We start from the raw sequence: 57,671 nt of genomic DNA, 5'->3' as shown, positions 1-57,671 counted from the left end.
CCACAGCCGCGAGACCCCATAGCCGAAGGACACCGACCATGCGCCGCGCCTTGATCGTCGTAGACGTGCAGAACGATTTCTGCGAGGGGGGCAGCCTCCCGGTGGCCGGGGGTGCCGATGTGGCCGCCGCGATCACCGAGCTGATCGGGCAGGCCCCCGCCGGGTACCGCCATGTGGTGGCGACCCGTGACCACCACATCGCGCCCGGGGGTCACTTCGCGGACAACCCCGACTTCGTGCACTCCTGGCCCGCGCACTGCGTCGCGGGCACGGAAGGGGTCGGCTTCCACCCGAACTTCGCCCCGGCCGTCGCCTCCGGCTCGATCGACGCGGTCTTCGACAAGGGCGCGTACGCGGCGGCGTACAGCGGTTTCGAGGGGGTCGACGAGAACGGGGTGCCGCTGGCCGACTGGCTGCGGGAGCGGCAGATCGACGAGGTGGACGTGGTCGGCATCGCGACCGACCACTGCGTACGGGCGACCGCCCTGGACGCCGTCCGCGAGGGCTTCCGCACCCACGTCCTGCTGGACCTCACGGCCGGCGTCGCCGAGGAGACCACGGAGCGGGCGCTGGAGGAGCTGCGGGAGGCGGGCGTGGAGCTGTCCGGGAAGCCCGTCGTCTGAGCCCGCCCCGGGGCACCTCCGGGCGGGCCCGGGCTCACGGGCTCACATCTGGGCGGTCGGGCGGCGCAGCAGAGCGCGGATGGGGTGCCACAGCTCCTGAACCAGCTCGGGGCCGCCGAGCGTCGTGTCGGGGGCCGTGCGCCATATCAGGCCGTCCGGGTGGTGCAGGACCGCGGTGATCTCGTCCGGGGTCGGCGGGGCGGCGTTGCCGCGGAGGTAGACCGCGCGCAGGCCGAGGTTGCGCAGCCGGGTGAGGGCGCGGGCACGGTTCTGGGCGTGCACCAGGACACGCACTCCGGCCGGGCCGTCGGCTGCGGGGCTGGGCAGGTTCAGCGCCACCACCACCGTGCCGTTCGGCAGCTTGCAGAAACCTCCTGCGGCCATGCGGTCATACCCCCGTGTCGTCCGGTGTCAATAAGAGAACCACAGGACGCACCTAAGCACGGATCGGCGGTGACCCGCCAGGGGGCCACCGCCGAACACGCTCTGACCTGCGCAGATGCTATTTACCTACGCGCGGGGCCGACCTCCAGCTCGATCGTCGAGCCGTTGCTGGCCTCCTTGAGGATCTTGATCTTCGTGTTGGTGTCAGTGATCTTGACGCCGCCGGTGGGGTTCGACTCGTCGTAGTAGTCACTGGTGCGGTCGTTGAAGACCGAGACGCCCTTCGACCCCGGGATGTACTTCGCCACGTCCGACTTGTGCAGCGTCATGCCGTCGGTGCGGTAGCGGCTGAACGGCGCGTCGTAGGACTGGATGCGGTTGCGCATCAGCGTGCCGTCGGCCCACTTCAGGGCGGTCGGGTGGGAGTCGATCGGCAGGATCAGACCGGTGCCCGGGTGCTGGCTGGTGTTGTTGTCCGCCTGGGAGGTGTCCCACTTCCAGATCAACAGGCCGGTCTGGTACGCGTAGTGCTCCACCCAGTCCGGGCGCTCCGTGAAGCCGAAGTTGTACGGGCCCACCTTCAGCGTCTTGTCGTACGACACGTACTGCCGGTTCTCGGCGATGTAGTACTGCGCGTAGTCCTTGGTGAAGGACGCGCCGACGCGGGAGAAGCCGGTGGCCGTCCAGGCGGCGTCCGCGCTCTCGGCGTTGTCGGAGAAGACGGGCGCGCCGTCCGCCGTCACCGTGATCCCGTCGGCCGTGAAGCCCTTCTGGGCCACGCCGCCGTCGGTCTGGTAGCGGAAGCGGAGGTCGATCTTCTGGCCGGCGTAGGCGTCGAGCGAGTACGCGAGCTTCTGGTAGCCGTCGAGCGTGCCGTGCAGGGCGGGCTTGTCGCTGCCGTCGCGCGGGATCGGCCGGCCGTCCACCGTGCCGTCGATGGCGGTCCAGTTGGCGCCGCCGTCGGTCGAGACCTCGGTGTAGAGGTAGTCGTAGTCGGCCTCGATGTCGTACCAGCCGTCGAAGGTCAGCTCGGCGGAGGACTTGCCGGTGAGGTCGACCGAACGCGTCAGCGTGTTCTTGAGGTTGTCACCGCTGCCGCTCCACCACTGGGTGCTGCCCTCGGCGGGCGGGACGATCTCGGTGGTGACCGCCTTCTTCGGGAGCTGGACGACCAGCGCCTGCTTGTGCTTGGTGTTGTACTCGGCAACGCCCAGCTTGTGCCAGGAGTTGACGCCCGCCTTGGCGGTGTCGTAGTTCAGCCAGCCCAGCTGGAGCTTGTCCCAGGCGGTCATGTCGCCCGGCAGGTCGCCGATCTGGTTGCGGCCGGTGCCGAGCCAGGAGCCGGACGACATCAGCGTCCAGAAGCCGGTGGAGTTCTCGCCGCCGGCGGTGTCGTAGTGGTCCGGCAGGCCGAGGTCGTGGCCGTACTCGTGGGCGAAGACGCCGAGTCCGCCGTTCTCCGGCTGGATGGTGTAGTCGCCGACCCAGATGCCGGAGTCGCCGATCTGCGTGCCGCCGAGCTTGTTGCCGTCGGGGCCGGTGGCGCCGGCGTCGGTGCCGAACGCGTACCAGCGGTGGGCCCAGATCGCGTCCTCGCCCTGCGCGCCGCCGCCCGCGGACTCGTCCTCACCGGCGTGCACGACCTGGAAGTGGTCGATGTAGCCGTCGCGCTCGTTGAAGTCGCCGTCGCCGTCGAAGTCGTAGCGGTCCCACTGGTCGTACTCGGCGAGCTTGGCCTTGATCTCCGCCTCGGTCCTACCAGCTGCCTTCTGCTGGTCGACCCACGCGTTGACGCCGTCCTGCACCGCGTACCAGGCGCAGTTGTCGGGGACGCACTTGTTGGAGCCGTAACGGGCCTCGTTGTAGGGCACCTTGACCCAGTCGGAGACCTCGCCCTCGATCGAGTAGCGGCCCGAGGACTGCTTCTCGTAGTAGGTCTTCATCGAGGCGGTGCCCTCGCCGAAGTAGAGGTCCTCGAAGTGCTCGCGGTTGTAGTCCGCCTGCCAGGCCGTGCTGTTGTCCTGCCGGCGGTCCGGCTTGGCGATCTGGTTGTGCAGCGGGCCGGGGGTGCCGCCGTACCGGCTGTCGATCTGGTCGCCGAACTCGACCAGGATGGTGAAGATCTTGTCCGTCTTCTCCCGGCCGAGTTCGACGTACTTGCTGTCGCCCTTGCGGCTCTTGAGCTCAACCACCTTCGAGCCGTCACGGTTCTTGACCGAGGCCTTGCCGGATATGACCTGGTTCAGCGCCTCTTGGCGCTGGGCCTCCTGAGTCTTGCTCAGCGGGCCTTCCAGGTCGTGCGGGTGCTCTTTGTGGTTCTCCGGCGATGCCGGGTCGTGCCGGTCGGCGGCGGGCGCCTTGGCCGGTGTACCGCCCGAGTCGGCCTGGGCCACGGTGAAGCCCGAGATCGTGGCGGTGGCCGCGGCCAGCGCGACGGCGGTGGCCGCCGCTCTGAACGTCCAGGATCTACTGGTCACTTGAGTTCCTCCCCCGCGTGCACGTGCGCGGATGGAGGGTCAGGGACGTGCTGGGTCCGCGCACGCGTGATCAACGCGTGTAGTCAAGTGCCGACATTTGACTAGAGGTTTGGAAGAAAAGACAGACCTTGACTTGGACAGAACAAGTGCACTATGCGGAGATGACGATTCGCTTACCGAACAGGTCAGGTCCGTTCGGCGGGCGCGCGGGACCGCCGATCCAGTGGCCGACATGACTCGGTGCGCCCCCTGTGCACCGGCACTGTTGGTCAGGTCACGCTTACCGTTCGTTCCACTCGGGCATGCACGCGAATAGATTCAGTCCGCACCCTCCCCCGCAGCGAGAGGCACGGGGGGAGTCCACCCCCATTCTTCGAGGACACGATTGCCATGCCTCGTCCGACTGCCGCACAGCTCGCCTACGGTTCATGCACCGTGATCTTCTCGACGCTCGCCATGCTGCTGCTGTCACAGACGAGTTCGGGTGCGGGGATCGCGGTCATCGCCGTCGCGGCTCTCCTGCTCGGGCTGCTGGTCGCCATGACGGTGCCCCTGCCGAAGCGAACCCCGGCGCCCGCGCAACGGCCCGTCACCGACATGGCGCCGCCGATGCAGGCGACGCCGGCCCGTGCGCCCGTACGGGAGTCCGTACGTGAGCCCGTACGGGAATCCACCGCCTCCTGAAACAGTCACACACAGCGCACAGCACGGCGGGCCCGGCACTCACGTGCCGGGCCCGCCGTGCTGCTGACCGGCGTCAAGTGGTGCTGACCACCACCGTCTTGGCCGCCTTGTCGTGCAGCCCCTGCTTGTAGGGCCTGTCGAAGAAGCTCCAGCCGCCGCAGATCACGGTCCACACACAGGCACAGCAGAACGCGAACGGAAGCCACAGCACCGCCGCGCGGATCAGCGAGGTCTGCACGGAAGGCGTGGCTCCGTTGTCGAGATGTGCCACGCGCATGTTCAGCCATTTCTTGCCGAGGGTCTGCCCCGACCTGGCGATCATGATCGTGTCGTACGCCACGTAGAGCACGGCGGCGATGACGGACTGCGCCACGGAGTCGCCGACATCGACCCGCTCGGCGTTCACCTGGTACTCGTCCACGTTGAAGCCCCAGGTGACCAGCCAGACGACGATGCCGACCAGCACCATGTCGATCAGCCGGGCCAGCGTGCGCTTGCCGCTGTCGGCGAGCGGGGGCATACCGGCGAGCGGGTCGGCGGGGGGCTCGCCACCGCCGTAGGGGCCACCGCCGTAGGGGCCACCCCCGTACGGGCCGCCCCCGTACGGGCCGCCGCCCTCGGGGGGCCTGTCGTACGGCGAGCCGGCCCCCTCGCCGGGCGGGGGCTGCTTCTTGAACGGATCGTCCTCCGGCGGCTGCCCGCCGGAACCGGGGGGCGGTTGGGTACTCATGGCCCGAGTCGACCGCGAACCCCGCGGGTCCGCATCCGGCGAGGGGCCGTCCGGAGTACCGGGTGCGGGAGTGCGTTCGCGGTCGGCCGGCTCCTACGGAACGTTCAGCCCCGCTACGAACGTGCGTGCGGCCTTGTCGTGCCAGCACTGGCGCCACGGCTTGTCGAACAGGCACCACAGGACGCCGATCAGGCCGACGCACAGCAGGCCGGGGACGCTGTAGACGAGCCAGCGGCGCAGGGCCGCGCCGAAGGACGGGGCCTCGTGGGCCTCGATGTCCCGCACCTCCAGACCGAGCAGCTTCTTGCCCAGCGTGCGGCCCCACTTGGCGGTGGGCAGCGCCTCGTAGAGGACACCGGAGAGGAGCAGCACGGCGACCACGACGGCCAGGTACGCCGACGTCGTGCCGTCCAGCAGCCAGACCGTGACCGTCTGGCCGGAGAGCTTGGCCTCGTCGATCTTCCCCTGGATGTGGTCGAGGGCCTGTGCGCCGAGCGGTACGGCGGCGACCGAGGTGATGCCCGCGATGACCAGGGTGTCGATCAGCCGGGCGGCAAGCCGCTTGCCGAGCCCGGCGGGGCGGGCCGCGGCCTGCCGCCTCGCCGCCGCCTGGAAGGGGTCCTCGACCGGGGGCTTCCAGGGGGCGACGGGCTGGTCGTCAGGGGTGGCGGTGCCGGCGAGGCGGTGGACCTGCTGCGCCCAGGAGGACTGGCCGCCGCCGGAGCCCGTGGTGACGGGGGTGGCTGGGGTGGCGGCGGCGGAGGCCTGGTGCGGGACGGTGGGCGGGGGCGCCTGGGCCGCCGCGGCGCGGGCGGCGGCCGCCTTTCCGGCGCCGAAGCCGGGGCCGCCGGAGTTGCCGGTGGGCGTCTGGGCGGGCGTGCCGGGCGAGGGCGTCCAGCCTGGGGACGCGGCCTGGTTGGGTACCGCCGGGCCGGAGGTGGCCGCATGAGGTCCGGCCACCGGCCCCGACGCCGGAGCACCCGAAGCCGCCGTACCCGGCGTACCTGCGCTGCCGCCCTGCGCCCCCGTGCGCGGGGTGAGCGCGCGGAACGTCATCGTGCCCGGGTCCTCGGGGGCACCCTCCGTGCCGCGCGTACCGGCGTCCGCGCCTTGCGACTCGGCGGTCGGGCGGCGGAACACGAACGTGTTGCCGGAAGCCGCCGCCTCGGAGTTGCCGGTGGGCGGGATGGAGGCTGTACCGTCCGTGCGGGCCGCGTCGCCGTCGGGCTGCGCGGGCGGGTCGGCGGGCACCCGCGGATCGGAGCCCTGAGCCGCGGGCCAGGAGACGCGCTGGTCCTGGTCGCCGCCGAAGCCGGACTGCCGGGAGCGGTCGGCGCCCCACGCGGAGGCGGGCTCGGGGCGGCTGCCGTGCTGGGCGTCGTGGGTGTCCTGGCGTACGGGCTCGGGGTCCTCGTCGAAGAAGTGCGGCCCGGTCTCCTCGACGGTGGGCTGTGCGGGGCGTACACCGGGCGGCGGGGCGAGCGGTTCGCCGTCGGCCGGTGCCGGGCGGCTGGTGCCCGGCACCCAGGCGGCTCCGTTCCAGTACCGGACATATCCGGGAATGGAGGGGTCCGGGTAATAGCCCTCGCGGGGCCTGTCGTCGCCGGGTGCCGGGGTTGGGGCGCTCATGTCCGTCGTCCCGTATCTGCTCGGGGGTGTTATGGGGGCCTCCACATCTATCAGACCGGCGCAACCCCCACCCCCCGTCCCGCCGGACCCACCCATTTCGAGCACGGTTGTGCTAAGCCCACGAAAAAATTTCCGGAACCCGCGTAATGCTCCCGCGCTCCCCCGCTCTCCCCTCGTACGGGCCCGTCCCAAGGGCTCGTACGGGCCCGCCCCAGGGCCCTTCGACCGAAGGGAGACGCACGAGATGTACACCGTGGTGGAGCGTGAACTGGAGCTGAAACTCGTCCTGTCGCCGGAGCGCGGCGTCCCGGTGCCGGCCCGGCTGAACTACCGCACCGACGATCCGTACGCCATCCGCATCAGCTTCCACATCAACTCCGAACACCCCGTCAACTGGACGTTCGCCCGGGACCTGCTGGTGGAGGGGGTGTTCCGGCCGTGCGGGCACGGAGACGTCCGGGTGTGGCCCTCGAAGGTGAACGGGCGCGGCGTCGTGCTGATGGCGCTGAGTTCACCCGACGGAGACGCCCTGCTGGAGGCACCGGCGGCGCAGGTGTCGGCCTGGCTGGAGCGCACGCTGCGCGTGGTGCCTCCGGGGAGTGAGGGCGAGCAGCTCGGCATCGACGACGGTCTGGCCCAGCTGCTCGCGCAGTGAGGCGAGTGAGGGCTCAGAACAGCTTGCCGGGATTGAGGATCCCCAGCGGGTCGAACACCTGCTTGATCGACCGCTGCATCTCCACCCCGACGGGCCCGATCTCGCGCGCCAGCCACTCCTTCTTCAGTACGCCCACCCCGTGCTCGCCGGTGATCGTGCCGCCGAGCTCCAGCCCGAGGGCCATGATCTCGTCGAAGGACTCGCGGGCGCGCCGGCCCTCGTCGGGGTCCTGGGCGTCGAAGCACACGGTCGGGTGGGTGTTGCCGTCACCCGCGTGGGCGACGACCCCGATGGTGAGCCGGTACTTCTCGGCGATGCGCTCGACGCCCTCGATCAGGTCGCCGAGCCGGGAGCGGGGCACGCACACGTCGTCGATCATCGTGGTGCCCCGGACCGCCTCCAGCGCGGTGAGCGACAGCCGCCGCGCCTGGAGGAGCAGTTCGGACTCGGCAGCGTCGTCGGCGGGGACCACCTGGGTGGCGCCGGCGGCCTCGCACAGCGCGCCGACGGCGGCGAGGTCGGGGGCGGGGTCCGGGGTGTCGAAGGCGGCGAGCAGGAGGGCCTCGGTGGTCTCCGGCAGTCCCATGTGGGCCAGGTCGTTGACGGCCTTGACCGTCGTACGGTCCATCAGTTCGAGGAGGGAGGGCACGTGCCCTCCTTCCATGATCCGGCACACGGCGTCGCAGGCGGCGGCCGCGGAGGCGAACTCAGCGGCCAGCACCAGCTGCTGCGGCGGCTTGGGCCGGAGGCCCAGGACGGCCCGTACGACGATGCCGAGGGAGCCCTCGGAGCCGACGAACAGGCGGGTGAGGTCGTACCCGGCGACGCCCTTGGCGGTGCGGCGGCCGGTGGACATCAGGCGGCCGTCGGCGAGGACGACGTCGAGGCCGAGGACGTACTCGGCGGTCACCCCGTACTTCACGCAGCACAGGCCGCCCGACGCGGTGCCGATGTTGCCGCCGATCGTGCACATCTCCCAACTGGAGGGGTCCGGCGGGTAGTAGAGGCCGTGTTCGCCGACGGCGCGGGAGAGGGCGGCGTTGACGACGCCGGGTTCGACGACGGCGATCCGGTCGACGGCGCTGATCTCCAGGATCCGGTCCATCTTCGTCAGGGACAGCACGATGCAGCCGTCGGTGGCGTTGGCCCCGCCCGACAGGCCGGTGCGGGCGCCCTGCGGGACCACCGGGACGCGCAGCTCGGTGGCGGTGCGCATGATGTGCTGGACCTGTTCGACGGTGCGCGGCAGCACGACCACGGCCGGGGTGCCGGCCGGGCAGAAGCTCGCCATGTCGTTGGCGTAGGAGGCGGTCACGTCGGGGTCGGTGAGGACGGCCTCGGCCGGCAGACCCGCCAGCAGCCGGTCCGTGAGGTTGCCCTGCGCTTCGTCGGGAGGGGCTTGGATACGGCTCATGATCACAGACTGTCACCCGGGGCCATCGGTGTGAACCCCGTCTGCGGCACCCTTCACCTGCCGGAACGAGGTAGTCGTACTGACGCACAGTGTGCGCCATGAAGACCGGTATGAAGACCGTCGTCAGCACCGGCACGGGGACCGACGGCGAGCCGGCCGCGGGCAGGGGCCTGTCGCGGCGGCGGGCCCGGCGGCTCGTCATGGGCGTGCTGCTCGGCCTGCTCGTGGGTGCCCTCCCCATCGCCGGGCTGCTGTGGCTGCTGCGGCCGGAGCCACGGCAGAGTCCGCCGCCCGAGCCCGGCCCGGCACAGCGGGCGCTGACCGCGGTCAGCGCCGGGGTACCGGCCGCGCTGCCGGATCTGGCGGTGCTGATCGCCGAACGCCGGGCGCACCTGCGGACGCATCCCGACGACGCGCGGTCGTGGGCGGTGCTGGGTGCGGCGTACGTGGAGCAGGGGCGGCGGACCGCGGACGCCGCCCACTACCCGACCGCCGAGCGGGCGCTGCGTACGTCGCTGAAGGTGCGGCCGCGCGGCAACGCCCGGGCGCTGGACGGCATGGCGGCGCTGGCGAACGCGCGCCGGGACTTCCGGGCGGCGCGGACCTGGGGCGAGGCCGCGCTGAAGGTGGACCGCAGACGCTGGACGACGCACGCGCTGCTGATCGAGGCGTACACGGGCCTGAACGACTACAAGGCCGCCCGCTCCACCCTCGAACGGCTGCAGGGACTGCACTCCGGTACGGCGGTGATGGCCCGGTCGGCCGCCGTGTACTGGGACCGGGGCTGGCGTGAGGACGCGGCGGCCACGCTCTCCGACGCGGCGGCGATGGCCGAGGCGCCGGCCGAGCGGGCGGCCTGGCTGGAGCGGGCCGGGCAGCTCGCCTGGGAGCGCGGGGACCGGGAGGTGGCCCTGCGGTACTACCAGGAAGCGGTACGCGTCGATCCCGACCAGCGGGCCGCGCAGGCCGGGCAGGGGCGCGCGCTGGCGGCGCTGGGGCGGACGACGGAGGCGCTGAACGCGTACCGGTCGGCGCTCGCCAAGCAGCCGTCGCCGGCGTACACGCTGGAGCTGGGCGAGCTGTACGAGTCGCTGGGGCTGGACCAGGCGGCGCAGGTCCAGTACGAGCTGCTGCACACGCAGGTCCGCAGCGCCGCCGCGGGCGGGGTCGACGAGGAGCTGGTGGTGGGCCGCTTCGAGGCCGATCACGGCGATCCCGAGGAGGCGGTACGGCGGCTGACCGCGGAGTGGCGCAAGCAGCCCGGGATCGCGGTGGCCGACGCGCTGGGGTGGGCGCTGCACCAGGCGGGGCAGCACGGGGAGGCGCTGAAGTACGCGGAGCGGGCGACCGACAAGGAGCACGGCGGCGGCGTACGCAGCGCGCTGTACGTCTACCACCGGGGGATGATCGAGCGGGCCGTGGGGCTCGACGGGCCCGCGCGGCGGCATCTGGAGGAGGCGCTGCGGATCAATCCGTACTTCTCGCCGCTGTGGGCGCCGCTGGCGCGGGAGGTGCTGCAAGAGCTGGGCGAGCCGCCGGAGGTGGGGGTTCCGGCGACTCGCTGAGCCGTCAGAGGCCGCGCCGTGGAGGCTTAGGGCCTGTCGTTTGGACCACGCCGGCGTCGCGGGCCCTGGCACGCACATCTGCCGCGTTGTCGTCACTCGCCGACGCTCCGCGTCGACTCCCTCCTCCGCCTTGCAGCTGCACGCACCAGATCCCGCTCGGGTCGGCTGAAAGGCGTGGTCTCTCTCAGCCGACCTGATCCAAACGACAGGCCCTAGCCGTCAGAGGTTGCCGCGCTTGGCCTGCTCCCGCTCGATCGCCTCGAACAGGGCCTTGAAGTTGCCCTTGCCGAAGCCCATCGAGCCGTGCCGCTCGATGATCTCGAAGAAGACGGTCGGGCGGTCCTGGACCGGCTTGGTGAAGATCTGCAGCAGATAGCCGTCCTCGTCGCGGTCGGCGAGGATCTTCAGCTCGCGCAGGGTGTCGAGCGGCACGCGGGTCTCGCCGACCCACTCCCCCAGCGTGTCGTAGTACGAGTCGGGCGTGTCCAGGAACTGGACGCCGGCCGCGCGCATCGTACGGACCGTCTGGACGATGTCGCCCGTGTTGAGCGCGATGTGCTGCACGCCCGCGCCGCCGTAGAACTCCAGGTACTCGTCGATCTGGGACTTCTTCTTGGCGATGGCGGGCTCGTTGATCGGGAACTTGACCTTGAGCGTGCCGTCGGCGACCACCTTGGACATCAGCGCGCTGTACTCGGTGGCGATGTCGTCGCCCACGAACTCCTTCATGTTCGTGAAGCCCATGACCTTGTTGTAGAAGCCGACCCACTCGTTCATCCGGCCGAGCTCGACGTTGCCCACGCAGTGGTCGATCGCCTGGAACGTGCGCTGGGCGGGCGGCTCGACCATCGGCTCGGCGGCGACGAAGCCGGGCAGGTAGGGGCCGTCGTAGCCGGACCGATCGACCAGGGTGTGCCGGGTCTCGCCGTAGGTGGCGATCGCGGCGAGGACGACCGTGCCGTGCTCGTCCTTCAGCTCGTACGGCTCGGCCACCGAGCGGGCGCCGTGCTCGATCGCGTAGGCGTACGCGGTGCGCGCGTCCGGGACCTCGATGGCGAGGTCGATGACGCCGTCGCCGTGCGCGGCCACATGCTCGGCGAGGAAGTGGCCCCAGGTGGTGGCGGGCTTGATCACCGAGGTGAACACAAAGCGGGCGGAGCCGTTCTCCAGGACGTAGCTCGCGGTCTCGCGGCTGCCGTGCTCCGGTCCGGAGTAGGCGACCAGCCGCATGCCGAAGGCGGTGGAGTAGTAGTGCGCGGCCTGCTTGGCGTTGCCCACGGCGAACACGACCGCGTCCATTCCCTTGACCGGGAAGGGGTCGGCCTGCCGTGCGGTGTCGGGGGTGTGGTGTGTGGTCTGCGTCATAGCGGCAGCGTCTCCCCGGTGACGCAAGGTGCGCAATAGTTTGGGATTTCACTGGGCAATGTGTTCAGTCGTACGGCCGTATTGGCGGGCTCTCTGTACAGGATGACCATCCGGGAGGCTGGTGTGGCGATCGATCAACTGGACGGGCGGATCATCGTGCTGCTCGCGCGCGAGCCGCGGATCGGGGTGCTGGAGATGTCCCGTCGGCTCGGGGTCGCGCGGGGCACCGTGCAGGCCCGGCTGGACCGGCTTCAGTCGAACGGAGTCATCCGTGGATTCGGCCCGCAGGTCGACCCGGCGGCCCTCGGCTATCCGGTCACCGCGTTCGCCACGCTGCAGATCCGGCAGGGGCAAGGGGCCGACGTACGGGCCCACTTGGCGACCGTGCCGGAGGTGCTGGAGCTGCACACCACGACCGGCAGCGGGGACATGCTGTGCCGGCTGGTGGCTCGCTCGAACGCCGATCTTCAGCGTGTGATCGACCGGGTCGTCGGTTTTGATGGCATCGTGCGGGCCGCAACGGCGATCGTGATGGAGAACCCCGTTCCGCTGCGGATCATCCCGCTGGTGGAGCAGGCGGCACTTCAGGAGTGAGCGAGCGATCAATGAGCAGGCGACGGACGGGAGTGACCGAGGCCGTGGGGTGATGGTGTGTGAACTTCTGGGAGTACCTGGGCAATCGCCACCAGCAGCTGCTCACGGACGCCTGCCAACACGCCGGTGCCGTCTTCCAGTGCATGGTCGTGGCGACCACGCTCGGTGTGCTGATCGGCGTGGTCACCTACCGCTCCGACTGGGCCGGGAACCTCGCGACGCTCGTCACCTCCACCATCCTGACCATTCCGTCGCTGGCCATGATCGGTCTGCTGATTCCGATCGTGGGGCTCGGTGTGGCGCCGACCGTGGTCACCTTGCTGTACGGGCTGCTGCCGATCGTCCGTCACTCGATCGTGGGGCTGCGCGGCGTCGATCCGACGCTGGTGGACGCGGCCACCGGCATCGGGATGTCCCGGCTGAAGCGGCTGGTGCGCATCGAGCTGCCGCTCGCCTGGCCGCCGATCCTGACCGGTATCCGGGTCTCGACGCAGATGCTGATGGGCATCGCGGCCATCGCCGCGTACGCCTCCGGTCCCGGCCTGGGCAACCTGATCTTCCGCGGTATCGCCTCCCTGGGCAGCGAGAACGCGCTGAACCAGGTGCTCGCGGGCACGCTGGGGATCATCGTCCTGGCCCTGCTGTTCGACGCCGCGTACGTGCTGATCGGGCGGCTGACCATTTCCAGGGGGATCCGTGTCTGAGTCCCGTGGCGCGACCATCGAGCTGGAGGAGACGAGGTCCGCCCGGACGCACGTCGAACGGGAGGGGCACGGAGGGGAGCCGAAGGCGTGACCCCCTCTTCGGAGAAGAACCGTCCGCCCGGGGAGCACGATGTCAGAGGGCACGCCTTCCGGGACGAGGGCGAGGTGCCCGGCGACCAGGAGCCGCCGCCTCCCCCGCCGGCCCGGACCGGCCCCCGCATCGGCTGGCAGAAGCTGACCTTCCTGCCGGCCTTCGTGGTGGCCGTGCTGCTGGCGACCTGGCTGTGGTTCCGGCAGGCCGACCTGGACACGATCTCCCAGAACGCGCTGTCGGGCGGCCGGGTGTCCGAGGCGCTGCGGCAGCACGTCCAGCTGACCGTGATCTCGACCTTCTTCGTGCTGATCATCGCGATCCCGCTGGGCATCCTGCTCACCCGCAGGCCGTTCCGGAAGGTCACCCCGGTGGCGACGGCCTTCGCCACCCTGGGCCGGGCGACCCCGGCGATCGGTCTGCTCGCGCTGCTGGTGATCTGGCTGGGCATCGGCCGCAGGTCGGCCCTGACCGGCATCGTCATCTACGCCATCCTGCCGGTGCTGTCGAACACGATCGCCGGTCTCAAGGCGAACGACCCGACGCTGCTGGAGGCGGCCCGGGGCATGGGCATGTCCCCGATGGGCGTGCTGACCCGGGTGGAACTGCCGCCGGCGGTCCCGCTGATCCTCGCGGGCGTCCGTACGGCCCTGGTGCTGAACGTCGGTACGGCGACACTGGCCGCGTTCGGCGGTGGGGGCGGCCTGGGTTCGCTGATCACGACCGGTATCACCAGTCAGCGGATGCCCGTGCTGATCCTGGGCTCCGTCCTCACCGTCGTCCTCGCCCTGCTGGTGGACTGGCTGGCCTCGCTGGCGGAGCTGCTGCTGCGGCCGCGGGGGCTGGAGGCGGGGACATAGGTCACGTCGAAGGAGTTCACCGAGCAGCTGATCCTGGGCGCGATCTCCAGGGGTCGGTGGGATCACGCGAGGCGGTCAAGAGCGGGGAGGCGGACGCAGGGTACGAGTACACGGGCACGGCCTGGATCACGTACATGGGCAACAGCACGCCCATCCCCGACCCGCGGCAGCAGTGGCAGGCGGTGCGTGTGTGGACGTGGACGGCGAGGACCCGCATCAGGTGGCGCTGGACTGGCTGGTACGGGAGGGGTGAGGGACTGCTCGACTGCTCGCGTTACGCGCGGACCACGACTTACAAAGAACCCGTTGCAAAAAAGTCTTTGCAAGCATATCTTTGTACGCATGACCGAGCCCCGGCACTCAGAGATCCGCAGCCTCGACGCCCGCTCCCTTCGGGGCCTCGCCCACCCCCTTCGTATGCAGTTGCTGCGCGCTCTGCGCCAGCACGGACCGGCCACCGCGTCGATGCTCGCCGAACGGCTCGGCGAGTCCAGCGGCGCCACCAGCTACCACCTGCGGCAGCTCGCCGCGCACGGCTTCGTCGAGGACGCGCCTGAGCGCGGCAAAGGACGGGAACGGTGGTGGCGGGCGGCCGACTCGGGGATCAGCTTCGACTCGAGCGTGCTGGCCGACGCGGACCCTGCCACCCGGGGAGCCGCCGACACCTTCCTGCACGAGATCGCGTCCACACACGCCCGCGAACTGGCCACCTGGGTGGGCACCCGCGAGGACTGGTTGCCCGCGTGGGCACAGGCCACCGACATGAGCGACTGGACCCTACGGCTCACCCCCGACCGGGCCCGTGAACTCATCGGCGCGATGCACGAGTTGCTCCAGAGCTACCGGGACGAGGACGACTCGCCCGGAGCCGAGCGGGTCCGCGTGCACACCCACACCTTCCCCATCAGCACGGACTGAGAGAGGTCCCGATGACGAACCCCGCCGTCCAACTCGCCCTGCACCACGCCCGCGCCACAGACCTCCGGGCCCGGGCCGACGCCCACCGTCTCGCCGCGGCGGCCAGGCGCCCCGGGGAACTGCGCGCCCGGCTCGGCTGGACCCTCGTGGAGGTGGGGTTGCGTCTCGCCACCCCACCACGGCCGGCGCTCGCTCCCTAGTACTCCTCCTACGCCCTGGTACTCCTCCTACGCGCCAGTCCTCCTACTAGCAGCTCGGGACCGTGCCCGTGCCCTTCTCCAGGGTCACCAGGGACTGCACGGCGCCCTTCAGGGTCTTGACCGGGATCAGGCGGAGGCCCTTGGGGAGTTCCGACTTGGCGTCGGCGCACTCGGCGCTCGGGACCAGGAAGACGGTCGCGCCGTCGCGGTGGGCGGCCTGGGTCTTCAGGGCAACGCCGCCGACCGCGCCGACCGTGCCGTCGGCCTCGATGGTGCCCGTGCCGGCGATGGTGCGGCCGCCGGTGAGGTCGCCGCCGCTGCCGTCGCCCTCGAGTTTGTCGATGATGCCGAGGGAGAAAAGCAGGCCGGCGCTGGGGCCGCCGACATCGGCGAGTTCGAGGTCGACCTTGATGTTCTTGTCGTCGAGACCGAGATAGGTGAGCGCGGCCTCGGTCGCCGCGTTCTGCGACTGGCGCATCTGAGCCTCGTTGTGCCGCTCGATCTCCTTGACGGTGTCACCGCTCGGGTAGACCGCGTCGCGGGGCATGACCGCCTGGTCGGTACGCCACCAGGCGTCGATCACCTTGCCGAGCCAGACGCGGGTGTCCGGGCTGGTCGCCTCGATCGTCGTCATCCGCAGCTGCCCGCTGGTCTCACGGGTCGGCGCACCGGAGATCGTGATCACCGGCGTGCCCTGGTCCTCGCCGAGCACGTTCGCCGTCATCCCCGGCTGCGCCACCGAGAACGGCAACGGCGCGAACACGGCCGTGGCGATCAGACCGACGACGGGCAGTGCGCAGACGGCGAGGGCCTGGGGGCGTGTGAGACGAGAGAGCACGAGGTCAATCTAACGCGCGGGAGTGTTCGAACCATCGCCGGTCCGGAGCACGCCTGCCCTCAGCGCAGCGCCTCCGCCACCTCCCGGGCCGCGTCCACCACCCTCGGGCCGACCCGTTCCGGTACCGCGTCCGCCAGCATCACCACGCCCACGCTGCCCTCGACGCCGGTCACGCCGACCAGCGGGGCGGCGGCGCCGCACGCACCGGCCTCCAGTTCGCCCTGGGTGAGGGTGTAGCCGGGGTCGTTGCCCGGACGCTGGCGGGCCGCCAGGATCGCCTTGCCGGCGGCGCCCCGGTCCAGGGGGTGGCGGAAGCCGGCCCGGTAGGCCACGTGGTAGTCCGTCCAGGTCGGCTCGACCACGGCGACGGCCAGCGCCTCCGCCCCGTCCACCAGCGTCAGATGCGCCGTCGCCCCGATGTCCTCGGCCAGTGACCTGAGCGCCGGCAGCGCGGCCTCCCGTACCAGCGGATGCACCTGCCGTCCGAGCCCCAGCACACCCAGCCCGACCCGGGCGCGCCCGCCCAGATCCCGGCGTACCAGCGCATGCTGCTCCAGCGTGGCGAGCAGGCGGTATACGACGGTCCGGTTCACGCCGAGCTTGGTGGACAGCTCGGTGACGGTGAGCCCGTGGTCCGTGTCGGCCAGCAGCTTGAGGACCCTGAGTCCCCGGTCGAGCGTCTGAGAGGTCTCCGCGGTCACGACGCCCACTCCTTAAGTGGTGAGGTCGGCAGCCCCCGGCGGATGCGTCACCGAGTCCCGTCAGCGACGCGCTTCAGAGGCTGCCGATCGGCTGACGGCCCGGCCGGTGGTCCGGGCCCAGTCGCTTCACGGCTGCGCTCCGCGGCGGCGCTGCCACGGGGCGTGTGCGTAGCGGGACAGTAGCGAAGGGGGTTCGCTGAGCGGAAGGCTCCGTCCAGAATCCGGTCAGGGACCGGTACGGGGTACTCCAATTCGTCCCGGTATATACGGCGTGCAGCGCCCCGAAAGGGGCGCTGCACGCCGTATCAAACAGGCACAGTGCCCGGCGTCACCGCATCCGGGTCGCCCACTCCTGCACCTTGGCGATCCGCTGCCGCAGCTGCCCCGCCGTGGCCTCCGCGCTCGGCGGGCCACCGCACACCCGGCGCAGCTCGGTGTGGATGACACCGTGCGGCTTGCCGCTCTGGTGGACGTACGCACCGACCATGGTGTTGAGCTGCCGCCGCAGTTCCATCAGCTCCTTGTGGCTGACCACCGGCCGCCGCTCGGCGGGCAGTTCGAGCAGGTCGGCCTCGGCGTCCGGCTTCTTGCGGCTGTGCGCGATCTGCCGCGCCTGCCGCTTCTGGAGCAACATCTGCACCTGGTCGGGTTCCAGCAGCCCGGGAATGCCGAGGTAGTCCTGCTCCTCCTCGCTGCCGGGGTGGGCCTGCATCCCGAACTCGGCGCCGTTGTACATGACCCGGTCGAAGACGGCGTCGGATTCGAGGGCCTCGAAGGGCAGCATGTCCTGCTCGCCGGTGTCCTCGTCCTTCTGCTGCTCCGCCTCCTTGAGGAGCTTGTCCTCCTCGGCGTACGGGTCCTCCTCGCCGTCCTTCTTCGGCTTGTCGAGCACGTGGTCGCGCTCGCGCTCCATCTCGTTGGCGAAGGAGAGCAGGTCGGGGACGGTGGGGAGGAAGACGGACGCGGTCTCGCCGCGCCGCCGGGACCGTACGAAGCGGCCGACGGCCTGCGCGAAGAAGAGCGGCGTGGAGATGGTGGTGGCGTACACCCCGACCGCGAGCCGGGGCACGTCGACGCCCTCGGACACCATCCGCACCGCGACCATCCACCGGTCGGTGTTGCCGCTGAACTCGTCGATCCGGTCGGAGGCGCCGGAGTCGTCGGACAGCACGAGAGTCGCCTTGTTGCCCGTGATGTCCCGGATGAGCTTGGCGTACGCCCGCGCCGAGTCCTGGTCGGAGGCGATGACGAGGGCACCGGCGTCCGGGATCGCCTTCCTGACCTCGGTCAGCCGCTGGTCGGCGGCGCGCAGCACGGCCGGCATCCAGTCACCGCGCGGATCGAGCGCGGTCCGCCAGGCCTGGCTGATCGCGTCCTTGGTCATCGGCTCGCCGAGCCGCGCCTCGATCTCGTCACCGGCCTTGGTGCGCCAGCGCATGTTGCCGCTGTAGGAGAGGAAGATGACGGGCCGCACGACACCGTCCGCGAGGGCGGAGCCGTAGCCGTAGGTGTAGTCGGCGGCGGACCGCCGGATGCCGTCGGACCCCTCCTCGTACGTCACGAAGGGGATGGGGTTGGTGTCGGACCGGAAGGGCGTACCCGTCAGGGCCAGCCGCCGGGTCGCGGGCTCGAAGGCCTCCAGACAGGCCTCGCCCCATGACTTGGAGTCACCGGCGTGGTGGATCTCGTCGAGGATGACGAGGGTCTTGCGCTGCTCGACACGGTTGCGGTGCAGCATGGGCCGCACGCCGACGCCCGCGTACGTCACCGCGACGCCGTGGTACTCCTTGCCGAGCGGCCCGGCGCTGTACTCGGGGTCGAGCTTGATCCCTATACGGGCCGCGGCCTCCGCCCACTGCTTCTTCAGATGCTCGGTCGGCGCGACCACGGTGACCTGCTGCACGACGTGGTGGTGCAGCAGCCAGGACGCCAGCGTCAGCGCGAAGGTCGTCTTGCCGGCGCCGGGCGTGGCGACCGCCAGGAAGTCACGCGGCTGCTCCTGGATGTACTTCTCCATCGCACCCTGCTGCCAGGCACGCAGCTTGCTGGCGGTACCCCAGGGGGCGCGGCCGGGGAAGGCGGGCGACAGGTGATGGGAGGACGACGAGGAGGAAGCGGCGGTGGTAGTCACGGTCTCCGATGGGGGGGTCGGGCGGCTCGGCTGGGTACGGCAACCGGGCCACCCTACCGGCGGCCACCTCCCGCCAAGGGGCGAACTACCCCGGGTCGCCCGTGGGTGGGATCGACGTCACAACTCGCCCCTCTCGTCACCGCTCCCGCAGCCGCGTCGTCACCCAGGCCCCCACCAGGGCCACCCCCGCCATCGGCAGGAACACCGCCGCGAACGCGGCCGGATGGGAGGACGTGGCCTCGGTCGCCGCGTGGGCCACCGTGCCGCCGCCCAGGGCCGCGAAGGCGGCGCCGCCCGCGGCCAGGAGGAGGACGTTGGACAGGCCGTCGGAGATCTGGAGGGCGGCGGAGTTGGTACCGGCCTGGTCGGGGGCGGAGAGCTGGAGCAGCAGGACGCTGGTGGAGGAGATGACCAGGCCCATGCCGAGGCAGCCGAAGCCCCAGGCGACGGCCACGATCCACACGGGGACGGCGTCGAGCAGGACACTCGGGGCGGTGGCGATGGCCGCCGCGACCAGCAGCATGCCCAGCGTCATCAGGCGTTCCCGGTACGGCTCCAGGCGCGGCCGCGACTGCACCCACGAGCCCAGCGCCCAGGTCGCCCCGCCCGCCGCCAGCGAGAAACCGGCGAGCGTCGGGGACAGCCCCCGCTGGGTGACCAGCATCAGCGGTACGAAGGACTCGGCGGCGATGAAGGCCCCCGCCGCGATACCGCGCAGCAGCACGACCGAGGGCAGCCCGCGCGCCGCCCGGTAGGTGCCGCGCGGGAGAAGTCCCAGTACCGCCGGGACCAGCAGCGCGGCGCCTGCCACGCCGGGCAGCACGGAGAGCCAGCGCAGATCCTGGGCGGCGTACTGGAGCAGGCCCGCGCCGAACGAGATGCCGAGCGCGAGGCGGATCCGCCGTCGGTCGAAGGAGCCCCGGCCGTGCCCGTCCGTCACCGCTCCGGACGCGCGCGTCCGGATCTGCGGCAGCGCGAGCGCCAGCGGCAGCAGCACCAGCACCGGTATCCCGAGGAACACCCAGCGCCAGCCCAGTTGCTCGGTCACCGCACCCGCCGCGAGCGGCCCGACCACCGACGGCACCACCCAACTCGCCGCGAACGCCGCCATGATCGCCGGCCGCAGCCGCTCCGGATACGCCCGCCCGACCACGACGTACAGCGCCACGATGACCAGTCCGCCGCCGAGCCCCTGCACCGCGCGTCCGAGGATGAACGGCCACATCGCCCCGGCCGTCCCGGACAGCAGCAGCCCCGCGCCGAAGGCGGCGATGCCCGTGGTCAGCGCGCCGAGCGGGCCCCGCCGGTCCGACCACTGCCCGGCGAGCACCATCCCGAACAGACTCGTCGTGAAGTACCCGGAGAACGCGAACGCGTACTGCGACACCCCGTCCAGCTCCCGAGCGGCCACCGGCATCGCCGTCCCCACGGCCGTCGCCTCGAAGGCGATCAGCAGCACGACCGAGACGATGCCCACGCTCAGCGCCCGGTACGACCCCCTCAGCACACCCTCGCTGCCCGGTTCCGGCAGGGCGGTCAGGGCGTCTGCGACGTCGGTGTCGCGTCGGTTCGGGGCAGTCATGTAGGCCAGCGTAAGGTGCACAACCCGATATGGCCCCTGTCGGAAGACGGTGCTCGCCTCAGCCCTTGGTCGTAGACCCAACCCCCTCCGTGTGCCTCAGAGCACTCCGCCCGCCTCGTCCTGGAACAGCTCCGTCCAGTAGTGCCGGCCCGAGCGGTCGACCGTGCCCGTCGGGGCGACCCTGCGCAGGACGTCGATCATCGTCGCCGCCAGTTGGTCGTAGGCCTCCGTCGTCAGCTCGTGGTCCGTCGCCGCGTCGATCGTCTTCTCGCGGTGCAGGAGCCACAGGGTGAAGGTGAGGGTGGAGACGTCCGTGTTGAGGGGGTACAGCCTCGCCTCGGGTTCGCTCCAGTTCAGGACCTCGCCCGTGGCGCCGTCGACGACCAGGCTGTTGTCCTCGATGAGATGGCCGAGGCGTATCAAGTGGTCGGCGCGGTCGGGGAGTTCGCCGGTGGGGAAGTCGCCCGGGCGTTCCTCGGTGTAGTACTCGGTCAGGGTGGGGAGCGGGACGTCCGTGTCGAGGTGGCAGAGGAAGCCGTCCTCGGGCAGGCCCGTCTCGCGCAGGAAGCGGCGGGTCGGCTCGTGGGTGAGGGTCGTGGGGAAGTCGACGTCCTCGAAGCGGGCGATCCGGCCGGGGCCGAAGTCCTGCTCCAGCAGGCGCGGGGGGAGGTCCAGAGTGAGGCCGGACTCCGTGCCCGGGCCCGCCATCAGGGCGAGCGGGCGGATCAGTGCCGCCATCCGCCAGTACGGCGGCATCTCACCGTCCGGTCCCGTCCCTTCCTCGAACACCGCCAGCAGCTGCCGGGCCGCCTCCGCCACCGCCTTCGGTCCGAAGCGGCCGACGTAGGCGGCGAACTGGCCGCGCAGATCCGCCAGTTCCTCCGTCGCCGCGGCGAACCGCACCAGCGTCCGCAGCGATGGCGCCAGCGGGCGGCTGTCCATCAGGTCGGGGCGGTCGTGAAAGAAGTACGTCGTCGAGACCTCGCCGGTCGCACCGTCGAGCAGCACCGACTCCGACTCCACGCCGTCGGGTGCCAGGAGTCCGCCTATCACCAGCTGTTCGCGCAGCCGGGCCAGCAGGCGGTCGGGGTCGGCCGTCGAGTCCGCCACCGTCCGCAGGCCGTCTCTGCGCAGTTCCTCGAACGTCAACAGGGCACTGTCGCCCGGCAGTCCGGGACCCGTCAGCCAGCGGCGCGTCGGCGCGTGTGTGACGTACGGGTCGAGTTGGTCCTCGGTCAGGGTGATCACCGCGGCAGCGGCGTCGATCGTGCTCATGGCTCCCCCGCGCATGCTTGTCCAGGGAGTACGCCCGCCGTCCGTGCCCGGCGCGGCCGTCCCCACTGCCCAGAACACTACGTGCCACCACTGACAATCGCTCCGACCTGCGGAAACAGTCAGCGAAATTCAGGAGAGAGGGCCGCCCGGCAGACACGCCGGGGCGCCCTCAATGCCTTCGGGCACCACCGGCCCCCCGGCAGCCTCACCGCCCCGTCACCGGCAGCCTCACTGTCCCGTCACCGGCAGCCTCACTGCCCCGTCACCACCGCCGCCTGAGGCCGGATCGGCAGCCGGTTCACCGGTCGTCCCGTCGCCGCCCGCACCGCCGACGCGATCGCCGCCGGCGACGCCACGACCGGCACCGCGCTGACCGCCTTGGCGCCGAAGGGCGCGACCACGTCCCGCTCCTCGACCAGCTTCACGATCCGGATGTCGGGCGCGTCCAGCGCCGTCGGCAGGGCGTAGCCGGTGAGGTCGGGATGCCGTATCACGCCCCGCGGCGTGCGCAGGTTCTCCGTGAGGGCGATACCGACACCCTGCGTGACACCGGCCTCGATACGCGCCGCGAGCTGCGCCGGGTTCAGCACCCGGCCGACGTCCTGCGCGACCGCCAGCTCCACCACCCGTACCGAGCCGATCTCGATGTCGACGTCCACCACCGCCCGGATCGCGCAGAAGGCCAGTCCGACGAAGGCGTCGCCCTGTCCGGCGCCGTCCAGTGGCTCGGTCGGGTGCGGGCGGCACTGGGCCGTCGCCCACAGTTCCTTGCCGTCCAACGCCTCGGTGACCGTCGTCGACAGGACTCCGTCGTAGGACGTGATCTTGCCGTCGGTGATCTGCAGCAGCTCGGTCGACATGCCGAACTTGTGCGCCAGGGGCTGGAGCAGCTGGGTGCGGACCATCTTCGCCGCGCGCTCCACCGCACCGCCCGACACCCATGTGTGGCGGCCTCGGCAGCCCGCGCCCGCCGGGGGCTGGTCGGTGTCCACCGGCGCCACACGCACCTCGTCGACGCCGAGCGTCTCCTGGACGATCTGGCGCGCCAGCGTCGTGAAACCCTGGCCCGTCTCCACGGCCGCGCACAGCACCGTCGCGACGCCGTCCTGGACCTTCACGGTCGCCGTGGAGACCTCGTCGGCGCCCTCGGCGCCGAGCATGTGCACCATGCCCAGGCCGTAGCCGACGCCCCTGCGCACCGCGCCCGGTTCGCCCGCGCCCTCGGGACCACCGGGCAGCAGCCACTCGTCCTCGGGCGTGTCCTTGGGGAGCTTGGGGAGCGGGAAGTCCTGTACCGCCTGGAGGAGTTCCGCGACCGGCGCCGGGCACGTCACCGTCTGGCCGGTCGGGAGCACATCGCCGGTGGCCATGACGTTGCGCAGGCGCACTTCCGCCGGTTCGATGCCGAGCTTCTTGGCCAGCTTGTCCATCTGCGCCTCGTAGGCGGCGCAGACCTGCATCGCGCCCTCGCCGCGCACATGGCCGGAGGGCGGGTTGTTGGTGCGCACGGCCCAGCCCTCGATGAAGGCGTTCGGGACGACGTACGGGCCGCAGGCGAACGCCACCGCCGCGGCCAGCGCCTCCGCCGAGGTGTCCGCGTACGCGCCCGCGTCCAGCAGGATCTGTGCCTCGACCTTCACCAACGTGCCCTCGGCGTCGGCGTGGTGGCGGTAGCGCAGCAGCGTGGGGTGGCGGTGCGTGTGGCCCAGGAAGGACTCCTCGCGGGTCGCCGTCAGCTTCACCGGGCAGCCGGTCTTCAGCGCCAGCAGACCGAGCGGCAGCTGGAAGCCCTGGTCCTCACGGTCGGCGGTGGCGCCGGGCACGCCGGTGACGACGACCTTGACGCGCTCGGGTTCCAGGCCGAAGCAGGCGGCGGCCCGGTCGCGGTCGGCGTGCGGGTCGGTGGACGCCAGGTACAGCTCGACGCCGCCGTCCGGACGCGGCACCGCGAGGCCCGCCTCGGCACCGATGGGGGCCGGGTCCTGGCGGCCGATGCGGTACAGGCCCTCGACGACGACCGCGCCGGCCGCGTCCGGGTCGCCGTGCCGCAGCGGGATGTGCCGGATCAGATTGCCGTCCGGGTGCAGCGGCTCGGCCTCGAAGGCCTGCTCCGGGTCGGTCACCGGGTCGAGTACCTCGTACTCGACGATGACGGCCGCCGCCGCCATCCGCGCGGTGTCCGGGTGGTCGGCGGCGACGGCGGCGATGGGCTCGCCGTGGTGGCGTACGACGTCGGAGGCGAACACCGGGCGGTCGGCCTTGCCGCGTCCGTGCAGCGGAGAGCCGGGCACGTCGTCGTGGGTGACGACGGCCCGTACGCCGGGCATCTCGCGCGCGTGGGAGGTGTCGATGGACACAATGCGCGCGTGCGGGTGCGGTGAGCGCAGTACGGCCGCCCAGAGCAGGCCCTCGGCCCACAGGTCGGCGGCGTACGGGAAGTTGCCCTCGGTCTTCGCGCGGGAGTCGGCGGCGGGCAGGGAGGCGCCGAGGCCGTGCGGGAGCGGCTCCGCGGCGGGCACGGCCTCCGCGGCGGTGGTCGCGGTGGCGGCTTCGTTGCTCACGCCTGGCCTCCGTCCTGTCCCTGTCCGTACGGCTGGTCATGCGGTCCGGGCGGTGTCCCGGGGGACTCGAACGCCGACGGGTTGACGCCGCCGGCCCCGGGGCCCGCCTGGTGAGGAATACGCGGCTTGTCGGCGTCCTGTTCGGGCGCGTCGGGCGCGGCGTGCGCCTCGCGTTCGGCGACGACGTCCTTGACGGCCTCCAGGACGGCCCGGTAGCCCGAGCAGCGGCACAGGTTGCCGCACAGCGCCTGGCGGGTCTCCAGCTCGGTCGGCGCCGGGTTGCCCTCCAGCAGGTCGTGCACGGTCATCGCCATGCCGGGCACGCAGAAACCGCACTGCACGGCACCGCACTTGGCGAGCGCCCGCTGCACGTCCGAGGGCTGCCCGTCGACGGCCAGGCCCTCCACGGTGCGCACCTCGCTGCCGGCCGCGGTGACCGCGGGCACCAGGCAGGAGGCGACGAGCCGCCCGTCGACCTGGACGTTGCAGGCCCCGCACTCGCCCTGCGAGCAGCCGTCCTTGGCGCCCGCGAGGCCGAGCCGCTCGCGCAGGACGTACAGCAGCGACTCGCCGATCCACGCGTCGGTGACGGGGCGGTCGGTGCCGTTGACGCGCAGCACGAAGGAGGCGAGCGGGTGGTCCTCGTGCGGGGCCGTGGCGGACGGCTCGGCCGGAGCGTCCGGCTCGCTCTCGGGACCGGCGGACGCCGGCTCCTCGGCGGGCTCCGACCGGGAGTCCGCGTCCCCGGGCTGCGCCGACCCTTCGGCGTGGCTCTCAGCAGGGCCCTCAGACGGGCTCTCGGCGGCCTCTACGCCCTCTGGGGCCCCCGGCGCCTCAGCGGGCCTCTCCGCCGCCTCTACGCCCTCCTGGGCCCCCGGCGTCTCCCTGGCCCCCTCGGTCGCCGCACCGCCCGCGGTCGCCGCACCGCCCGCGGGAGCGGGCTGCTGCGGGTACAGCTGCTGCCCGGCGGTGTGCCCCTGCTCGGCAGCCGCCTGCTCGTGCCTCCACGGCTCGGCCGCCTCGGTCGCCCAGGGCGCGGGCGCGCCCCCGGGGAGCGTGGCCGGAGGCGTGCCGCCCCACTGCTCCACCAGCGCCGACGTCGTGAACTCACCCGACTCGTCCGGAAGATCACCGTTCGCTACGGGAATCGACCACTGCCCGGTCACGTCATGACCGGGGGCGGGCTGCGGCGGGGTCGCCTCCGCCTGGGCGGGCTCCTCGAAGTGCCACTGTCCGGTGGCACCGGGTTCGTACGTGAACCGGTCCTGACCGCCACCCTGGGGCATCGCGTTCGGGTCGGGCCACTGCGCGCTCTCGGCGGGCACGCCCCAGACGCCGGTGGCCGCGGGGTCGGTACCGGCGGCGGGCGCGACCGTTATCGGCGGTGGCACATAGCCGTGGCCGGGCGCGGCGAGCGGGCTGTCGGCGGAGGCCAGGAGCGCGTCGATGCCACCCTCGGGGAGTTTCACGAAGGCGGTGGCGCCGTCGTCGTAGTCGCCCTGGGGCAGCGGGTCCCAGCGTCCGCCGCCCTGGGGCGTGCCCTCTCCGTGCTGGTCGTCGGTCACGACAGCGCCCTCCCCAGTGCTCGTCGGGCCAGTGCGGCGACGGTGCGCCGCAGGTGCAGTACGGCGGGCGGAAGCTGTGGCACCGAACCGTCCTCGGCCGGGGGCGCGTCGGGGATGCAGGCCGCGGCGACGTACTCGCCGAACGCGGTGAGCGCCTCGGGGACGATCGCGCGGTTGTTGTCCCAGTCGATGAGCTGCGCGACCCACTGCTCGGCCTCCAGGGGCCGCAGCGGCATCGGCGCTATGGCACCCACGGCGCACCGCACCCCGCGCCGGGCGGGGTCGAGGACCAGCGCCACGGAGGCGACGGCCCGCCCGGGGCCGGTGCGGCCGGTCGCCTTCAGGAAGACCTGCGGGGCGTGCAGCAGCGGCACGCGCACGTACCCGATGAGCTCACCGGCGCGCAGCAGCTCCACGCCCGCCAGCAGGTGCGACACCGGGATCTCCCGGCGGGCTCCGCCCGGGCCCGCGATGATCAGCGTCGCCTCCAGGGCGGCCAGTACAGGCAGGGCGTCGCCCGTGGGGGCGGCGGTGGCGATGTTGCCGCCCAGGGTGCCGGCGTTGCGGATGTGCGGCGGGCCCGCGGCGCGCGCGGCGGCGGCGAGCGCCGGGATCAGGGCCGCGAAGTCGGGGCGGCCCATGCGCGCGTGCGTGAGTCCGGCGCCGAGCAGGGCGTGGCCGTCCTGGTACTGCCAGCCGCGGATCTCGCTGATCCGGCCGAGGCCGACCAGTGCGGCGGGCCTGAGCTGACCGGAGTTGACGGCGGTCATCAGGTCGGTACCGCCCGCCACGGGCACGGCGGCGGGCATGGCGGTGAGTGCCGCCACGGCCTCGTCCAGCGTCGCGGGCAGGGTGACGGCCTGCGCCGCCTGCGGTGCGTGCGTGGTCAAACCGGCTGCCCCTTCCCGCTGCCCACTTGGTCCCGCCTGTGTGGCCGTACGGTACGTGCCGACAGGGCGGACGTGGCAACTCTGGCACATCTTCGCAGGACCCGAAGACGGGGGTCCGCTAGGAGGCATTCGCCCACCTCATCAGGGAGATGGCCCGATTTGTACGTACATCACCGCGCATCCCCGGTCGGACGGAATTGCCACTCTTCGGTGACCCTTGTCCGCTTTTTTTCCCGCCTGTTCGAGACCGGCGCGCTTTCGAGCCCCGCCCGCTTCCCCGGCCTACCTGTTCGGCGGCGGCCCGTCGATCGGGCGGCCGAGTACGCCCGGGCGCCGCTGCCAGGGCCGCGGCCCCGTGGGCGGCCGGTAGGCGACGCCCAGGGCGTCAAGTCGCCGGTAGTGGGCGGCCATCCGGCGTTCGAAGCCGGCGAAGTCCCGTTCCGCCGGGGCGGGCAGGGCACTCCACGCGACCTCGGCGAAGGCCGCGAGCCTCGGAAAGGCCTGGTAGTCCACGCGCGACTGGTCCTCCATCACCTCGGTCCACACATTGGCCTGGGTGCCCAGCACATGCCCCGCCTGTTCCTCGGTGAGCTGCGGTGGAACGGGCTCGAAGCGGTAGACGTCCTCCAGGGTGCGCACATAGCCGATCGGTACGGGTTCGTCCGCGCCGTCGGCCTGACGGTGGTCCAGGTACACCTGCTGCTCGGGACACATCACGACGTCATGACCGGCCCGGGCGGCGGCGATTCCGCCCGCGTATCCGCGCCACGAGGACACCGTCGCCCCGGCGGCGGGCCCGCCTTCCAGGATCTCGTCCCAGCCGATCAGCCGACGCCCGCGCGCGGAAAGCCACGTGTCGAAGTGGCCGATGAACCACGACTGCAACGCGTCCTCGTCGGCCAGCCCCAGTTCCCTGATCCGCGCCTGCGCGGTGGGCGACTTCCGCCACTGGTCCTTCGGGCATTCGTCGCCGCCGACGTGAATGAACTCCGAGGGAAACAGATCCAGGACTTCCTCGAACACGCCTTCGTAGAAGCGCAGGGCGTTGTCAGTGGGGGCGAGTACGTTCGGAGAGATCCCCCAGTTGTCCCAGACCGCGAGGGAGGTGGTGTCGATGACGTCGGTGTTCCCGAGTTCCGGATACGCGGCGATGGCGGCCTGCGAGTGTCCCGGTACGTCGATTTCCGGGACGACGGTGATATGCCGCTCGGCGGCGTAGGCGACGATCTCCCGGATGTCGTCGTGGGTGTAGTAGCCACCGTGCGGCTTCTCCTCCCACAGCGGCGAGGCCCGGTGGCCGAATTTGGTGCGCGCCCGCCAGGAGCCGACCTCGGTCAGCCTCGGGTACCGCTCGATCTCCAGACGCCACCCCTGGTCGTCCGTCAGGTGGAAGTGGAAGACGTTGAGTTTGTGCGCGGCCATCAGATCCAGGTAGCGCAGCACACCGTCCTTGGGCATGAAGTGCCGGGCCACGTCGAGCATCAGGCCGCGCCAGCCGAATCGAGGGGCGTCCTCGATCTCCACGTGCGGCACGGCCCAGGTGCGGTCGCGGCTGAGCGGAGCCCTGCGGTATGCGTCGGGGCCGAGGAGCTGCCGCAGCGTCTGGGCGCCCCAGAAGACACCGGCCGCGCTGCCGCCCTCGATCAGGACGCCGTCCGAGTCGCTGACGAGGCGGTACTCCTCAGGACGGAGCCCGGTGTCGAGCTGGAGCCCGATACCGTCGCCGTAGGTGTCGTCGAGCTCACGTGCCTCGCGCAGCGGCAGGCCGGTGGCCTGCCGGAGGACGGTGCGCAGCCAGTGACCGACACCCTCCGTGGCGGTGCCGGCGTAGAGCTGGGAGTGCGCCGTCAGCCGCACCTCGCCGGAACCGGTGACGACGCTGCGGGGCGTCGGAATCAGTTCGGTCACGTCAGTCCTTTACCGCTCCGCCCAGGCCGGAGACAAGCCGTCGCTGTACCAGTACGAAGAACACCAGCACCGGAATCGTCATCACCGTGGACGCCGCCATCACGCCACCCCAGTCCGGCTCCTCCGGCTTGTAGAAGACCAGCAGAGCCATCGGCAGCGTCGACTGCGAAGTGTCGCTGATGATGAAGGACTTGGCGAACAGGAAGTCGTTCCAGGCGGAGATGAAGGAAAACACGCTCGTGGCCACCAGCCCCGGGAAGACCAGCGGGAAAAGGATCTGCCAGAGGAATCGCGCCCGGCTCGCCCCGTCGATGTACGCGGCCTCCTCCAGCGCCTCCGGCACCGCTTTCACGAACCCTCGCAGCATCCAGATCGCGAACGGCAGGGAGAAGGCGATGTGCGGCAGGATCAGCGAGCCCAGCGTGTTCAGCTGGCCGACGTCCCGCATGAGGAAGAACAGGGGGATCGTCAGTGCCTCCACCGGCACCATCTGGGCCACCAGGAACATGATCAGCAGGGTGGTCCGGAAGCGGAACCGGAATCGTGTCACGGCGGTCGCCGCGAGAAACGCGATCAGTGCCGAGACGACCACGACGGTGCAAGCGACGACAAGACTGTTGACAAAGTACCGGCCGAATTCCTGCTGTCCGAAGACCCGCCGGAAGGAATCCAGAGTGGGGGCCGGCGTCCACGGCCGAGGGGTCGTGGACTCGATCTCCCCGGCCGGTTTGAAGGCGCTCAGCACCATCCAGTACAGCGGAAAGGCGACCACCGCCGCGATCAGCAGCGCCGCCGCCTCGGCGGCCGCGCGCCACGGCCGACGCACGATGCCCTGGAAAAGATTCACAGCTCCTCCCCCTGCCTGCGCAGCAACCTCAGATACACGAGCGTCACCGCGAGCAGGATCAGCAGCATCACGACGCCGATCGCCGAGCCGAGGCTGTACTGCGAGGACGCGAACGCCTGTTGGTAGGCGTAGACGTTCAGGACGAGGTTCTGTCCCGCGATGCCGCCGCCGTTGGTCATGACGTAGATCTGCGTGAAGACCTTGAAGTCCCAGATGACCGACTGGATGGTGACGATCACCAGGATCGGGCGGAGCATCGGCGCCAGCACCGAGCGCCAGATCCGCCACTGCGAGGCGCCGTCCAGCGCGGCGGCCTCCAGCACCTCTGTCGGTACGGCGCGGATCCCTGCGTAGACGGTGACCATCACGAACGGGAAGGAACACCACACCACTTCGAGCAGGACGAGGAAGAAGGCACTGAACCGACCGTACGTCCACGAGTAGTCGCCGAGCCCGAGGATCCGGTTGACCGGGCCGAAGTCCGGGTCGAACAGCAGCAGCCAGACCGTGGAGCCGGTGACCGCCGGGGTCGCCCACGCCCCCAGCGCGGCCAGCATCAACGCGAGCCGCGGCACGGCCCGTACGCGGGTGAGCAGCACGGCGAGAGCACAGCCGACGGCAAGCGTCGCCACCACGCAGGCCGCCGCGAACAGCACGGTGGCCAGCAGCACCTGCCAGAACCGCTCGTCGCCGAAGAGTTCGGCGTAGTTCCCGAAGCCCCGGAACGACGTCGGTTCACCGCCGCTGACCTGGGCCTGGGTGTACTCCAGGAAGGAGATCAGGCCGAGTTGGTAGACGGGGTAGACGAGCAGCCCACCGATGACGACGAGCGCGGGGGCAAGGTACAGCCAGGGCAGGCCTTTGCTCCGCGTCATCCGGCGGAGCCGAACGCATCGTCCATCTTCTGCGCCGCGTCCCCGGCCGCCGCCGCCACACCCTTCTTACCGCTGACGATCTCCTGGAACATCGTCGGCAGCACGAGCGAGGAGTCGATCTGCGCCCACGCCGGCGAGGCCGGCACGAACTTCGTCCCCGCGGCCAGCGTCTGAACGAACGGCTTCACGAACGGCTCCCGCTCCGCCACCCGCCCCCGCACGTCCGTGAAGGTCGGCAGAAAGCCCATCGCGTCGAAGAGTTCACCCTGCGTCCGCTTGGACGCCAGCCGCTTCATCAGGTCGACGGCGAGGGTGCGGTGCGAGGTGCTCTTCAGTACGCCGATGTTGTTGCCGCCCGCGAACGCCGGGGCGATCGAGCCCGGCTCCACACCCGGCAGCGGCACCACCGCGTACATGCCCTTCACCGCCCCGGCCTCCACGGCCTGATGGCTGAAGTCGCCGCCGATGGCCATGCCCGCCTTGCCCGAGGCGAACGCGGTGATGGTGTCGTTGCCGGTCATCCCCGCGCACTTGGCGGCGGGACAGTTGTCGTCGCCGAAGAGCGAGGTGTACGCCGTGATGCCCTTCCGGGCGTCCGGGCTGTCGATCGCGGAGGCGTACGAGCCGCCCTTGCCGGTGGCGAGTTCGCCGCCGTTGGCCCAGATGAACGGCATCGCCCCGTACGTGTAGGAACCGCCCACCGCCAGGCCGTACAGGTCGGGCTTCGCGGCCCGGATCCGCTGCGCCGTCTCGATCAGTTCAGCCTGGGACTTCGGTACGTCGAGGCCGAGTTCGTCGAAGACGTCCGTCCGGTAGTACAGCGCGCGGACGCCCACGAAGTAGGGGGCGCCGTAGATCTTCCCGTCCACCGTCACCGACTGCTTGGCGGTCGGGTCGGTGTCCTTGGCCTCGCTCCAGGAGGTGAAGTCCTTCGTGACGTCCGCCAGGCCGCCGTCCTTCACATAGCCGGCGGTGTCGGTGTTGCCGTACTCGATGACGTCGGGCGCGCTGGCGGGGTCGTTGAAGGCGGCCTTGATGCGCTGGGCGCGGGTCTCGACCGGGATGTACTCGACGGTGACCTCGGTGCCCTCGTGCGCCTTCTCGAAGCCGTCGACCACGGACTGGACGACCTGCTCCTTGGGCTTGTTGTTGACCTCCTGGAACAGCCAGACCCGCAGGGTGCCGGTCTGCTCGTCCTTGCCGGAGGTGGAGTTGCCGGACGTCTGCGGGGCGCAGGCGGCGGTGACCAGGACGGCCGCGACGGCGGCCAGTCGGACGGACAGCTTCATGGAGTGCCTCCGAAGTCGTCGCAACATATCGTTGCAACATGTGCAATGACGGTTTCGCTCTGCACAACAACAAGCCGGAGGCTATGGACTACATGAACATGTCCACAAGAGGTCTCAACCACTTCGTGACATGAGGAGCGACATGACGAAGAGGCCCCCGGGGCACGCCGAAGCGCATCCCGGGGGCCTCCCGGACAACTGTCAAGAAAGGATCAGACGGTTACTTGTCGCCGCCCTTGCCCTTGTCGTCACCGCCGGCGCCCATGGAGTCGTAGATCTCCTTGCACATGGGACACACGGGGTACTTCTTCGGATCGCGGCCCGGCACCCAGACCTTGCCGCACAGCGCCACGACGGGCGTACCGTCGAAAGCGCTCGCCATGATCTTGTCCTTCTGGACGTAGTGGGCGAAGCGCTCGTGGTCACCGTCGCCGTGGGAAGTCTGCGGCGTGGGCTCTACGAGTGTCCCCGTACCAGTCCCGCGCTCGGGCTCGAGAGTGCTCATACGGCCAAGGGTACTGAAGCTCACAGACAACGGTTGAGAGACGGGCGGGCGTCAGTTGAGCGAGGGGTCGTCGGGGTACGTGGCCACCATCGCCAGCTCGTTGCGCTGCCGGCGCAGCACCTCGCGCCAGAGCCGTTCGGGGAACGGCGAGTAGACGTCGCCGGGCTCGGACTCCACGACGTACCAGGCGCCCTCGACCAGTTCGTCCTCCAGCTGGCCGGGGCCCCAGCCGGCGTACCCGGCGAAGATCCTCAGCGAGCCGAGGACGGAGGCCAGCAGCTCCGGCGGGGCCTCCAGGTCGACCAGGCCGATCGCGCCGTGCACCCGCCGCCAGCCGAGCGGGGCCACGTCGCCGGACGCGCCGCCGGGAATGACCGCGACGCCGAGAGCGGAGTCCAGCGAGACCGGTCCGCCCTGGAAGACCACGCCGGGTTCGCCGGCCAGGTCCGCCCAGCCCTCCAGGATGTCGCCGACGTCCACCGGCGTCGGACGGTTGAGGACGACACCCAGCGAGCCCTCCTCGTCGTGGTCGAGGAGGAGCACCACCGCGCGGTCGAAGTTCGGGTCCGCCAGGGCGGGGGTGGCCACGAGCAGCCGCCCTGTGAGCGAGGACACCTCGGTCATGCCAGACATGATCCCGCATCTTCCCGTCATGTGGGGAGCCAATCCGGGGACGGGAGTGAACGCAGCTCAGGGCACACGGAAGCGTCCCCGGCGCACGGGCGCCGTCCGGCCGCTCCAGTGACCCCATGTGCCCGATACAGAACGGTTCGTGTTGTGACAGAGCTATGACAGAGCTGGGCGGTCCTTGGGCTTACTTCAGGGGGGTCGGCGGCCATTACTCTGTCTCTCCGGCCCTTGCCCAACTCATCGGAACGCGAGATACATGACCGTCAACGACGATGTCCTGCTTGTCCACGGCGGAACCCCGCTGGAGGGCGAGATCCGTGTCCGCGGTGCGAAGAACCTCGTGCCGAAGGCCATGGTCGCCGCCCTGCTCGGCAGCGCGCCGAGCCGGCTGCGCAACGTCCCGGACATCCGTGACGTCCGCGTGGTCCGCGGTCTGCTCCAGCTGCACGGCGTGTCGGTGCGTCCGGGCGAGGAGCCTGGCGAACTGGTGCTCGACCCGACGCGGGTGGAGAGCGCGAACGTCGCCGACATCGATGCCCACGCGGGGTCGAGCCGCATCCCGATCCTCTTCTGCGGCCCCCTCCTGCACCGTCTCGGCCACGCCTTCATCCCGGGCCTCGGCGGCTGTGACATCGGCGGGCGGCCCATCGACTTCCACTTCGACGTGCTGCGGCAGTTCGGCGCGCGGATCGAGAAGCGGGCGGACGGGCAGTACCTGGAGGCGCCGCAGCGGCTGCGCGGTACGAAGATCCGGCTGCCGTACCCGTCCGTGGGCGCGACCGAGCAGGTGCTGCTGACGGCGGTACTCGCCGAGGGCGTGACGGAACTCTCGAACGCGGCCGTGGAGCCGGAGATCGAGGACCTCATCTGCGTACTGCAGAAGATGGGCGCCATCATCGCGATGGACACCGACCGCACGATCCGCATCACCGGTGTCGACACGCTCGGCGGCTACGCCCACCGCGCCCTCCCGGACCGGCTGGAGGCCGCCTCCTGGGCGTCCGCGGCGCTGGCGACCGAGGGCAACATCTACGTCCGTGGCGCGCAGCAGCGGTCCATGATGACGTTCCTCAACACCTACCGGAAGGTGGGCGGTGCCTTCGAGATCGACGACGAGGGCATCCGTTTCTGGCACCCCGGCGGGCAGTTGAAGTCGATCGCCCTGGAGACGGACGTCCACCCGGGCTTCCAGACGGACTGGCAGCAGCCGCTGGTCGTCGCCCTCACGCAGGCCACGGGCCTGTCCATCATCCACGAGACGGTCTACGAGTCCCGCCTCGGCTTCACTTCCGCGCTCAACCAGATGGGCGCCCACATCCAGCTCTACCGCGAGTGCCTCGGCGGCTCGAACTGCCGCTTCGGCCAGCGCAACTTCCTGCACTCGGCGGTCGTGAGCGGCCCCACCCGCCTCCAGGGCTCCGACCTGGTCATCCCGGACCTGCGCGGCGGATTCTCGTACCTCATCGCCGCCCTGGCCGCCCAGGGCACGTCCCGGGTCCACGGCATCGACCTGATCAACCGGGGTTACGAGAACTTCTTGGACAAGCTGGTGGAGCTGGGAGCGAAGGTGGAACTGCCGGGCAAGGCGCTCGGCTGACACGCCGAACGCGAACGCCGATGGGGCGGCCACTCGAACTCGGGTGGCCGCCCCATCGGCGTTTGCTGCAGCGCCCTCAAGGGGCGCGCACGGCGCTCAGCGGAGCGCTTACTTGCCCTTGGCCGCTTCCTTGAGCTTGCTGCCCGCGGAGACCTTCACGCTGTAACCGGCCGGGATCTGGATCGGGTCGCCGGTCTGCGGGTTACGCGCGGTACGAGCGGCACGGTGGGTGCGCTCGAAGGTCAGGAAGCCGGGGATGGTGACCTTCTCGTCCCCCTTGGCGACGATCTCGCCGACGACGTCGGCGAACGCGGCCAGCACGGCGTCGGCGTCCTTGCGGGTCACCTCGGCGCGGTCGGCCAGCGCGGCCACCAGCTCACTGCGGTTCATGTTGTTACTCCCGTGTTCTTCTTGCCATTGAGGCGTGCCACGCGGCGGAGCCGCATATCGGGCACAGCGAAGCCGATGCTGCCAGGGTCCTCGGACAGTCCCCGGACCCGGGTCCCGTCGTCCGACGCTCGCGCCCAGGGACGCATCCTGCCCCCACCTGCGGCGGGAATGCCAATCCGGCACCCGCAGGAGTCGTGAGAACACCCTTGGGAGTCACACGAAAAGCGCCACTGACTAGGACCTGTCCGGCCGATCATGCCGCAGACGCGGGGTCTGTCCGGCCGCCCACCCTAGATGGCGGCCAAGGGTACGAGGTTGCGCGACGCGCCGGTGATCAGCGCGGCCGTGGTGATCCTCACAGAGATCCCCGGTGCGGATCACAGCCCGGCCGTCGAGATCAGAGGCCGGACGAGTTGTCCTGCGCCGCCCCGACCGCCTTCGCGGCCTCCCGCACCGCACCCGCGACCGCGCCCGCGACCTTGTCGTTGAACACGCTCGGGATGATGTAGTTGGGGTTCAGCTCGTCCTCGGTGACGACGTCCGCCAGCGCCTTCGCGGCCGCGAGCATCATCTCCGTGTTGACGGTACGGGACTGCGCGTCCAGCAGACCGCGGAAGACGCCCGGGAACACCAGCACGTTGTTGATCTGGTTCGGGAAGTCGGAGCGGCCGGTGGCCACAACTGCCGCCGTCTGGCGGGCGATTGCCGGTTCGACCTCGGGGTCGGGATTCGCGAGCGCGAACACGATCGCGTCGTCGGCCATGGCGGCCACGTCGTCGCCGTCGAGGACGTTGGGTGCGGAGACGCCGATGAAGACGTCCGCGCCGCGCACGGCCTCCTTGAGCGTGCCCGTGATGCCCTCGGGGTTGGTGTTGTCGGCGATCCAGCGCAGCGGCGAGTCCGTGGCGGCGTCGACCAGGTCCTTGCGGCCGGCGTGCACGACACCGTGGATGTCGGCGACGACGGCGTGCTTCACACCGGCGGCCAGGAGCAGCTTCAGGATCGCCGTACCGGCCGCGCCCGCGCCCGACATGACGACGCGGATGTCCTCAATTCCCTTGCTGGCCACGCGAAGTGCGTTGGTCAGCGCGGCCAGCACCACGATCGCGGTGCCGTGCTGGTCGTCGTGGAAGACGGGGATGTCGAGGGCCTCGCGCAGCCGTGCCTCGATCTCGAAGCAGCGGGGGGCGGAGATGTCCTCCAGGTTGATGCCGGCGAAGCCCGGGGCGATCGCCTTGACGATCTCGACGATCGCGTCGGTGTCCTGGGTGTCCAGGCAGATCGGCCAGGCGTCGATACCGGCGAACCGCTTGAACAGGGCCGCCTTGCCCTCCATCACGGGCAGCGCGGCCTTCGGGCCGATGTTGCCGAGGCCCAGCACGGCGGAGCCGTCCGTCACGACCGCAACGGAGTTGCGCTTGATGGTGAGGCGGCGGGCGTCCTCGGGGTTCTCGGCGATGGCCATGCAGACCCGGGCCACACCCGGCGTGTAGACCATGGAGAGGTCGTCACGGTTGCGGATGGGGTGCTTCGACGCCATCTCGATCTTGCCTCCGAGGTGCATCAGGAACGTACGGTCCGAGACCTTGCCCAGCGTGACGCCCTCGATGCCGCGCAGCTGCTGGACGATCTGGTCGGCGTGCGCGGTCGAGGTGGCCGCGATCGTGACGTCGATCCGGAGCTTCTCGTGTCCGGACGCGGTCACGTCGAGGCCGGTCACCGAGCCTCCGGAGGATTCCACCGCGGTGGTGAGCTGCGAGACGGCGGTTCCGCTCGCGGGCACCTCCAACCGGATGGTCATCGAGTAGGAGACGCTGGGCGCCGTTGCCATGGCCGACTTCCTCTGCTTTCACGGTGTCGCCGATTTATGCCGTCCGATCGTCGCACCTACCGCTGAGTACGCGGTAGCCGACCTGGATTGCGCTCATTGAGTTCACAGGCGGACGGAAAACTTCTTCCACCATACGAGAGACGATCAGGCGTGCAAAGAGGCCCACGTCACATGACAAGAGGCCCACGTCACATCAGGACGTGGGCCTCTCACTCGTTCAGTGACACCGACCCGCCATGCTCGCCTCGCGGCAAGTGGTCGCTCGAAGCGACGAAGGTTGGGCCCGGGGGCTTGGATCGGGCCGGTGCCACACCCAGGCTAACAAACCGATCCCGTAAGGCCATTCCCGTACCGGAGGTCAGTCCCGCAGCAGATCCGGCACCCCGGCCCCGTCCGGCTCGTCCCGCTCCCCGGAGACGATGGTCAGCTGCTGGGTGGCCCGGGTCAGTGCGACGTACAAAACACGCAGCCCGGCGGGCGACTCGTCGGCGATCTCCGCGGGTGAGACGACGACCGTCGCGTCGTACTCCAGGCCCTTGGCCTCCAGGCTGCCGAGCGCCACCACCCGGTCGCCGAGCCCGGCCAGCCAGCGGCGGGCCTCCTCGCGCCGGTTCATGGCCACGACGACGCCGACCGTGCCGTCCACGCGGTCGAGCAGCCGCGCCGCCTCCTCGCGCACGGTCTGTCCCAGGGACTCCCGCAGAACAGTGAAGCGCGGCTCGACGCCGGTGGAGCGCACCGCCGACGGGGACTCGGAGCCGGGCATGGCCAGGGCCAGCACCTTCGACGCCAGCTCCGCGATCTCGGCCGGGTTGCGGTAGTTCACGGTGAGGCGGAAGCGGCGCCGCGGACGCGTGCCGAGGGCCTCGTCGCGGGCCTCGGCCGCCTCGTCCGGGTCGGACCAGGACGACTGGGCCGGGTCGCCGACGATCGTCCAGGTGGCGTGCCGGCCGCGGCGGCCGACCATGCGCCACTGCATCGGCGTGAGGTCCTGCGCCTCGTCCACGATGACGTGCGCGTACTCGACGCGCTCCTGCGCCAGCCGCTCGGCCCGCTCCCGCTGCGACTCCTCGCGCACCGGCATCAGCTCCTCCAGGCCGGTGAGCTGGTCGAGCGGGTCGAGCTCGCGCCTCTTCCTCGGGCGGGCGGGGGTGCCGAGGACCGCCTGGAGCTCGTCGAGCATGGCGATGTCGTGCACGGTGAGGCCGTCCCGCTTCAGCGAGCGGGCGACCTTGCGCACCTCGCCCGGGTTCAGGATCCGCCGGGCCCAGCGGCCGAGCCGCCGCTCGTCGGCCATGGCCGCCAGGACCGCCCGCGGGGTCAGCTCCGGCCACCAGGCGTCGAGGAACGCGATGAAGTCGTCCTCGGAGGTGATGTCCTCGTCGAACGACGAGCGCAGCTCGGCGGCCAGCTCCGGGTCCGCGTGCCGCCCGGCCGCGCCGGACCGCTCCCACAGGGCGTCCAGCAGCAGCTTGCGGGCCCGCGGGCGCAGCAGGTTGACCGGTGCCGTGCCGCCCAGCGCGGTGCGCCGGATCCGCTCCAGCTCCTCGGCCTGGAGTTCGAGACGCCGGCCGAAGGCCACGACCCGCAGACGCTGTGGTGAATCGTTCAGCTCCAGCGCTCCGCGAGCGGCCTTCCGCAGCACCTTGAGCATCCGGTACGAGCCCTTGGCGCGGGCCACGGACGGGGCGTCGTACAGCGTGGCCTCGGCGCCGTCGACCAGCGAGCCGATCGCCCGGATGGCGACCTGGCCCTCCTCGCCGAGCGAGGGCAGCACACCCTCGGTGTACGCCACCAGCAGCGGGGTCGGCGAGACGATCAGGATGCCGCCCGCGTACCGGCGCCGGTCCTGGTAGAGCAGGTACGCCGCCCGGTGCAGGGCGACGGCGGTCTTGCCGGTGCCGGGGCCGCCCTCGACGTAGGTGACGGAGGCGGCGGGGGCGCGGATGACCAGGTCCTGCTCGGCCTGGATGGAGGCGACGATGTCCCGCATGGTGTGGCTGCGGGCCTGGCCGAGGGCGGCCATCAGGGCGCCGTCGCCGATCACGGGCAGCTCGTGGCCGTCGAGGAAGGCCTTCAGCTCGGGGCGCATCAGGTCGTCCTCGACGCCGAGGACACGGCGGCCCTTGGAGCGGATGACCCGGCGGCGGACCACCCGGCCGGGATCGACCGGCGTGGAACGGTAGAAGGGGGCGGCCGCGGGGGCCCGCCAGTCGATGACGAGGGGCGTGTAGTCCTCGTCCAGCACACCGATGCGGCCGATGTGCAGGGTCTCGGCGATGTCGGCCGTGTTGTCCGGCCGCACCGCCCCTTCCGCCGGCTCCACGGCGGTGTAGGCGCCGTCCGGGCCCTTCTTGCCGTCCTTGCCGCGCAGCAGGTCGATACGGCCGAAGAGGAAGTCCTCGAACTCGTTGTTCAGCCGGCTCAGGTGGACGCCCGCCCGGAAGACCTGCGCGTCGCGCTCGGCGAGCGCGCCGGGTGTGCCGACCTGACCGCGCTGGGCCGCGTCGCGCATGAGGAACTCCGCCTCGTGGATCTTCTCCTCCAGGCGGCTGTACACCCGGTCCAGGTGCTCCTGCTCCACGCCGATCTCTCGGTCGCGTACGGAGTCCTGGGCGGGGTCGAGCGCGGTTTCCTGTTGAGCCTGTGCGGCCACCGGGCCCCCTTCTGACGTGCTGGGCAGCCGTCCACCGTACGCGAAGGGGACCCCTGAAGGCTACGCGTGAGCCTCGGGTCCGTTACCCGAAGGACCCGAGGCTCGTGTCGTCACCGCTCGCTTACGCGTCGATCTCCACCAGCAGCTCCCCGTCGAAGGTCATGACCTCGAAGTGGTCGATCTCGTTCGGGGAGAAGGCGGCGCCGCCCTGGATGTAGAGCGGGTTCTTGCCCTGCTCCGTGGTGGCGTTCGGCACGCCGTAGCCCCAGTTCGGCACGGACCAGTTGCTGAGCGTCTCCCGCTCGCCGTTCTTGCCCACGGCGATCAGCGAGCACTTCTCGGGGCCCTTGACGTTCTTCAGCTCCAGGACCGCGTCGGTGCCCCAAACCTTCTCCTGCATGGCCACGGTGGCGCTGACCTCGGTCTCGGGGTCGGTCGCCGTGACCCGGTCGGGCATGCTCTTGAAGGCCTCCTGGGCCGGGCTGGCCGCCTGCAGCGGGCGGTTGCCGCCGCCGGAGTCCTCGCCGCCGGTCGCCGCGACGGAGACCAGCGGGCCGCCGACGATCAGCGCGGCCGCGGCCGCGACCATGTACATGCTGCGGCGGCGCTTCTGGGCGCGGCGTTCGGCGACCTCGTCGACCAGCTTCTCCGCCAGCCGCGGGCTCGGCTTGGCGGACAGCGACTCGCCGATCGAGGGCGTGCCGGTGCCGGGGAGGTCGGCGAGCGCGGCCAGCATCGGTTCCATCCCGGCGAGCTCGTCGAGCTGCTGGGCGCACCACTCGCAGGTCGCGAGATGGGCCTCGAAAGCGGTTGCCTCGGCGTCGTCGAGGATTCCGAGGGCGTAGGCGCCGACGGTCTCGTGTTCGTTCGGGCCCGTTGATCCCTGCATGGGGCCAGACATACCCGGACCCCCCGCTCCGTACCCCCCGTATGTGTTCATCACGCCGTCACCCCCCGCTCCTCCAGTGCCAGCTTCATCGAACGCAGGGCGTAGAACACCCGGGAACGCACAGTGCCACTCGGTATGCCCAGAGTCTCTGCCGCCTCATTGACGGTACGCCCCTTGAAGTACGTCTCGACGAGCACCTCCCGGTGGGCCGGGGTCAGGTCGTCGAGCGCGTCCGACAGCGTCATCAGCCACAGCGCCTTGTCGATCTCGTCCTCCGCGGGGATGACCTCCAGCGGCGACGGGTCGACCTCCTGCGGCCGGGCCTGCCGGCTGCGGTGGCCGTCGATGACGATGCGCCGGGCGACCGTCACCAGCCAGGGGCGTACCGATCCGGTCGCTCGGTTGAGCTGACCGGCGTTCTTCCAGGCACGGATGAGCGTCTCCTGCACGACGTCCTCGGCACGCTGCCGGTCTCCGGCGACCAGGCGCAGGACATACGCGAGGAGGGGCCCCGCATGCTCCCGGTACAGGGCACGCATCAGCTCCTCGTCAGGTTCCGAGGGCTGTGAGGACATGCGATGTCGGGCCCTCGTTCCACGTTCATTGGCCACGGCCGCATCCTTGCGCACGCCCACCTCCGGTGTCCGGGGGTTCCCCCAGTCGGTCGCTCGACACGGGGTACGGACAACGGGCGTTGAGTGTTCAAAGCGAGGCGACAGATTTCTTCGGGGTGACGTGACGAGAGGGACATGGGTACGCAATTCCCGCGCGTCATCTTCACATTTCTGCCACATCGGCGAGGTCGTCACGGCGAAACGGGACTCGGGGACTGAAACGGCGTGTTGCCTAAATCACTTCGGAAGCGGGGGAACGGCGGTATCGCACAAGCCGCATAACGGACCGTCAGGCCCGGGAGAGTGCCGCACGCCGTCGGTGCCGGGCCACCCGCTCCCGGTTTCCGCACACCTCACTGGAACACCAGCGCCTGCGCCGCCCCCGGGAGGTGTCGACGTACACGATGGGGCAGTTGTCCCCCGCGCACTGCCGCAGGCTCGCCCGCGCGACGGGATCGGTGAGCAACTCCACGGCGTCCCGCGCGATCGCGCCGAGCAGCGCGGCGCACTCCGGGGGCCGGTCCAACTCCCGCACGAGCGTGCCGTCCTGACCGCGCCGGGCGCGGGGCGCCGGGGGTGCGGTGCGGGCGAGCTCGTTGACGCGGGCGAGGGCGCGATCGTACGACGGTGTCGGGGGCGTCAGCCTGCCGTGCACCAACTGTCCGACGTGCCCGCGCACTTCGCGTACCGCCACCAGCCAGGAGCCGTCGGCGTGCGCGAGCGGGGTGCCCGGCGGGACGAGCCCCGAGCCGGTGATCCAGGCCCGCAACACCTCGACGGTGCCGAGCCGTTCCGTGGGGTGGGTGGTCGCGAGCAGGTCCAGACAGACCCGCCCGGCGTCGAACCGCAGCTCGTAGGGGGCAGGGGCCGTACCCAGTGCCATTGCGCGCCACCGCCTTGGGGTCACCGGAGTGGGTGTTCCGAGGTCTTGAGGAAGTTGTCGGAACCGTTCCCTCTCACAGTGCACGCCCTGATCGGCGACCGGAAGGCCGCGTACCGGGCGGCGCGGCAGTCGCCGCTGGGGCCCGCGCCCGTGCCACGGCCTCGCGGGCGGCCGCGAGCTCGGTGTCCGGGTCTCGCGGCGCCGTACGATCCACGGCTCCGCCGCCCTCGCAGCTGCCCACGGCGACGGCGCGAGGTGGGGCGCCCCGCCCCCGGTGCGGCGCCCTCGCTCGCCCGGCAGCCGTCGGCGTGCTTGGCGGCCGTAGCCGCGCCGAACCCGCAGGCATGCCCCCGCCGCCCACGCCGCCGCGCCGATCTCAGACGTCCGCGTACTTCGCGTCCGCTGCCGGGTCCAGGGCCAGGCGGTAACCGCGTTTGACGACCGTCTGGATCAGCTTCGGCGCCCCAAGGGCCGTGCGCAGGCGGGCCATCGCTGTTTCCACCGCGTGCTCGTCGCGGCCCGCGCCGGGGAGGGCGCGGAGGAGTTCGGAGCGGGGGACCACCCAGCCGGGGCGGCGTGACAGGGCGCGCAGCAGGGACATGCCTGCGGGCGGTACGGGTTTGAGTGCGCCGTCCACGAGGACCGCGTGGCCGCGGATCTCCACCAGGTGCCCGGCGAGGGGCAACGAGCGGGCCCGGGCGGGCAGTTCCTGGCAGAGGAGCTGGACGAGGGGGCCGAGCCGGAAGCGTTCGGGCTGGACGGTGTCGATGCCGCGGGCCTGCAACGGCAGCGCGGTGACCGGGCCGACGCAGGCCGGCAGCACATCGTGGTTGAGGGCGGCGAGCAGCTCCGCCAGCAGCCCCCGCTCCTCGGCCCGGGACAGCAGCGACGCGGCGGCGGGCGCGCTGGTGAAGGTGAGCGCGTCGACGCCGCGCGAGACGGTGGCGTCCAGCAGCCGGTCGACGGGCGAGAGGTCCTCCGGCGGCATCCACCGGTAGACGGGCACGCCGACGACCTCGGCCCCGCCCGCCTTGAGCGACTCCACGAACCCGGGCAGCGGCTCACCGTGCAGCTGTACGGCGATGCGCCGCCCGTCGACGCCCTCCTCCAGCAGCCGGTCCAGCACCTCGGCCATGGATTCGGAGGACGGCGACCAGTCCTCGTTCAGCCCCGCGGCCCGGATCGCGCCCTTCACCTTCGGCCCACGGGCGAGCAGCTCCACATCCCGCAGCCCTTCGAGCAGCGCCTCCCCGAGCCCCCAGCCGTCGGCGGCCTCGATCCACCCCCGGAAACCGATCGCGGTCGTCGCCACGACCACGTCCGGCACCCGGTCGAGCAGCTCCTTGGTGGCGGCCAGCAGCTCGCTGTCGTCGGCGAGCGGCACGATCCGCAGGGCGGGCGCGTGCAGCACGGCAGCACCGCGCCGCCCGAGCAGCGCCCCGAGTTCATCGGCCCGGCGCGCCGCCGTCACGCCCACGGTGAACCCGGCGAGGGGCCCGTGCTCCGCCCCTTGCCCTGCTTGTTCCGGCCGTCGCTGTTGCTCGTACATAGCTAACTCTCGTCCCGCACTCGAGTCGTGTGCACCTACATGCGACCGAGCCTGTCAACGGCGCGTGACAGGCTCGGTTCGGCTTGATGTCGTCGGTGTTACGTCACACCTCGGCGTAGCTGAGCTGCGGCTTCGCCTCGGTGGTGGCCTGGGTGGCCGGAACCTGGCCGGCCGGGCGGCGAAGGTATACGGCCCAGGTGACCGCGAAGCAGAGGCCGTAGAAGGCGAGGAAGGCGACGAACGCGCCGGTGCCGGAGCCCACGCTCAGGAACGACTGCCGGAAGGCCAGGTTGATCCCGAGCCCGCCGAGCGCGCCCACCGCGCCGATCAGCCCCATGGACGCCCCGGACAGCCGCCGTCCGTAGGCCGCGGCCGCCTCCCCTTCGAGGCCCATGGCCAGGGCCTTGTTCTGGAAGATGCCGGGGATCATCTTGTACGTCGACCCGTTGCCGATGCCGCTCAGCACGAACAGCGCGATGAAGGCGACCGTGAACAGCGGCAGCGACTCCCGCATGCTCGCCAGGGTGATCACGCCGGTGGCGGCGGCCATGGCGACGTAGTTCCACAGCGTGATCTTCGCGCCGCCGTACTTGTCGGCGAGCGCGCCGCCCACCGGCCGGATCAGCGAGCCCAGCAGCGGGCCGATGAAGGTGACGTACGCGGCCTGCAGCGGCGTACGCCCGAACTGGGTCTGGAGCACCAGGCCGAAGGCGAAGCTGTAGCCGATGAACGAGCCGAAGGTGCCGATGTAGAGGAAGGACATGATCCAGGTGTGGCCGGCCCGCACGGCCTCCTTGGCGGCGCCGGAGTCGTTCTTGAGGGACGCGATGTTGTCCATGTACATCGCGGCGAGCACCGCGGCGACGACGATCAGCGGGATGTAGATCCCGAGCAGCACGCGCGGCCCACCGCTCGCACCGATCACGGCCAGCCCGACGAGCTGCATCACCGGCACGCCGATGTTGCCGCCGCCCGCGTTCAGGCCGAGCGCCCAGCCCTTCTTCCGCAGCGGGTAGAAGGCGTTGATGTTGGTCATGGAGGAGGCGAAGTTGCCGCCGCCGATGCCGGTGAGCATCGCGCAGATCAGGAAGGTGGTGTACGAGGTCCCCGGCTCCATGACGACGAAGGCGGCGATGGTGGGGACGAGGAGCAGGCTCGCCGAGATGATCGTCCAGTTCCGTCCGCCGAAGATCGCGACGGCGAAGGTGTAGGGAACGCGGACGATCGCGCCGACCAGCGTGGCCATCGACACCAGGACGAACTTGTCGGCCGGGGTGAGACCGTACTCCGGGCCCATGAACAGCACCATGACCGACCACAGGGTCCAGACGGAGAAACCGATGTGCTCGGAGAGCACGGAGAAGATCAGGTTGCGGCGGGCGACCTTCTCCCCGGTCTCCTTCCAGAAGGTCTCGTTCTCCGGATCCCAGTGCTCGATCCAGCGGCCTCCCCTGCTGGGTGCGGGGGCTGTACTCGGGGCTGTCATGACGCCTCCACGGTGCTCCGGGCTCGGTGGTGCAGCTCTTCAGTGGCTGAGTCCCGAAGGTAGGGAGGGCGCGTTTCCGGTCTGTGGCGGTGGGTGACCGGAAAGGAACTTTGCTCTCACCCCGGGTCGGGGCGGGCTGAGAGGTCCGGCTCGCCGTACGGCCCGCTCGCGAACGGATTCCCCGGCGTCCGCGCACCCGGCGGCAGATACCGCAGCCGCCCGGTCTCGTCCGTCACCGGCGTGAACCCGGCGGCCTGGAGGCGGGCGGCGTACTTGGCGTTGCGCCGACGTCCCACGGTGAAGCCGACAGCGATCAGACTCAGGCACGTGCCCCACATGATCCCGGCGACCAGGAAGCGGCTGTCGCCGCCGATCCTCAGCCCGACCACCAGGCTGCCGACGGTGACGGCGATCGCCGCGTACACCAGCCGCTGCTTCTCGGAGTGCCGGCCGGTGAGGTCGAAGTTGATCCGGGCCTTGAGCAGCTCCAGGGCGTTGGGGACGACGGGCGGCAGGGAGACGCCGTCACCGGCGTTCGGATACTGCGCCCAGTTCTGCGCGGCCCGCGTCCGTGCGACGGGGCTGGGGTCGGGCATGATCAGCATCACCAGGGCGTTGTTCCGCGACCCGGCCTGCCGTACGTCGACGTACTCGTACCCGAACTGCTGAGCGAAGAAGGCGAGCCGCGCGAGCTTCTTCACGGACGCCATGGAACTGGTGAGCTCGACGGGTCCCCCGCCGGCCATCAGCCGCATCATCTTCCGCACCTGGCGCTTACTCACCGGAATCCCCCGATCACACTGGTTCACGTGCGCGACCGGGGCAGTCTGCCACGGACCGCGAGGTCCGGAGCCGCCGGTGCCTCAGTCGGTTCGCCGTCAGCTCAGTCGGTTCGCCTGCCCCAGTCGGTTCGCCGGTACCTCAGTCGCCGCACGCGAGCCTGTCCGCGTCCGGCATCCATCCCCCGTCCGGCACCCGCGACCACCCCTCCTCCCGCCCGAGCTCCCCCGCCGCCCGCCGCAACGCATCCAGCGCCGGATGCACCAGCCCCTTCCGCCACACCAGCGACACCGGCGACAACGGAACGGGGTCCACCAGCCGTCGCCGTACCGACCCGGGCATGGCCGGGAAGTCCACCACGGCGAGGACCGGACACCGCGTCTTGGCCATCACGCGCTGGAACTCCTCGTCCCCCACCGCCGGCGGCAGGGGGGCCGCGATCTCGATCCCCCGTCCCTCGAAGAGCCGCCGGGCGAGATCGGTCCACTCCGGCGTCCGCGGATTCCCGGCCCCCGCGTACACCGTCTCCCCCGCCAGCGCGGCCAGCGGCACCTCCTCCAGCGCCGCCAGCCGATGGTCCTCCGGCAGCACGATCGCCATCGGCTCGTATCGGACGGGCTGGTGTGCCAACTGCCGGCGCAGCGCCGGATCCAGTCCCGCGAACCGTCCGAACGACGCGTCGATCCGCCCCGCCAGCAGTTCCCCGGCCGCTCCGGTCAGCCCGCTCTCGTAGCGGGCCATCAGCTCGTACTCGGGGGCGAGTGCGCGGGCGCGGTGCAGCACCCGGCGCGGGGTGCCGAGACCGGGGGAGTTCAGGTCGACGAGCAGGGGCCTGACCTGCCCGAAGGCCGCGAGCAGCGCCTCCTGCGCCGCGAGCATCCGGCGCGCGTACGGCACCAGCCGCTCCCCGTCCGCCGTCAACGTCACCTGCCGGGTCGTCCGGACGAACAGCTCGGTGCCCAACTCCCGCTCCAGCCGCCGTACATCCCTGCTCAGCGCCTGCTGGGCGACGTACAGCCGGGTCGCGGCGCGGGTGAAGTGCAGTTCCTCGGCGACCGTGACGAAGGCGCGCAGGAGACGGGGGTCGAGGTGGTGGGCGGGAGCGGGCATGGCGGGAACTTACAACGGGAGTGCGTGAATCGGCACCGAGAAGGTGTTGGACCCCTTGATCAGCCACGGGTGACGGTTGCCGCATGCCGCAATCCGCCACTGGGCTCCAACCCAGCCCTTACCGCCGCCTGTTCACCCACCCCGGCACCCGGGCCTTCACGCTCGGAAACCTCATCGCCCGCCTTCCCATGGGCATGTTCAGCGTGAGCGCGGTCCTGATGATCGCCGGTTACCGCGGCTCGTACGCCCTCGCCGGTGCGGTCACCGCGACCGGCCTCGCCGCGACCGCGCTGGTCGCCCCCTGGGTCGCCCGCCTCATCGACCGCCACGGCCAGGCCCGCGTCGCCGTCCCCGCCACCCTGTTCGCCGCGCTGGGCGGCCTGGCCCTGATCCTCTGCCTGCACTACGACGCCCCCGACTGGACCCTCTTCGCCGCGTACGCCGCCACCGCCACCACCCCCAACATCGGTGGCATGTCCCGTGCCCGCTGGGCCCACCTCCTCAAGGGCGACGCCGACGCCCTGCACACCGCCAACTCCTTCGAGCAGGCCGCCGACGAGCTGTGCTTCATGCTGGGCCCGGTGCTCGCGGCCTTCCTCTGCGGGACGCTCTTCCCGGAGGCGGGCACGCTGGTCGGGGGCGTCCTGCTGCTCACCGGCATGCTCCTGTTCACCGCCCAGCGCACCACGGAACCCCCTGTCGCGCCCCGCACGAAGGCCCGCTCGCCGCTGCGCTCCCCCGGCATGCCGTCGCTGCTCGCCGCCTTCCTGGCCACCGGCGCGGTGTTCGGCGCGACGGAGGTGGTGACGATCGCGTTCGCGGACGCACAGGGCCACCGCACGGCGGCGGGCGTGCTGCTCGGCCTGCAGGCGGCGGGCTCCTGCGCGGCCGGTCTGCTCTTCGGCACGCTGAGACTCACGACACCGGCCGCCCGCCGCCTTCCCTGGTGCATAGCCGCCATGGCCGCCCTGCTGACCCTCCCCCTCCTCGCCGCCACCGCCACCTCCTCCCTCCTCGCCCTCGCCCCCGCCCTCTTCCTCGCCGGTATGGCGACCGCCCCGACGATGGTCACCGGCATGGCGCTCGTCCAGCACCGCACCCCCGCCGACCGCCTCAACGAGGGCATGACCCTCGCCGTGACCGCCCTCCTCGGCGGGATCGCGGGCGGCAGCGCACTCGGCGGCTGGACGGTGGAGCACGGGTCGGTGGCGGCGGGGTATGGGGTGCCGGTCGCGGCGGCGGGGGCGGCGCTGCTGATCGCCGTCGGGTCCGTACGGGCTGTACGGGCTGTACGGGCTGTCGAACCGCTTCACTGAAAGCTAACCCGACCGATTGACGCCCTCACGGGCCGCACTTATCTTCATCCGTCGAAGCGCTTCGACGTCCCGCATCGAACCAGGTTCGACAACCGCCAACCTGTCGAGTAAGGGGTCCGGGCTTGAAGTTCACCGACGGCTACTGGCTGCTCCGCGAGGGCGTCACCGCGGCGCACCCGGTCCAGGTCCTCGACGTCACCGCCACCGACGGCACGCTGGAGATCCACGCGCCGACCCAGCCCGTCCGCCACCGCGGCGACCTGCTGAAGGGACCGGTCGTGACCATCACCGCGCACGCTCCGATGCCGGACGTCATCGGCGTCACGCTCACGCACTTCGAGGGCGAGCAGCCGCGGGGCCCCGAGTTCGAGGTGACGAGGGAGCCCTTCACACCGCAGGTGTCGTACGACGACGACCACGCGGTCCTGACCTCCGGCGACCTGTCCGTCCGCATCGCCCGCACCGGCCCCTGGCACGTCGACTTCCTCGCCCACGGCCGCACCCTCACCACCAGCGGCCCCAAGGGCATCGGCATCATGCGGGACGCCACCGGCGCCCACTATCTGCGCGAACAGCTCGGCCTCGGCGTCGGCACCCAGGTCTACGGCCTCGGCGAACGCTTCGGCCCGCTGGTCAAGAACGGCCAGGTCGTCGACATCTGGAACGCCGACGGCGGCACGGCGACGGAGCAGGCCTACAAGAACGTCCCCTTCTATCTGACGGACGCGGGCTACGGCGTCTTCGTCGACCACCCGGGCAAGGTGTCCTTCGAGGTCGGCTCGGAGACCGTCTCGCGGGTACAGTTCAGCGTGGCGGCGCAGCAGTTGACGTACTACGTCGTCCACGGCCCCACCCCCAAGGAGATCCTCCGCAAGTACACCGCCCTCACCGGCCGCCCGGCCCTTCCGCCCGCCTGGTCGTTCGGCCTGTGGCTGTCGACGTCGTTCACCACCTCCTACGACGAGGAGACGGTCACCTCGTTCATCGAGGGCATGCGGGCGCGTGAGATCCCGCTGTCCGTCTTCCACTTCGACTGTTTCTGGATGCGCGAATTCCACTGGTGCGACTTCCAGTGGGACCCGAGGGTGTTCCCGGATCCGCCGGGCATGCTGAAGCGGCTTCGGGAAAGAGGCCTGCGGGTCTGCGTCTGGATCAACCCGTACATCGCCCAGCGTTCCCCGCTGTTCGCGGAGGGCAGGGCGCTCGGGCATCTGCTGCGGCGGCCGGACGGGAGCGTGTGGCAGTGGGACCTGTGGCAGCCCGGCATGGCCTTGGTCGACTTCACCAGCCCGGCGGCCCGCGAGTGGTACGCCTCCAAGCTGCGGGCGCTGCTCGCGCAGGGCGTGGACTGCTTCAAGACCGACTTCGGCGAGCGGGTCCCGGTGGACGTGGCCTGGTCCGACGGCTCCGACCCGGAGCGGATGCACAACTACTACACGTACCTGTACAACCGCACCGTCTTCGACGTGCTGCGCGAGCACCGCGGCGAGGAGGAGGCCGTCGTCTTCGCCCGGTCGGCGACCACGGGCAGCCAGCAGTTCCCCGTGCACTGGGGCGGGGACTGCGAGTCGACGTACGAGGCGATGGCGGAGTCGCTGCGCGGCGGGCTGTCGCTGGGGCTGTCCGGGTTCGGGTACTGGAGCCATGACATCGGCGGCTTCGAGGGCACACCGACACCGGCCCTGTTCAAGCGGTGGCTGGCCTTCGGTCTGCTGTCCTCGCACAGCAGGCTGCACGGCAGTTCCTCCTACCGGGTGCCGTGGCTGTTCGACGAGGAGTCGGTGGACGTGGCCCGGCACTTCACCCGGCTGAAGCTCCGCCTCATGCCCTATCTCTACGAGGCCGCGCGCGCCGCCCACACCGAGGGGGTGCCGGTGATGCGGGCGATGGTGCTGGAGTTCCCGGAGGATCCGGGGTGCGCGTTCCTGGACCGGCAGTACATGCTCGGGCCGGATCTGCTGGTGGCGCCGGTGTTCAGCGACGAGGGGGACGTGACGTACTACGTGCCCGAGGGGACGTGGACGCATTTCCTGAGCGGGGAGACGGTGACCGGGCCGCGGTGGGTGCGGGAGCGGCACGATTTCCTGAGCGTGCCCCTGCTGGTGCGGCCGGGGGCGGTGATCCCGGTGGGCGCGGTGGACGACCGGCCCGACTATCCGCACGCCGAGGGGGTGACCCTGCGGGCGTACGGGCTGGGGCGGGGCGCGCAGGTGAGGGTGGCCGTCGGGGACGTGACCTTCACCGTCGTACGCGAGGGGGACGTGCTCCGGGCCTCTTGCAGCGACCCGTCGGCGCCGTGGGCGCTGGCCGCCGGGGAGCGGATGGCGCGGGCGACGGCAGGCACCGGATTTCTCTCCCTGGAGCTGGACTGATGGTCAAGATCACGGACGTGGCACGGCACGCGGGGGTCTCCCCCAGCACGGTCTCCTACGCGATCAGCGGCAAACGCCCGATCTCGGAGGAGACCCGGCGCCGGGTCGAGGCCTCCATCCGCGCCCTCGGCTACCGCCCGCACGCCGGCGCCCGCGCCCTCGCGAGCAGCAAGTCGAACGTCCTGGCGCTGGTGGTGCCGTTACGGGCGGGCATTCACGTTCCGGTGGTGATGCGGTTCGCGGTGTCGGTGGTCACCACGGCACGCCGTCACGACCACGACGTGCTGCTGCTCACCCAGGAGGAGGGCGAGGAGGGGCTGAGCAGGGTCGCGGACACCGCGCTGGTGGACGCGCTGATCCTGATGGACGTCCAGCTCCACGACCCCCGGCTGCCGTTGCTGCGCTCCCTGGACCGCCCGTCCGTCATGATCGGCTTCCCGGCCGCGCCGAGCGGGCTGACCTGCATCGACCTGGACTTCAAGGCGGCCGGCGAGGCGTGCGTGGAGCATCTGGCGGGGCTGGGGCACCGGGTGGTGGCGCTGGTCGGCTCGCCGCCGGAGGTGTACGTGCGGCAGACGGCGTTCGCCCAGCGGGTGGTCCAGGGCTTCACGGCCGCGGCCGACCGGCACCGGCTGGCCTCCGCCGTCCACCCCTGCGAGTCGGCGCCCGCCGCCGCGCGCCGGGTCGCCGAGCGGCTCCTGCGCGAGCAGCCCGCGTTGACCGGGGTGGTCGTCCACAACGAACCCCTCCTGGAACCCCTGATCGACGCCTTCGAACAGCTCGGCCTGCGCGTGCCCGGCGACCTCTCCGTCACCGCCATCTGCCCCGACGAACTCGCCGCGTCCGTCCGCGTACCGGTCACGTCCGTCGACCTGCCGGCCGGGGAGATCGGTACGCGGGCGGTGGAACTCCTGATGCGCAAGCTGGACCGCACCCCTGCACCGGAGGCAACCCTGCTCGCGCCCCGCCTGACGGTACGGACCAGCACGGCACCGCGTAACGCCTGACGGCGCAGCGGCTCACTGCGGCTTGAGCGGGAGGGCCCGGTGGGCGGAAAACACAACGACGGCCCGGTGGTCGAACCACCGGGCCGTCGTCACATGGAGATCGTGCAGATCGTGGAGATGGCGGGAATCGAACCCGCGTCCAACGGTGCGGAACCAGGGCTTCTCCGTGTGCAGTCCGCTGTGCTTTTCTCGGCCCCGGAGATCACGCGGACAAGTCTCCGACGGGCTCAGTCACTGTTTGGTTTCCCTCTTCACCCCGTGACCGGGATCAAGGTTTAGTTCCCTAGCTGATGCCAGGATCCGGGTCGGGAACAGCCCCGGGCTGACACTTCGCAAGTCGCTACTTAGGCAGCGAGGGCGAAGGAATCGCGCTTGGTGTTGGCGATTATTTTTTTCGGCCTGTGGTTTACGAGATCATGGCCGCTTCCTCGACACGCTTCCCCTGCTTCGACAGCCGCTGTCGAAACCGATCATCCCCATGTGGATTTTTCAATGCGCACACCGACCGTGACCGGTGTTGATGCCATCGTACGGGATCAACGCAGCCACATGCCAGCGTATTCCCGGCGACCGCAGGGTTACGCCCGCTGCTTGCGCCGCACCGCCGACATCGCCCGCTCCGCCTCGCGCCGGTCCTGCTTCTCGCGCAGCGTCTGCCGCTTGTCGTACTCCTTCTTACCCCTGGCCAGCGCGATCTCGACCTTGGCCCGGCCGTCCTTGAAGTACAGGGCGAGCGGCACGATGGTGTGACCCGTCTCTCCCGACTTGGACTCCAGCTTGTCGATCTCCACGCGGTGCAGGAGCAGCTTGCGCTTGCGCCGGGCGCTGTGGTTGGTCCAGGTGCCCTGGCTGTACTCCGGCACGTGCACGTTGTACAGCCACGCCTCGTGCCCGTCCAGCTGGACGAAGCCGTCGACCAGCGAGGCCCGGCCCTGGCGCAGTGACTTCACCTCGGTGCCCGTGAGGACCAGACCGGCCTCGTAGGTGTCGAGGATGTGGTAGTCGTGCCGCGCCTTCTTGTTCTGCGCGATCAGCTTGCGCCCTTTTTCCTTAGCCATAGTGCCGACCATTTTCGCACTACGCAGGGGGTGTGCGGGAAGCCGTTTATCGACCCGGCGCGCTACTGGCCGAGGCCGCCGAGGATGGTCTCGGCCCGCCGCAGGGCCTGCTCGTCGGCCTCCAGGTCGGGGGTGATGCCGTGGCCGTCGACACCGCGGCCGGAGGGGGTGCGGTAGTGGCCGACGGTGAGCTCGGCGACGGAGCCGTCGGGCAGCCGGCTGGGCATCTGGACCGAGCCCTTGCCGAAGGTGCGGGAGCCCACGACGACCGCGCGGCCGCGGTCCTGCAGGGCACCGGTGAGCAGCTCGGCCGCGCTCATCGTGCCGCCGTCGACGAGTGCGACCAGAGGCCTCGCGGTGTCGCCGCCGGGCTCGGCGTGCAGGGCGAGCTGCTCGCCGTCGACGTCGTAGGTGGCGACCAGGCCGCCGTCGAGGAAGGCGGAGGCGGCGGTGACGGCCTCGGTCACCAGGCCGCCGGAGTTGCCGCGCAGGTCGAGGATGATCCCGGAGGTGGCCGGGGCCTGCCGTACGGCATCGCGGACGATCTCGCCGGAGCCCTTGGTGAAGGCGACGATCCTGATCACGGTGGCGCCGTCGGCGAGTGCGCGCACGGTCACGGAGTCGGTGGACAGGCGGGCCCGGCGCAAGGTCTCGGTCCACGTGCGCGTGCCGCGCTCCAGACCCAGGCGGACGGTCGTACCGGCGGCCGCGTCGGTGGCGTCGCCGCGCAGTAAGGAGACCACCTCGGTGACCGGACGCCCGGCGACCTGCCGGCCATCGACGCTGCGCAGCCGGTCCCCGGGGCGGATCCCGGCCTCGGCGGCGGGCGAACCGGCGGTCACCTTCGTCACCTCGATACGTCCGTCCCGCTCGCGGCGGGCGGCCAGGCCGACGCCGGTGTACTCGCCGTCGAGGGCCTCCTGGAACTCCTCGTACTCGCCCTCGGAGTAGACCGCGTCCCAGCGGTTGCCGCTGCGGCTGACGGCGCGCTGCGCGGCCTCGATGGGTGACGTGCCCTCGGCCATGGCCTCGGCGGCGGCACGGGCGACGTCCTGGTGACTGCCGACGGGGGCCGTGGAGGGCGTCGTACCGGGCGTGGGTCCGCGCTCGCCCCCCGGCAGCGAGCCGGTCGCGGCACCGGCGACGAGCACGCTCGCGAACACCAAGGTCAGGGCGGCCCCGCGGCCGAAGCGGCGGGGCTGACAGAACAGGTCACGACCTGACATGCCGGTGAGTCTAGGACAACGCCAAGGGCCGTACGGGCGGTTGACCGTACGGCCCTCTTGGCATGCGTCACACCTTCAGGTACTTGCGCAACGCGAAGAAAGCGGCCAAGGCAGGCATCAGCAGGCTGGTCGCGAGGATGAGCGGCAGCTTCGTCAGTACGGCGTCCCAGCCAATGAAGTTGATCAGATTTAGCTTCTCGGACAACGCCAGTCCGTGGTCGATGATGAAGTACCGCGCGATCACCAGGAATCCGCAGGCGACCGTCCCGCCGATGAGTCCGGCGACCGCGGCCTCCATGATGAACGGCGCCTGGATGTAGAAGCCCGAGGCGCCGACCAGGCGCATGATGCCGGTCTCACGCCGCCGGCTGAACGCCGAGACGCGCACCGTGTTGACGATCAGCATCAGCGCCACCACCAGCATCAGCGCCATCACCGCGCGCGCGGCCCAGTTCATGCCGTTCAGCAGCTCGAAGAGATTGTCCAGAATGCCCTTTTGGTCCTGCACGGACTGCACGCCGTCCCGCCCGTTGAAAGCGGTCGCGATGACCTGGTACTTCTCCGGGTCCTTCAGCTTGATCCGGTACGACTCCTGCATCTGGTCCGGCGTGAGCGAGGCGGCCAGCGGGGAGTCGCCGAACTGCTCCTTGTAGTGCTTGTACGCCTGGTCCTGCGACTCGTACGTCACCGTGTCGACGACCGACATCTTCTTGAGGTCGGTGAGGACCTGGTCCTTCTGCTCCTCGGTGACCGCACCCTTGGCGCAGTTGGGGTCGGACTCGGCGTCGCTCTTGTTGCAGAGGAAGATCGAGACGTTGACCTTGTCGTACCAGTAGCCCTTCATGGTGTTCACCTGGTCGCTCATCAGCAGCGAACCGCCGAACAGGGCCAGGGACAGGGCGACGGAGACGACGACCGCGAAGGTCATCGTCAGATTGCGGCGGAGACCGACACCGATCTCCGACAGAACGAACTGGGCGCGCATGGCGTCTGCTTCAAGCCTTTCCGGGGACGTCTGCGAGGGGTCTGCGGTGCTGTCTCAGTGCTGGTAGCCGTAGACGCCGCGGGCCTGGTCGCGGACGAGGCGGCCCTTCTCCAGCTCGATCACGCGCTTGCGCATCTGGTCCACGATGTTCTGGTCGTGCGTGGCCATCACCACGGTCGTGCCCGTCCGGTTGATCCGGTCGAGCAGCTTCATGATGCCGACGGAGGTCTGCGGGTCGAGGTTGCCGGTCGGCTCGTCGGCGATCAGCAGCTTGGGCCGGTTGACGAACGCCCGCGCGATGGCGACGCGCTGCTGCTCACCGCCGGACAGCTCGCCCGGCATCCGGTCCTCCTTGCCGCCGAGCCCGACGAGTTCGAGCACCTGCGGCACGGACTTGCGGATCTCGCCGCGCGACTTGCCGATGACCTCCTGCGCGAACGCGACGTTCTCGCCGACCGTCTTGTTCGGCAGCAGCCGGAAGTCCTGGAACACCGTCCCCAACTGCCGCCGCATGTGCGGCACCTTCCAGTTGGAGAGCCGGGCGAGGTCCTTGCCCAGAACGTGCACCTGCCCGTGACTGGCCCGCTCCTCGCGGAGGATCAGCCGCAGGAAGGTGGACTTTCCGGAGCCGGAGGACCCCACGAGGAAGACGAACTCGCCCTTCTCCACCTCCAGGGAGACATCCCTGAGGGCGGGGTGGGTCTGCTTGGGGTAGACCTTGGAGACGTTGTCGAATCGGATCACGGATGCACCACGGGTCGCCGGGGGTAGATGTGCGTGACCATACGCGAAGCGGGTGCGCAAGCGCAGGCACAGGTATGGATGTGAGCTGCTTGTGCCCTTTTGTGCCGGTGAGGTGCCCCCTTCCGTAGGCGCCCGCGCTCTTTCCGGAGGAACCTGGCACAGTGGAGGGGGAACGTTTGCGTTCCCCCAGGCGTTGTCACCGATGAACTGGTACCGGTGCAAGGAGGCGAGCACATGACGTACGACCGGCTGGTGTGCGCAAACTGTGCCGCGCCCGTGACCGAGGGCCGCTGCCCCGTGTGCCGGGCCAACCGCGAGCGGCTGCAGCAGGAGAACCCCCTCGCGGCTCTCAACCCCATGACCCTGATCGCCCTGCTGGTGGTGCTGATCGCGGCGGTCGCGCTCCTCGCGCACCAGACCGCGTAACGACCGCAGACCACGCCGAGCAGACCTACGTCGAGCAGACCTACGGCCGAGCAGACCTACGGCCGAGCAGACCTACGGCCGAGCAGACCTACGTCGAAGGGCCCGGAGCAGTCACTCCGGGCCCTTCGACGGTTACGCTCGGCTACCGTCAGGCAGCCGCACCGCCACGGCCGCCCATCATGCGCGGCAGCACACGGAAGGCGACGCCACCGGCGATCATCGTCGCGGCGCCGATCAGCAGGAACGTGGTCTGCGCGGCACCCGTCTCGGCGAGCTCGTCGCCGCCGCCCTGGGCGGAGGTGTCGGCCGCCGGGACCTCCGTACCGGTGTCCGTGAGGGACGAGGTGCCCTCTTCCTGCGTGGACGGGCCGGAGCCGCCGTCGGTGTCGGTGTTGTCGCCGCCACCGGCGCCCGGTGCGGTGGTGTCGTCGTCCGAGGACTCGGACGGGTCCACAGTGGGGTTGTCCGACTCAGTGGGCTGCAGTGTGGGGACGGTCGGGTTGCCCGTCGGGGTAGTCGGGTTGCCCGTCGGGATAATGGTCTCGGGCGGCGTCGACGGCACGGTCTCCGTCGCAGTCGGCTGCACCGTCGGCGTCGTCTCCGTGGACGTCGGGCTCGGCGAGACGCAGAGATTCAGGACACTGCAGTCGTCGGTCTCGTCGGCGGAAGCCACACCCGCGACGGTCAGCGAGGCGCCGGCCGCGATCACGGTGCCGGCCGCGATCCGCGCGACACGGATGCGCGTCTTGTTGGTCATGTGCTTGCTACCCCCAGTAGCTGATTGTCATTGAGGCGGCGCTCGGGGCCGTGATCGACGGGAGTAGCTGTGGTGAAGCCCCCCGGTTCACATGCGCCCCAGAGATACGCATGCCACGCTTCACCCTTCCCATTTTTCAAAGCAACGTCAAGGCCGTTGCGTACGCGATGTCCAAGTACGGGTTCTTTGCCGGGCGTTGAAGCCTGTGAGTGTGATGTAAAACCCAGACATCCAGGTATGGACAAGGCAACTGCCGCCGGGTGGACGACAGTTGCCTTGTCGACAAAACGCTTCTGTTACTTCTCCTGCTGCTTGCGCCAGCGAATTCCGGCCTCAAGGAACCCGTCGATCTCACCGTTGAACACGGCCTCGGGGTTGCCGACTTCGTGCTCGGTGCGCAGGTCCTTGACCATCTGGTACGGGTGCAGCACGTACGAACGCATCTGGTTGCCCCAGGAGTTGCCGCCGTCACCCTTGAGGGCGTCCATCTTGGCCTGCTCCTCCTGGCGGCGCCGCTCCAGCAGCTTGGCCTGGAGGACGTTCATGGCGGTGGCCTTGTTCTGGATCTGCGAGCGCTCGTTCTGGCAGGAGACCACGATGCCGGTCGGGAGGTGCGTGATGCGCACGGCCGAGTCGGTGGTGTTGACGCCCTGGCCGCCGGGCCCGGAGGACCGGTAGACGTCGATGCGCAGATCGGACTCGTCGATGTCGACGTGGTCGGACTGCTCGACGACGGGCAGGACCTCGACGCCGGCGAAGGAGGTCTGGCGGCGTCCCTGGTTGTCGAACGGTGAGATGCGCACCAGGCGGTGCGTGCCCTGCTCGACGGAGAGGGTGCCGTAGGCGTACGGCGCCTGCACGGCGAAGGTGGTGGACTTGATGCCCGCCTCCTCCGCGTACGACGTCTCGTACACCTCGGTCTTGTAGCCGTGCTGCTCGGCCCAGCGCAGGTACATCCGCTGGAGCCGCTCGGCGAAGTCGGCGGCGTCGACGCCACCGGCCTCGGCGCGGATGTTCACGAGCGCTTCCCGGGCGTCGTACTCACCGCTGAGAAGCGTCCGCACCTCCATCTCGTCGAGGGCCTTGCGGACGGCGGCGAGCTCGGACTCCGCCTCGGCGCGGGTGTCCGGGTCGTCCTCCTCCTCGGCCATCTCGAACAACACCGCGAGATCGTCGATCCGCCCGCGCAGTGCCTCCGCCTTCCTGACCTCGGCCTGGAGGTGGGAGAGCTTGCTGGTGATCTTCTGCGCCTCGTCCGGGTTGTCCCACAGGGACGGCGCGGCCGCCTGCTCCTCGAGCACGGCGATGTCTGCCCTCATCCTGTCGAGGTCCAGGACGGCCTCGATCGACTCCATGGTCGAGGAGAGGGACTTGAGCTCTTCGGATACATCGACGACTGCCACGCTCCCAGCGTAACGGCTGCGGCAAGCGACCTCGGCCGCGCTGCGGGCTGGGCTGGTGGCTGAGGGGGGTCGGCTCTTGACCGACAGTGAACGGATGGTGGA

49 protein-coding genes, 1 other RNA gene and 2 pseudogenes are annotated in these 57,671 nt (G+C 70.7%); 15 read left to right on the top strand and 37 right to left on the bottom strand.

Annotated elements, in window-relative coordinates; all coding sequences use genetic code 11:
• Positions 1-38 precede the first annotated feature (38 nt).
• Positions 39-623, top strand: coding sequence for a nicotinamidase (locus HJD23_RS26130; RefSeq protein WP_141314021.1), 585 nt, complete (start codon positions 39-41; stop codon positions 621-623).
• Positions 624-665: 42 nt separating this feature from the next.
• Here HJD23_RS26130 and HJD23_RS26125 read toward each other — a convergent pair whose 3' ends face one another.
• Both HJD23_RS26125 and HJD23_RS26120 read right to left on the bottom strand, forming a co-directional pair.
• On the bottom strand, positions 666-1,007 hold the full coding sequence (locus HJD23_RS26125; RefSeq protein ID WP_171114117.1) for a hypothetical protein: 342 nt from the start codon (positions 1,005-1,007) through the stop codon (positions 666-668).
• A gap of 122 nt (positions 1,008-1,129) precedes the next feature.
• On the bottom strand, positions 1,130-3,484 hold the full coding sequence (locus HJD23_RS26120; protein WP_171114118.1) for an immune inhibitor A domain-containing protein: 2,355 nt from the start codon (positions 3,482-3,484) through the stop codon (positions 1,130-1,132).
• Positions 3,485-3,874: 390 nt separating this feature from the next.
• Here HJD23_RS26120 and HJD23_RS26115 point away from each other — a divergent pair, with 390 nt between their 5' ends.
• Entirely contained in the window at positions 3,875-4,168 is a 294-nt protein-coding gene (locus HJD23_RS26115; protein WP_171114119.1) for a hypothetical protein, read from the top strand.
• A gap of 73 nt (positions 4,169-4,241) precedes the next feature.
• On the opposite strand, the gene HJD23_RS26110 is transcribed toward HJD23_RS26115, so the two are convergent.
• Together HJD23_RS26110 and HJD23_RS26105 are read right to left on the bottom strand one after the other, a co-directional pair.
• A complete protein-coding gene (locus tag HJD23_RS26110) occupies positions 4,242-4,898 on the bottom strand; it encodes an RDD family protein (RefSeq protein ID WP_171134080.1) in 657 nt (218 codons plus the stop codon).
• Between the two features lie 93 nt (positions 4,899-4,991).
• Positions 4,992-6,527: an RDD family protein gene (locus tag HJD23_RS26105; RefSeq protein ID WP_171114120.1), complete on the bottom strand. Its 1,536-nt coding sequence runs from the start codon at positions 6,525-6,527 to the stop codon at positions 4,992-4,994.
• Positions 6,528-6,771: 244 nt separating this feature from the next.
• Here HJD23_RS26105 and HJD23_RS26100 point away from each other — a divergent pair, with 244 nt between their 5' ends.
• Positions 6,772-7,182, top strand: coding sequence for an SsgA family sporulation/cell division regulator (locus tag HJD23_RS26100; RefSeq protein ID WP_171114121.1), 411 nt, complete (start codon positions 6,772-6,774; stop codon positions 7,180-7,182).
• A 13-nt stretch (positions 7,183-7,195) separates the two neighbouring features.
• On the opposite strand, the gene HJD23_RS26095 is transcribed toward HJD23_RS26100, so the two are convergent.
• Positions 7,196-8,602 (bottom strand): FAD-linked oxidase C-terminal domain-containing protein, encoded by a 1,407-nt coding sequence (locus HJD23_RS26095; protein WP_171114122.1) that lies wholly within the window; start codon positions 8,600-8,602, stop codon positions 7,196-7,198.
• Positions 8,603-8,796: 194 nt separating this feature from the next.
• On the opposite strand from HJD23_RS26095, the gene HJD23_RS26090 reads away from it, so the two are divergent.
• On the top strand, positions 8,797-10,161 hold the full coding sequence (locus HJD23_RS26090) for a tetratricopeptide repeat protein (RefSeq protein WP_171118762.1): 1,365 nt from the start codon (positions 8,797-8,799) through the stop codon (positions 10,159-10,161).
• Positions 10,162-10,380: 219 nt separating this feature from the next.
• On the opposite strand, the gene hppD is transcribed toward HJD23_RS26090, so the two are convergent.
• Entirely contained in the window at positions 10,381-11,526 is a 1,146-nt protein-coding gene (gene hppD, locus HJD23_RS26085; RefSeq protein WP_171114123.1) for a 4-hydroxyphenylpyruvate dioxygenase, read from the bottom strand.
• A gap of 123 nt (positions 11,527-11,649) precedes the next feature.
• Between hppD and HJD23_RS26080 the strand changes: the two genes are divergently transcribed.
• From HJD23_RS26080 to HJD23_RS26060, 6 genes and pseudogenes are all read left to right on the top strand, one after another.
• A complete protein-coding gene (locus tag HJD23_RS26080) occupies positions 11,650-12,120 on the top strand; it encodes an Lrp/AsnC family transcriptional regulator (protein WP_171114124.1) in 471 nt (156 codons plus the stop codon).
• A gap of 59 nt (positions 12,121-12,179) precedes the next feature.
• Complete coding sequence (locus tag HJD23_RS26075) at positions 12,180-12,824, top strand: ABC transporter permease (RefSeq protein ID WP_171114125.1); 645 nt, start codon at positions 12,180-12,182, stop codon at positions 12,822-12,824.
• A gap of 87 nt (positions 12,825-12,911) precedes the next feature.
• Entirely contained in the window at positions 12,912-13,775 is an 864-nt protein-coding gene (locus tag HJD23_RS26070; protein ID WP_171114126.1) for an ABC transporter permease, read from the top strand.
• Positions 13,776-13,963 (top strand): annotated as a pseudogene (locus HJD23_RS44090) (glycine/betaine ABC transporter substrate-binding protein); the annotation flags it as partial.
• A gap of 154 nt (positions 13,964-14,117) precedes the next feature.
• Positions 14,118-14,693 carry a helix-turn-helix domain-containing protein gene (locus tag HJD23_RS26065; protein ID WP_171114127.1) on the top strand — a complete coding sequence of 192 codons (576 nt, stop codon included), beginning with the start codon at positions 14,118-14,120 and terminating at the stop codon, positions 14,691-14,693.
• Between the two features lie 11 nt (positions 14,694-14,704).
• Entirely contained in the window at positions 14,705-14,893 is a 189-nt protein-coding gene (locus HJD23_RS26060) for a hypothetical protein (RefSeq protein ID WP_171114128.1), read from the top strand.
• Positions 14,894-14,939: 46 nt separating this feature from the next.
• Here the strand turns inward: HJD23_RS26060 and HJD23_RS26055 are convergent, their stop codons facing one another.
• The 14 genes from HJD23_RS26055 to HJD23_RS25990 all read right to left on the bottom strand — a co-directional run bounded on the left by HJD23_RS26055 (position 14,940) and on the right by HJD23_RS25990 (position 32,484).
• Positions 14,940-15,731, bottom strand: a complete 792-nt coding sequence (locus HJD23_RS26055) for a S16 family serine protease (RefSeq protein ID WP_171114129.1) — start codon at positions 15,729-15,731, stop codon at positions 14,940-14,942.
• A 59-nt stretch (positions 15,732-15,790) separates the two neighbouring features.
• Positions 15,791-16,432, bottom strand: coding sequence for a helix-turn-helix domain-containing protein (locus tag HJD23_RS26050; protein ID WP_141314039.1), 642 nt, complete (start codon positions 16,430-16,432; stop codon positions 15,791-15,793).
• Between the two features lie 328 nt (positions 16,433-16,760).
• Positions 16,761-18,563, bottom strand: a complete 1,803-nt coding sequence (locus tag HJD23_RS26045) for a DEAD/DEAH box helicase (RefSeq protein WP_171114130.1) — start codon at positions 18,561-18,563, stop codon at positions 16,761-16,763.
• A gap of 136 nt (positions 18,564-18,699) precedes the next feature.
• Positions 18,700-20,145 carry an MFS transporter gene (locus HJD23_RS26040; protein WP_171114131.1) on the bottom strand — a complete coding sequence of 482 codons (1,446 nt, stop codon included), beginning with the start codon at positions 20,143-20,145 and terminating at the stop codon, positions 18,700-18,702.
• A 96-nt stretch (positions 20,146-20,241) separates the two neighbouring features.
• Positions 20,242-21,420, bottom strand: coding sequence for an SUKH-4 family immunity protein (locus tag HJD23_RS26035; protein ID WP_171114132.1), 1,179 nt, complete (start codon positions 21,418-21,420; stop codon positions 20,242-20,244).
• Positions 21,421-21,671: 251 nt separating this feature from the next.
• Complete coding sequence (locus tag HJD23_RS26030) at positions 21,672-23,981, bottom strand: molybdopterin cofactor-binding domain-containing protein (RefSeq protein ID WP_171114133.1); 2,310 nt, start codon at positions 23,979-23,981, stop codon at positions 21,672-21,674.
• Positions 23,978-25,546, bottom strand: coding sequence for a 2Fe-2S iron-sulfur cluster-binding protein (locus HJD23_RS26025; RefSeq protein ID WP_171114134.1), 1,569 nt, complete (start codon positions 25,544-25,546; stop codon positions 23,978-23,980). The genes HJD23_RS26030 and HJD23_RS26025 overlap by 4 nt, the downstream gene beginning before the upstream one ends.
• Complete coding sequence (locus HJD23_RS26020; RefSeq protein ID WP_171114135.1) at positions 25,543-26,436, bottom strand: FAD binding domain-containing protein; 894 nt, start codon at positions 26,434-26,436, stop codon at positions 25,543-25,545. Before HJD23_RS26020 ends, HJD23_RS26025 begins: the two co-directional genes overlap by 4 nt.
• Positions 26,437-26,718: 282 nt before the next feature.
• Positions 26,719-28,344, bottom strand: coding sequence for a beta-N-acetylhexosaminidase (locus HJD23_RS26015; protein WP_171114136.1), 1,626 nt, complete (start codon positions 28,342-28,344; stop codon positions 26,719-26,721).
• A 1-nt stretch (position 28,345) separates the two neighbouring features.
• The gene (locus tag HJD23_RS26010) at positions 28,346-29,191 is read right to left on the bottom strand and encodes a carbohydrate ABC transporter permease (RefSeq protein WP_171114137.1); all 846 of its coding nucleotides are present in this window, start codon (positions 29,189-29,191) and stop codon (positions 28,346-28,348) included.
• The gene (locus HJD23_RS26005; protein WP_171114138.1) at positions 29,188-30,066 is read right to left on the bottom strand and encodes a sugar ABC transporter permease; all 879 of its coding nucleotides are present in this window, start codon (positions 30,064-30,066) and stop codon (positions 29,188-29,190) included. Before HJD23_RS26005 ends, HJD23_RS26010 begins: the two co-directional genes overlap by 4 nt.
• Complete coding sequence (locus HJD23_RS26000) at positions 30,063-31,355, bottom strand: extracellular solute-binding protein (protein ID WP_171114139.1); 1,293 nt, start codon at positions 31,353-31,355, stop codon at positions 30,063-30,065. Before HJD23_RS26000 ends, HJD23_RS26005 begins: the two co-directional genes overlap by 4 nt.
• A gap of 220 nt (positions 31,356-31,575) precedes the next feature.
• Complete coding sequence (locus HJD23_RS25995) at positions 31,576-31,860, bottom strand: DUF3039 domain-containing protein (protein ID WP_171114140.1); 285 nt, start codon at positions 31,858-31,860, stop codon at positions 31,576-31,578.
• 51 nt (positions 31,861-31,911) lie between these two features.
• Positions 31,912-32,484 carry a YqgE/AlgH family protein gene (locus HJD23_RS25990; protein WP_171114141.1) on the bottom strand — a complete coding sequence of 191 codons (573 nt, stop codon included), beginning with the start codon at positions 32,482-32,484 and terminating at the stop codon, positions 31,912-31,914.
• Positions 32,485-32,746: 262 nt separating this feature from the next.
• Here HJD23_RS25990 and murA point away from each other — a divergent pair, with 262 nt between their 5' ends.
• Positions 32,747-34,087, top strand: a complete 1,341-nt coding sequence (gene murA, locus HJD23_RS25985; RefSeq protein ID WP_171114142.1) for a UDP-N-acetylglucosamine 1-carboxyvinyltransferase — start codon at positions 32,747-32,749, stop codon at positions 34,085-34,087.
• 108 nt (positions 34,088-34,195) lie between these two features.
• Here the strand turns inward: murA and HJD23_RS25980 are convergent, their stop codons facing one another.
• The 10 genes and pseudogenes from HJD23_RS25980 to HJD23_RS25935 form a co-directional block, all read right to left on the bottom strand.
• Positions 34,196-34,477: an HU family DNA-binding protein gene (locus HJD23_RS25980; RefSeq protein ID WP_171114143.1), complete on the bottom strand. Its 282-nt coding sequence runs from the start codon at positions 34,475-34,477 to the stop codon at positions 34,196-34,198.
• 397 nt (positions 34,478-34,874) lie between these two features.
• A complete protein-coding gene (locus HJD23_RS25975; RefSeq protein ID WP_171114144.1) occupies positions 34,875-36,308 on the bottom strand; it encodes an NAD-dependent malic enzyme in 1,434 nt (477 codons plus the stop codon).
• Positions 36,309-36,666: 358 nt separating this feature from the next.
• Complete coding sequence (locus HJD23_RS25970; protein WP_171114145.1) at positions 36,667-38,964, bottom strand: UvrD-helicase domain-containing protein; 2,298 nt, start codon at positions 38,962-38,964, stop codon at positions 36,667-36,669.
• 121 nt (positions 38,965-39,085) lie between these two features.
• On the bottom strand, positions 39,086-39,853 hold the full coding sequence (locus tag HJD23_RS25965) for a zf-HC2 domain-containing protein (protein ID WP_171114146.1): 768 nt from the start codon (positions 39,851-39,853) through the stop codon (positions 39,086-39,088).
• A 50-nt stretch (positions 39,854-39,903) separates the two neighbouring features.
• Positions 39,904-40,488: a sigma-70 family RNA polymerase sigma factor gene (locus HJD23_RS25960; protein ID WP_079071569.1), complete on the bottom strand. Its 585-nt coding sequence runs from the start codon at positions 40,486-40,488 to the stop codon at positions 39,904-39,906.
• Positions 40,489-40,756: 268 nt separating this feature from the next.
• Positions 40,757-41,350 (bottom strand): CGNR zinc finger domain-containing protein, encoded by a 594-nt coding sequence (locus tag HJD23_RS25955; protein WP_171114147.1) that lies wholly within the window; start codon positions 41,348-41,350, stop codon positions 40,757-40,759.
• A 376-nt stretch (positions 41,351-41,726) separates the two neighbouring features.
• Positions 41,727-42,899 carry a uroporphyrinogen-III synthase gene (locus HJD23_RS25950; RefSeq protein WP_171114148.1) on the bottom strand — a complete coding sequence of 391 codons (1,173 nt, stop codon included), beginning with the start codon at positions 42,897-42,899 and terminating at the stop codon, positions 41,727-41,729.
• Between the two features lie 103 nt (positions 42,900-43,002).
• A complete protein-coding gene (locus HJD23_RS25945; RefSeq protein ID WP_171114149.1) occupies positions 43,003-44,385 on the bottom strand; it encodes a nitrate/nitrite transporter in 1,383 nt (460 codons plus the stop codon).
• Positions 44,386-44,537: 152 nt separating this feature from the next.
• Positions 44,538-45,167: pseudogene (locus HJD23_RS25940) on the bottom strand (hypothetical protein); the annotation flags it as partial.
• Positions 45,168-45,306: 139 nt separating this feature from the next.
• A complete protein-coding gene (locus tag HJD23_RS25935; protein ID WP_171114150.1) occupies positions 45,307-46,275 on the bottom strand; it encodes a LysR family transcriptional regulator in 969 nt (322 codons plus the stop codon).
• Between the two features lie 83 nt (positions 46,276-46,358).
• Here HJD23_RS25935 and HJD23_RS25930 point away from each other — a divergent pair, with 83 nt between their 5' ends.
• The 3 genes from HJD23_RS25930 to HJD23_RS25920 all read left to right on the top strand — a co-directional run bounded on the left by HJD23_RS25930 (position 46,359) and on the right by HJD23_RS25920 (position 50,970).
• Entirely contained in the window at positions 46,359-47,591 is a 1,233-nt protein-coding gene (locus HJD23_RS25930) for an MFS transporter (protein WP_171114151.1), read from the top strand.
• A gap of 122 nt (positions 47,592-47,713) precedes the next feature.
• Positions 47,714-49,963, top strand: coding sequence for an alpha-xylosidase (gene yicI / locus HJD23_RS25925; RefSeq protein ID WP_171114152.1), 2,250 nt, complete (start codon positions 47,714-47,716; stop codon positions 49,961-49,963).
• The gene (locus tag HJD23_RS25920) at positions 49,963-50,970 is read left to right on the top strand and encodes a LacI family DNA-binding transcriptional regulator (protein ID WP_171114153.1); all 1,008 of its coding nucleotides are present in this window, start codon (positions 49,963-49,965) and stop codon (positions 50,968-50,970) included. The genes yicI and HJD23_RS25920 overlap by 1 nt, the downstream gene beginning before the upstream one ends.
• 109 nt (positions 50,971-51,079) lie before the next feature.
• Here the strand turns inward: HJD23_RS25920 and ssrA are convergent.
• The 5 genes from ssrA to ftsE form a co-directional block, all read right to left on the bottom strand.
• Positions 51,080-51,448, bottom strand: a transfer-messenger RNA (tmRNA) gene (gene ssrA / locus HJD23_RS25915).
• Between the two features lie 100 nt (positions 51,449-51,548).
• Positions 51,549-52,028 carry an SsrA-binding protein SmpB gene (gene smpB, locus HJD23_RS25910; protein WP_171114154.1) on the bottom strand — a complete coding sequence of 160 codons (480 nt, stop codon included), beginning with the start codon at positions 52,026-52,028 and terminating at the stop codon, positions 51,549-51,551.
• Between the two features lie 62 nt (positions 52,029-52,090).
• Positions 52,091-53,254, bottom strand: coding sequence for a S41 family peptidase (locus HJD23_RS25905; protein ID WP_171114155.1), 1,164 nt, complete (start codon positions 53,252-53,254; stop codon positions 52,091-52,093).
• Positions 53,255-53,321: 67 nt separating this feature from the next.
• Positions 53,322-54,239: a permease-like cell division protein FtsX gene (gene ftsX / locus HJD23_RS25900; RefSeq protein WP_171114156.1), complete on the bottom strand. Its 918-nt coding sequence runs from the start codon at positions 54,237-54,239 to the stop codon at positions 53,322-53,324.
• Between the two features lie 54 nt (positions 54,240-54,293).
• A complete protein-coding gene (ftsE, locus tag HJD23_RS25895) occupies positions 54,294-54,983 on the bottom strand; it encodes a cell division ATP-binding protein FtsE (RefSeq protein ID WP_171114157.1) in 690 nt (229 codons plus the stop codon).
• A gap of 234 nt (positions 54,984-55,217) precedes the next feature.
• Between ftsE and HJD23_RS25890 the strand changes: the two genes are divergently transcribed.
• On the top strand, positions 55,218-55,409 hold the full coding sequence (locus tag HJD23_RS25890; protein ID WP_171114158.1) for a hypothetical protein: 192 nt from the start codon (positions 55,218-55,220) through the stop codon (positions 55,407-55,409).
• Between the two features lie 148 nt (positions 55,410-55,557).
• Here HJD23_RS25890 and HJD23_RS25885 read toward each other — a convergent pair whose 3' ends face one another.
• Positions 55,558-56,166, bottom strand: coding sequence for a hypothetical protein (locus HJD23_RS25885; RefSeq protein WP_171114159.1), 609 nt, complete (start codon positions 56,164-56,166; stop codon positions 55,558-55,560).
• A gap of 296 nt (positions 56,167-56,462) precedes the next feature.
• Positions 56,463-57,569: a peptide chain release factor 2 gene (gene prfB, locus HJD23_RS25880; RefSeq protein WP_171118764.1), complete on the bottom strand. Its 1,107-nt coding sequence runs from the start codon at positions 57,567-57,569 to the stop codon at positions 56,463-56,465.
• Positions 57,570-57,671 lie beyond the last annotated feature (102 nt).

The sequence above is a fragment of the Streptomyces sp. Z423-1 genome, assembly GCF_013009255.1.
GTDB lineage: Bacteria > Actinomycetota > Actinomycetes > Streptomycetales > Streptomycetaceae > Streptomyces > Streptomyces gossypiisoli.
This window is presented reverse-complemented; position numbering and strand designations above follow the sequence as displayed.

Coding starts and splice junctions, on each gene's coding strand:
- HJD23_RS26130 (WP_141314021.1), top strand. CDS start 39: ATGCGCCGCGCCTTGATCGTCGTAGACGTGCAGAACGATTTCTGCGAG.
- HJD23_RS25990 (WP_171114141.1), bottom strand. CDS start 32,484: ATGACCGAGGTGTCCTCGCTCACAGGGCGGCTGCTCGTGGCCACCCCC.
- HJD23_RS26065 (WP_171114127.1), top strand. CDS start 14,118: ATGACCGAGCCCCGGCACTCAGAGATCCGCAGCCTCGACGCCCGCTCC.
- HJD23_RS25930 (WP_171114151.1), top strand. CDS start 46,359: ATGCCGCAATCCGCCACTGGGCTCCAACCCAGCCCTTACCGCCGCCTG.
- HJD23_RS26105 (WP_171114120.1), bottom strand. CDS start 6,527: ATGAGCGCCCCAACCCCGGCACCCGGCGACGACAGGCCCCGCGAGGGC.
- HJD23_RS25975 (WP_171114144.1), bottom strand. CDS start 36,308: ATGGCAACGGCGCCCAGCGTCTCCTACTCGATGACCATCCGGTTGGAG.
- HJD23_RS26100 (WP_171114121.1), top strand. CDS start 6,772: ATGTACACCGTGGTGGAGCGTGAACTGGAGCTGAAACTCGTCCTGTCG.
- HJD23_RS26005 (WP_171114138.1), bottom strand. CDS start 30,066: ATGACGCGGAGCAAAGGCCTGCCCTGGCTGTACCTTGCCCCCGCGCTC.
- HJD23_RS26125 (WP_171114117.1), bottom strand. CDS start 1,007: ATGGCCGCAGGAGGTTTCTGCAAGCTGCCGAACGGCACGGTGGTGGTG.
- HJD23_RS25980 (WP_171114143.1), bottom strand. CDS start 34,477: ATGAACCGCAGTGAGCTGGTGGCCGCGCTGGCCGACCGCGCCGAGGTG.
- HJD23_RS25885 (WP_171114159.1), bottom strand. CDS start 56,166: ATGACCAACAAGACGCGCATCCGTGTCGCGCGGATCGCGGCCGGCACC.
- murA (WP_171114142.1), top strand. CDS start 32,747: ATGACCGTCAACGACGATGTCCTGCTTGTCCACGGCGGAACCCCGCTG.
- HJD23_RS25965 (WP_171114146.1), bottom strand. CDS start 39,853: ATGCAGGGATCAACGGGCCCGAACGAACACGAGACCGTCGGCGCCTAC.
- HJD23_RS25995 (WP_171114140.1), bottom strand. CDS start 31,860: ATGAGCACTCTCGAGCCCGAGCGCGGGACTGGTACGGGGACACTCGTA.
- HJD23_RS26060 (WP_171114128.1), top strand. CDS start 14,705: ATGACGAACCCCGCCGTCCAACTCGCCCTGCACCACGCCCGCGCCACA.
- HJD23_RS25935 (WP_171114150.1), bottom strand. CDS start 46,275: ATGCCCGCTCCCGCCCACCACCTCGACCCCCGTCTCCTGCGCGCCTTC.
- HJD23_RS26040 (WP_171114131.1), bottom strand. CDS start 20,145: ATGACTGCCCCGAACCGACGCGACACCGACGTCGCAGACGCCCTGACC.
- HJD23_RS26115 (WP_171114119.1), top strand. CDS start 3,875: ATGCCTCGTCCGACTGCCGCACAGCTCGCCTACGGTTCATGCACCGTG.
- HJD23_RS26035 (WP_171114132.1), bottom strand. CDS start 21,420: ATGAGCACGATCGACGCCGCTGCCGCGGTGATCACCCTGACCGAGGAC.
- HJD23_RS26110 (WP_171134080.1), bottom strand. CDS start 4,898: ATGAGTACCCAACCGCCCCCCGGTTCCGGCGGGCAGCCGCCGGAGGAC.
- ftsX (WP_171114156.1), bottom strand. CDS start 54,239: ATGCGCGCCCAGTTCGTTCTGTCGGAGATCGGTGTCGGTCTCCGCCGC.
- HJD23_RS25890 (WP_171114158.1), top strand. CDS start 55,218: ATGACGTACGACCGGCTGGTGTGCGCAAACTGTGCCGCGCCCGTGACC.
- HJD23_RS26000 (WP_171114139.1), bottom strand. CDS start 31,355: ATGAAGCTGTCCGTCCGACTGGCCGCCGTCGCGGCCGTCCTGGTCACC.
- smpB (WP_171114154.1), bottom strand. CDS start 52,028: ATGGCTAAGGAAAAAGGGCGCAAGCTGATCGCGCAGAACAAGAAGGCG.
- HJD23_RS25955 (WP_171114147.1), bottom strand. CDS start 41,350: ATGGCACTGGGTACGGCCCCTGCCCCCTACGAGCTGCGGTTCGACGCC.
- HJD23_RS25950 (WP_171114148.1), bottom strand. CDS start 42,899: ATGTACGAGCAACAGCGACGGCCGGAACAAGCAGGGCAAGGGGCGGAG.
- hppD (WP_171114123.1), bottom strand. CDS start 11,526: ATGACGCAGACCACACACCACACCCCCGACACCGCACGGCAGGCCGAC.
- HJD23_RS25905 (WP_171114155.1), bottom strand. CDS start 53,254: ATGTCAGGTCGTGACCTGTTCTGTCAGCCCCGCCGCTTCGGCCGCGGG.
- HJD23_RS25920 (WP_171114153.1), top strand. CDS start 49,963: ATGGTCAAGATCACGGACGTGGCACGGCACGCGGGGGTCTCCCCCAGC.
- HJD23_RS26090 (WP_171118762.1), top strand. CDS start 8,797: ATGGGCGTGCTGCTCGGCCTGCTCGTGGGTGCCCTCCCCATCGCCGGG.
- HJD23_RS25945 (WP_171114149.1), bottom strand. CDS start 44,385: ATGACAGCCCCGAGTACAGCCCCCGCACCCAGCAGGGGAGGCCGCTGG.